At 73.4% G+C, this 56,124-nt stretch carries 51 protein-coding genes and 3 pseudogenes (2 of these 54 only partly in view); 19 read left to right on the top strand and 35 right to left on the bottom strand.

Going from position 1 to position 56,124, the window contains the following annotated elements; all coding sequences use genetic code 11:
- Positions 1-987 carry the 3' portion of a phosphodiester glycosidase family protein gene (locus AB0I16_RS21355; protein ID WP_363251024.1) on the top strand. 291 nt of this gene lie to the left of the window's left edge, so only the last 987 of its 1,278 coding nucleotides appear in the window; its start codon lies off the left edge, out of view; the stop codon is at positions 985-987.
- A gap of 13 nt (positions 988-1,000) precedes the next feature.
- Here AB0I16_RS21355 and AB0I16_RS21350 read toward each other — a convergent pair whose 3' ends face one another.
- From AB0I16_RS21350 to AB0I16_RS21300, 11 genes and pseudogenes are all read right to left on the bottom strand, one after another.
- A complete protein-coding gene (locus tag AB0I16_RS21350) occupies positions 1,001-1,195 on the bottom strand; it encodes a hypothetical protein (RefSeq protein ID WP_363251023.1) in 195 nt (64 codons plus the stop codon).
- Positions 1,196-1,323: 128 nt separating this feature from the next.
- Positions 1,324-2,194, bottom strand: a pseudogene (locus tag AB0I16_RS21345) (phosphatidylinositol-specific phospholipase C/glycerophosphodiester phosphodiesterase family protein).
- Between the two features lie 247 nt (positions 2,195-2,441).
- Complete coding sequence (locus AB0I16_RS21340) at positions 2,442-3,104, bottom strand: ATP-binding cassette domain-containing protein (protein ID WP_363251022.1); 663 nt, start codon at positions 3,102-3,104, stop codon at positions 2,442-2,444.
- Positions 3,097-4,008 carry an ABC transporter ATP-binding protein gene (locus AB0I16_RS21335; protein ID WP_363251056.1) on the bottom strand — a complete coding sequence of 304 codons (912 nt, stop codon included), beginning with the start codon at positions 4,006-4,008 and terminating at the stop codon, positions 3,097-3,099. The genes AB0I16_RS21340 and AB0I16_RS21335 overlap by 8 nt, the downstream gene beginning before the upstream one ends.
- Positions 4,009-4,049: 41 nt before the next feature.
- Positions 4,050-4,925 carry an ABC transporter permease gene (locus tag AB0I16_RS21330; RefSeq protein WP_363251021.1) on the bottom strand — a complete coding sequence of 292 codons (876 nt, stop codon included), beginning with the start codon at positions 4,923-4,925 and terminating at the stop codon, positions 4,050-4,052.
- Positions 4,918-5,883 (bottom strand): ABC transporter permease, encoded by a 966-nt coding sequence (locus AB0I16_RS21325; protein ID WP_363251055.1) that lies wholly within the window; start codon positions 5,881-5,883, stop codon positions 4,918-4,920. The genes AB0I16_RS21330 and AB0I16_RS21325 overlap by 8 nt, the downstream gene beginning before the upstream one ends.
- A gap of 59 nt (positions 5,884-5,942) precedes the next feature.
- The gene (locus tag AB0I16_RS21320; protein WP_363251020.1) at positions 5,943-7,538 is read right to left on the bottom strand and encodes an ABC transporter substrate-binding protein; all 1,596 of its coding nucleotides are present in this window, start codon (positions 7,536-7,538) and stop codon (positions 5,943-5,945) included.
- Positions 7,539-7,666: 128 nt separating this feature from the next.
- On the bottom strand, positions 7,667-8,758 hold the full coding sequence (locus tag AB0I16_RS21315) for an acyl-CoA dehydrogenase family protein (RefSeq protein WP_363251019.1): 1,092 nt from the start codon (positions 8,756-8,758) through the stop codon (positions 7,667-7,669).
- Positions 8,755-9,942 (bottom strand): acyl-CoA dehydrogenase family protein, encoded by a 1,188-nt coding sequence (locus AB0I16_RS21310; RefSeq protein ID WP_363251018.1) that lies wholly within the window; start codon positions 9,940-9,942, stop codon positions 8,755-8,757. The genes AB0I16_RS21315 and AB0I16_RS21310 overlap by 4 nt, the downstream gene beginning before the upstream one ends.
- Entirely contained in the window at positions 9,939-10,907 is a 969-nt protein-coding gene (locus tag AB0I16_RS21305; protein WP_363251017.1) for an NADPH:quinone oxidoreductase family protein, read from the bottom strand. Before AB0I16_RS21305 ends, AB0I16_RS21310 begins: the two co-directional genes overlap by 4 nt.
- Before the next feature lie 74 nt (positions 10,908-10,981).
- Complete coding sequence (locus AB0I16_RS21300; protein WP_363251016.1) at positions 10,982-11,617, bottom strand: XRE family transcriptional regulator; 636 nt, start codon at positions 11,615-11,617, stop codon at positions 10,982-10,984.
- A gap of 91 nt (positions 11,618-11,708) precedes the next feature.
- Between AB0I16_RS21300 and AB0I16_RS21295 the strand changes: the two genes are divergently transcribed.
- Positions 11,709-12,785, top strand: a complete 1,077-nt coding sequence (locus tag AB0I16_RS21295) for an NAD(P)/FAD-dependent oxidoreductase (RefSeq protein ID WP_363251015.1) — start codon at positions 11,709-11,711, stop codon at positions 12,783-12,785.
- Positions 12,786-12,795: 10 nt separating this feature from the next.
- Here the strand turns inward: AB0I16_RS21295 and AB0I16_RS21290 are convergent, their stop codons facing one another.
- The 3 genes and pseudogenes from AB0I16_RS21290 to AB0I16_RS21280 all read right to left on the bottom strand — a co-directional run bounded on the left by AB0I16_RS21290 (position 12,796) and on the right by AB0I16_RS21280 (position 17,048).
- Positions 12,796-13,563, bottom strand: a complete 768-nt coding sequence (locus tag AB0I16_RS21290) for a PIG-L deacetylase family protein (RefSeq protein ID WP_363251014.1) — start codon at positions 13,561-13,563, stop codon at positions 12,796-12,798.
- Positions 13,564-13,572: 9 nt separating this feature from the next.
- Positions 13,573-14,021 (bottom strand): annotated as a pseudogene (locus tag AB0I16_RS21285) (hypothetical protein).
- A 138-nt stretch (positions 14,022-14,159) separates the two neighbouring features.
- Positions 14,160-17,048: a BTAD domain-containing putative transcriptional regulator gene (locus AB0I16_RS21280; protein ID WP_363251013.1), complete on the bottom strand. Its 2,889-nt coding sequence runs from the start codon at positions 17,046-17,048 to the stop codon at positions 14,160-14,162.
- 145 nt (positions 17,049-17,193) lie between these two features.
- Between AB0I16_RS21280 and AB0I16_RS21275 the strand changes: the two genes are divergently transcribed.
- The 5 genes and pseudogenes from AB0I16_RS21275 to AB0I16_RS21255 form a co-directional block, all read left to right on the top strand.
- A complete protein-coding gene (locus tag AB0I16_RS21275) occupies positions 17,194-17,604 on the top strand; it encodes a peptidoglycan-binding domain-containing protein (protein WP_363251012.1) in 411 nt (136 codons plus the stop codon).
- Between the two features lie 136 nt (positions 17,605-17,740).
- Positions 17,741-18,280 (top strand): hypothetical protein, encoded by a 540-nt coding sequence (locus AB0I16_RS21270; protein ID WP_363251011.1) that lies wholly within the window; start codon positions 17,741-17,743, stop codon positions 18,278-18,280.
- Positions 18,281-18,524: 244 nt separating this feature from the next.
- The gene (locus AB0I16_RS21265; protein WP_363251010.1) at positions 18,525-18,902 is read left to right on the top strand and encodes a hypothetical protein; all 378 of its coding nucleotides are present in this window, start codon (positions 18,525-18,527) and stop codon (positions 18,900-18,902) included.
- 153 nt (positions 18,903-19,055) lie between these two features.
- Positions 19,056-19,409: a hypothetical protein gene (locus AB0I16_RS21260; protein ID WP_363251009.1), complete on the top strand. Its 354-nt coding sequence runs from the start codon at positions 19,056-19,058 to the stop codon at positions 19,407-19,409.
- Between the two features lie 208 nt (positions 19,410-19,617).
- Positions 19,618-19,765 (top strand): annotated as a pseudogene (locus AB0I16_RS21255) (transposase); the annotation flags it as partial.
- Positions 19,766-19,904: 139 nt separating this feature from the next.
- On the opposite strand, the gene AB0I16_RS21250 reads toward AB0I16_RS21255, so the two are convergent.
- Positions 19,905-21,206, bottom strand: a complete 1,302-nt coding sequence (locus AB0I16_RS21250; protein ID WP_363251008.1) for an alpha/beta fold hydrolase — start codon at positions 21,204-21,206, stop codon at positions 19,905-19,907.
- A gap of 220 nt (positions 21,207-21,426) precedes the next feature.
- Here AB0I16_RS21250 and AB0I16_RS21245 point away from each other — a divergent pair, with 220 nt between their 5' ends.
- The 4 genes from AB0I16_RS21245 to AB0I16_RS21230 are packed head-to-tail and all read left to right on the top strand — an operon-like array spanning position 21,427 to position 25,577.
- Complete coding sequence (locus AB0I16_RS21245) at positions 21,427-22,188, top strand: (Fe-S)-binding protein (protein ID WP_363251007.1); 762 nt, start codon at positions 21,427-21,429, stop codon at positions 22,186-22,188.
- Complete coding sequence (locus AB0I16_RS21240) at positions 22,185-23,717, top strand: LutB/LldF family L-lactate oxidation iron-sulfur protein (RefSeq protein ID WP_363251006.1); 1,533 nt, start codon at positions 22,185-22,187, stop codon at positions 23,715-23,717. The genes AB0I16_RS21245 and AB0I16_RS21240 overlap by 4 nt, the downstream gene beginning before the upstream one ends.
- Positions 23,714-24,391 (top strand): LUD domain-containing protein, encoded by a 678-nt coding sequence (locus AB0I16_RS21235; RefSeq protein ID WP_363251005.1) that lies wholly within the window; start codon positions 23,714-23,716, stop codon positions 24,389-24,391. Before AB0I16_RS21240 ends, AB0I16_RS21235 begins: the two co-directional genes overlap by 4 nt.
- A gap of 22 nt (positions 24,392-24,413) precedes the next feature.
- Positions 24,414-25,577 carry a betaine/proline/choline family ABC transporter ATP-binding protein gene (locus tag AB0I16_RS21230; protein WP_363251004.1) on the top strand — a complete coding sequence of 388 codons (1,164 nt, stop codon included), beginning with the start codon at positions 24,414-24,416 and terminating at the stop codon, positions 25,575-25,577.
- Between the two features lie 30 nt (positions 25,578-25,607).
- Here the strand turns inward: AB0I16_RS21230 and AB0I16_RS21225 are convergent, their stop codons facing one another.
- The 4 genes from AB0I16_RS21225 to AB0I16_RS21210 form a co-directional block, all read right to left on the bottom strand.
- Positions 25,608-26,549, bottom strand: a complete 942-nt coding sequence (locus tag AB0I16_RS21225) for an ABC transporter substrate-binding protein (RefSeq protein WP_363251054.1) — start codon at positions 26,547-26,549, stop codon at positions 25,608-25,610.
- A 32-nt stretch (positions 26,550-26,581) separates the two neighbouring features.
- Positions 26,582-27,256 (bottom strand): ABC transporter permease, encoded by a 675-nt coding sequence (locus AB0I16_RS21220; RefSeq protein WP_363251003.1) that lies wholly within the window; start codon positions 27,254-27,256, stop codon positions 26,582-26,584.
- Positions 27,253-27,933, bottom strand: a complete 681-nt coding sequence (locus tag AB0I16_RS21215) for an ABC transporter permease (RefSeq protein ID WP_363251053.1) — start codon at positions 27,931-27,933, stop codon at positions 27,253-27,255. Before AB0I16_RS21215 ends, AB0I16_RS21220 begins: the two co-directional genes overlap by 4 nt.
- Before the next feature lie 221 nt (positions 27,934-28,154).
- Positions 28,155-28,703, bottom strand: coding sequence for an EF-hand domain-containing protein (locus AB0I16_RS21210; RefSeq protein WP_363251002.1), 549 nt, complete (start codon positions 28,701-28,703; stop codon positions 28,155-28,157).
- A 374-nt stretch (positions 28,704-29,077) separates the two neighbouring features.
- Between AB0I16_RS21210 and AB0I16_RS21205 the strand changes: the two genes are divergently transcribed.
- The 7 genes from AB0I16_RS21205 to AB0I16_RS21175 all read left to right on the top strand — a co-directional run bounded on the left by AB0I16_RS21205 (position 29,078) and on the right by AB0I16_RS21175 (position 36,827).
- The gene (locus AB0I16_RS21205) at positions 29,078-29,977 is read left to right on the top strand and encodes a GNAT family N-acetyltransferase (RefSeq protein ID WP_363251001.1); all 900 of its coding nucleotides are present in this window, start codon (positions 29,078-29,080) and stop codon (positions 29,975-29,977) included.
- A gap of 343 nt (positions 29,978-30,320) precedes the next feature.
- On the top strand, positions 30,321-31,166 hold the full coding sequence (locus AB0I16_RS21200; RefSeq protein ID WP_363251000.1) for a ferritin-like domain-containing protein: 846 nt from the start codon (positions 30,321-30,323) through the stop codon (positions 31,164-31,166).
- A 285-nt stretch (positions 31,167-31,451) separates the two neighbouring features.
- Positions 31,452-33,347: a RiPP maturation radical SAM C-methyltransferase gene (locus AB0I16_RS21195; RefSeq protein WP_363250998.1), complete on the top strand. Its 1,896-nt coding sequence runs from the start codon at positions 31,452-31,454 to the stop codon at positions 33,345-33,347.
- A gap of 1 nt (position 33,348) precedes the next feature.
- Positions 33,349-33,939 (top strand): DUF5825 family protein, encoded by a 591-nt coding sequence (locus AB0I16_RS21190; RefSeq protein WP_363250997.1) that lies wholly within the window; start codon positions 33,349-33,351, stop codon positions 33,937-33,939.
- Between the two features lie 3 nt (positions 33,940-33,942).
- A complete protein-coding gene (locus AB0I16_RS21185) occupies positions 33,943-35,262 on the top strand; it encodes an MFS transporter (RefSeq protein ID WP_363250996.1) in 1,320 nt (439 codons plus the stop codon).
- A gap of 5 nt (positions 35,263-35,267) precedes the next feature.
- Positions 35,268-36,050, top strand: a complete 783-nt coding sequence (locus tag AB0I16_RS21180; RefSeq protein WP_363250995.1) for an SDR family NAD(P)-dependent oxidoreductase — start codon at positions 35,268-35,270, stop codon at positions 36,048-36,050.
- A gap of 33 nt (positions 36,051-36,083) precedes the next feature.
- Positions 36,084-36,827 (top strand): methyltransferase, encoded by a 744-nt coding sequence (locus tag AB0I16_RS21175; RefSeq protein WP_363250993.1) that lies wholly within the window; start codon positions 36,084-36,086, stop codon positions 36,825-36,827.
- Here AB0I16_RS21175 and AB0I16_RS21170 read toward each other — a convergent pair.
- The 12 genes from AB0I16_RS21170 to AB0I16_RS21115 are packed head-to-tail and all read right to left on the bottom strand — an operon-like array spanning position 36,808 to position 51,588.
- A complete protein-coding gene (locus AB0I16_RS21170; protein WP_363250992.1) occupies positions 36,808-38,130 on the bottom strand; it encodes a condensation domain-containing protein in 1,323 nt (440 codons plus the stop codon). The genes AB0I16_RS21175 and AB0I16_RS21170 overlap by 20 nt on opposite strands.
- Positions 38,120-39,889 carry a non-ribosomal peptide synthetase gene (locus AB0I16_RS21165; RefSeq protein ID WP_363250991.1) on the bottom strand — a complete coding sequence of 590 codons (1,770 nt, stop codon included), beginning with the start codon at positions 39,887-39,889 and terminating at the stop codon, positions 38,120-38,122. The genes AB0I16_RS21170 and AB0I16_RS21165 overlap by 11 nt, the downstream gene beginning before the upstream one ends.
- Positions 39,890-39,903: 14 nt before the next feature.
- Complete coding sequence (locus AB0I16_RS21160) at positions 39,904-41,454, bottom strand: AMP-binding protein (protein WP_363250990.1); 1,551 nt, start codon at positions 41,452-41,454, stop codon at positions 39,904-39,906.
- On the bottom strand, positions 41,451-41,687 hold the full coding sequence (locus AB0I16_RS21155) for an acyl carrier protein (protein ID WP_363250989.1): 237 nt from the start codon (positions 41,685-41,687) through the stop codon (positions 41,451-41,453). The genes AB0I16_RS21160 and AB0I16_RS21155 overlap by 4 nt, the downstream gene beginning before the upstream one ends.
- Positions 41,684-43,105 (bottom strand): condensation domain-containing protein, encoded by a 1,422-nt coding sequence (locus AB0I16_RS21150; protein ID WP_363250988.1) that lies wholly within the window; start codon positions 43,103-43,105, stop codon positions 41,684-41,686. The genes AB0I16_RS21155 and AB0I16_RS21150 overlap by 4 nt, the downstream gene beginning before the upstream one ends.
- Before the next feature lie 38 nt (positions 43,106-43,143).
- Positions 43,144-44,457 (bottom strand): acyltransferase domain-containing protein, encoded by a 1,314-nt coding sequence (locus AB0I16_RS21145; protein ID WP_363250987.1) that lies wholly within the window; start codon positions 44,455-44,457, stop codon positions 43,144-43,146.
- On the bottom strand, positions 44,454-45,644 hold the full coding sequence (locus tag AB0I16_RS21140; protein ID WP_363250986.1) for a hypothetical protein: 1,191 nt from the start codon (positions 45,642-45,644) through the stop codon (positions 44,454-44,456). Before AB0I16_RS21140 ends, AB0I16_RS21145 begins: the two co-directional genes overlap by 4 nt.
- Positions 45,641-46,819, bottom strand: coding sequence for an acyl-CoA dehydrogenase family protein (locus AB0I16_RS21135; RefSeq protein WP_363250985.1), 1,179 nt, complete (start codon positions 46,817-46,819; stop codon positions 45,641-45,643). Before AB0I16_RS21135 ends, AB0I16_RS21140 begins: the two co-directional genes overlap by 4 nt.
- Positions 46,804-47,073: a phosphopantetheine-binding protein gene (locus AB0I16_RS21130; protein WP_363250984.1), complete on the bottom strand. Its 270-nt coding sequence runs from the start codon at positions 47,071-47,073 to the stop codon at positions 46,804-46,806. Before AB0I16_RS21130 ends, AB0I16_RS21135 begins: the two co-directional genes overlap by 16 nt.
- A complete protein-coding gene (locus tag AB0I16_RS21125; RefSeq protein ID WP_363250983.1) occupies positions 47,070-47,933 on the bottom strand; it encodes a 3-hydroxyacyl-CoA dehydrogenase NAD-binding domain-containing protein in 864 nt (287 codons plus the stop codon). Before AB0I16_RS21125 ends, AB0I16_RS21130 begins: the two co-directional genes overlap by 4 nt.
- Entirely contained in the window at positions 47,921-48,700 is a 780-nt protein-coding gene (locus AB0I16_RS21120) for an alpha/beta fold hydrolase (protein WP_363250982.1), read from the bottom strand. Before AB0I16_RS21120 ends, AB0I16_RS21125 begins: the two co-directional genes overlap by 13 nt.
- Positions 48,697-51,588, bottom strand: coding sequence for a beta-ketoacyl synthase N-terminal-like domain-containing protein (locus AB0I16_RS21115; RefSeq protein ID WP_363250981.1), 2,892 nt, complete (start codon positions 51,586-51,588; stop codon positions 48,697-48,699). The genes AB0I16_RS21120 and AB0I16_RS21115 overlap by 4 nt, the downstream gene beginning before the upstream one ends.
- 205 nt (positions 51,589-51,793) lie before the next feature.
- Here AB0I16_RS21115 and AB0I16_RS21110 point away from each other — a divergent pair, with 205 nt between their 5' ends.
- Positions 51,794-52,717: a cupin-like domain-containing protein gene (locus tag AB0I16_RS21110; RefSeq protein ID WP_363250980.1), complete on the top strand. Its 924-nt coding sequence runs from the start codon at positions 51,794-51,796 to the stop codon at positions 52,715-52,717.
- A 96-nt stretch (positions 52,718-52,813) separates the two neighbouring features.
- Here AB0I16_RS21110 and AB0I16_RS21105 read toward each other — a convergent pair whose 3' ends face one another.
- From AB0I16_RS21105 to AB0I16_RS21090, 4 genes are all read right to left on the bottom strand, one after another.
- A complete protein-coding gene (locus AB0I16_RS21105) occupies positions 52,814-53,740 on the bottom strand; it encodes a phytanoyl-CoA dioxygenase family protein (RefSeq protein ID WP_363250979.1) in 927 nt (308 codons plus the stop codon).
- Between the two features lie 3 nt (positions 53,741-53,743).
- Positions 53,744-54,496, bottom strand: a complete 753-nt coding sequence (locus tag AB0I16_RS21100) for a class I SAM-dependent methyltransferase (protein ID WP_363250978.1) — start codon at positions 54,494-54,496, stop codon at positions 53,744-53,746.
- 89 nt (positions 54,497-54,585) lie between these two features.
- Positions 54,586-55,851 (bottom strand): MFS transporter, encoded by a 1,266-nt coding sequence (locus AB0I16_RS21095; protein ID WP_363250977.1) that lies wholly within the window; start codon positions 55,849-55,851, stop codon positions 54,586-54,588.
- A gap of 20 nt (positions 55,852-55,871) precedes the next feature.
- Positions 55,872-56,124: the end of an amino acid adenylation domain-containing protein gene (locus AB0I16_RS21090; RefSeq protein WP_363250976.1), read on the bottom strand. 1,304 nt of this gene lie beyond the right edge of the window; the window shows 253 of its 1,557 coding nt (coding positions 1,305-1,557); the start codon falls outside the window, past its right edge — the gene reads right to left on this strand; its stop codon occupies positions 55,872-55,874.

Genomic DNA, 56,124 nt, shown 5'->3' with positions numbered 1-56,124 from the left:
GTCTCCGCCCTCGCGGACGGCGCGGGCGCGGTCGGCGGCATCAACGGCGACTTCTTCAACATCAGCGAGACCCAGCATCCGGGCGTCGAGGCGACCGGTGCGCCCGTCGGTCCCGCCATCACCGCGGGGCGCGCGCTGAAGGGCGCGGTCCCGGACGGCCAGCGCTTCGGGCCCGCCATGCCTCCGGGGGTGACCACCAAGGCGGTCATCGGGGTCGGCCACGACCGCAGGGCGCGCCTGGACGACCTCGCCCTGACGGGGCGTGTGCGCACCCCGGACGCCCGTCTTCCGCTGGGTGGGCTCAACCAGTACGCGCTGCCGGTGGGTTCCGTCGGGGCCTTCACCAGCGACTGGGGCTCCGTGTCCCGGGTGCGGTCGACCTGCGGCACGGACACGAGCCGTGGCGCGCCGTGCAGCACTCAGACGCATGAGGTGACGGTCCGCCACGGGCGTGTCGTCGCCACCGCCGACACGCCGGGCAGCGGTCCCGTCGCGCGCGGCACCACGGTGCTCGTCGGCCGTGAGGCGGGCGCGCGGGAGCTGCGGAAGCTGTCGGTGGGCGATCCGGTGAGCGTCCGTCACCGCCTCGTGGCCGCCCGGTCGCACATCCCGTTCCGCTTCGCGCTCGGCGGCTACCCCGTGCTGCGGAACGGCACGCCCCTGCCCGGCCTCGACGGGACGACCTCGGCGGTACGGACCGCCGCGGGGATCTCCGACGGCGGCAGGCACCTGCTGCTGCTCGCGCTCGACGGCTCACCGGAGTTCCGTACGGGGCTGACGATCGCCGAGGTGGCCGACACCTTGCGCGGGCTCGGCGCCACGGAGGGCTTCAGCCTGGACGGCGGCGGTTCGTCCACGCTGGTCTCGGCCACGGCCACGCTGGTCGCGCGGGCGCCGGGCGCGGAGGCGGTGACGGTGCGCAACAACCCGAGCGGCGGGGCGGAGCGTCCGGTGCCGAACGGGATCGGCGTGTTCTCGCGGACGTAGTCGCGGGGCCCGGTCAGGGCCGGAGCGCGCTGACCATGTCGGCGGTGGCCGTGAGGCCCTCGTGGATCGTCGGCGCCATGCTGGAACCGGCCAGGTAGAAGCCGAGCAGCGCGCAGACCAGGGCGTGTGAGATCTTCAGGGCGCCGTTGCGCAGGAAGACCACCGCCAGGATCAGCAGCAACAGCACCACAGAGATCGAGACAGCCATCCCAAGAACCTCCTCCGCCACGTGACACCGCGGCTCCCGGCCGTCAGTGTCGCGTAGCGGAGGGGGTGTCCGGGCCTCTGACCTGTGCTCCGAACGGGTGCTAGTGGGGGACGGTTGTCCCCGCCCCGTCATCGGCGGCGTGCGTCGAGGAACGCTTCGAGCCCGGCGAGGTCATCGGTCTTGAGGTGGTCGACGCCCGCGGCGAGCAGTTCGCCCCAGACCGCGTCGCGCCGGGGGCCCGGCTGGTCGGGCGTGGCCCAGAAGCGGACGCGCTGCCCGCGCGCGTGGGCGGCGGAGACGATGCCGCGCAGCTTGTCGCGCTCGGCAGGGGGGGATCGGCCCGACGCCCTGCCACCCGAAGTTGAGCGACCAGTTGTCGCTGATCAACGGGATGAGGGAGGCGGGCGCCGGCGTCCCGAGATCGGCGAGGCGCCCGTCGTAGAAGGCGTACCGCACCTTCTGCGCCGTCATCGGCGCGCGCGCCGCCCGGTCACCGGAGACGACGGCCGTGACCGCGCCGCGGCGCACCTTGCCGTACGTGTACGAGGTGAACAGCCGCCGGTAGGGCAGCAGGTGGCGGTGGAGTTCGGCGTAGGTCGCGGCGCCCTCGGTCTTGATGTCGACGAGGAGCTGGAAGGGGGTGTGCTGGTACCCCCGGTACACCGACCCGTGGTTGGCGCGGACCCGGGCCGCGAGGGGCTTCAGGTAGAGGGATTCGAGGGTGCGGCCCGGGTCGAGGTCCTCGGGGTCGTGGGCGACCAGGAGCTGTCCGTCGACGAGGTGGATGTCGGCCTCGACGCTGGTGAACCGGTGGTCGAGGGCGTCGAGGAGGGGCCGGGGGTGCTCGTAGTCGTTGTGCGCGTGGGCCTGGCGCAGCGGCCGGGGCCGGGGGTGGCGTCGCCCGCGCTCACCCGCCTGCGCGGGGGCGGGCAGCGCCATGCCGCCGGCGAGGGCGGCGCCGAGGGTAGCGAGGGCTCTGCGACGGGTGGTGAGGGCCATGTCTGTCTGCCTCCCGGGACGAGGGGACGGGCGCGGGCGCGGGGTGCGCCGCGGGGGTGCGTGGCACCGCACGGTGCCGGTGCGACGGTGTGCGGGGCCCCGGAGAGTATGGGGCCGCGCACCTTTCCGGCGGGTGACGAACGCCCGAACCGGGCCCTTCGGCTTTCCCGCGCGGGGCAGCCCCCGCCACGGGCGGCCCCGGGGAGCATCCCCACCGGGCGCGCCGCCGACGCCGTCCGCCGGCCGGTCAGCGGCCGCCGGTGAGTTCGTCCCAGTGCGTCGTCCTGTCGCACCAGCGCTCCAGGAGCACGCGGTCGTGGCCGACGGCCAGGAGGCCTGCCCCGTGTTCCGCCCGGTACTCCTCCACCACGTGGACCAGTGCGGCCGTCGTCGAGGCGTCGAGCATGGCCGTCATCTCGTCGCAGATGAGCCAGCGGGGGCGCAGGATCAGGGCGCGGGCCAGGCAGGCGCGTTGGAGCTGGCCGTCGCTGACCTCGTGGGGGCGGCGGCCGATGAGGTCCTTGCCGAGGCCGACGCGGGCGGCGAGTGCGGGGACCTCGCCGGCGGACTCCGGGGCCCGGCCCACCGCGCGCAGCGGTTCCGCGATGAGATCGGTGAGGGTCAGGCGGGGGTCGGCCGAGAGCCGGGGCTGCTGGAAGACGACGCCGAAGGCCGTGCGCTGCTCGCGGGGAGCCCGGTGGCGCCAGCCGCGCGCGGCCTCGCCGTCGATGACGACCTGCCCGGCGTCGGGGCGGTGCAGCAGCGCCGCGACGCGGGCCAGTGTGGACTTGCCGCAGCCGCTGGGGCCGAGGAGCCCGACGGACGCCCCGGCGGCGATCGTGAGGTCGACGCCCCGCATGACGGGGGCCGCGCGGTCGTAGCCGGCCGTGATGGAGCGCAGTTCAAGCACGGGGGGTCTCCAGCACGTTCGCGTGGGGGTGGTGGCAGGCGGTGCCGCCGACGAGGCCGGGCAGGGCGGTGCACGCCTCGTCGGCGCGTTCGCAGCGCGCCGCGAACGCGCATCCGGCGGGGAGCGCGGTCAGCTCGGGCGGCATGCCGGGTACGGGCGTGAACTCCCGCTCGGGCAGGGCGTTCAGGAGCCCTCGGGCGTAGGGGTGGCGGGGGCCGGGCCCGCCGAAGAAGGTCTCCGCTTCGGTCAGTTCCACCACCCGGCTCGCGTACATCACCGCCACGCGGTCGGCGATGCGCTCCGCCGCCGCGAGGTCGTGGGTGATCATGAGCAGCGCGCGGTCGTCGCCGACGTGCCTGCGCAGCTCGTCGACCGTGCGGTCCACGAGGTCGCGGTCGAGCCCGGTGGTGGGTTCGTCGGCGAGCAGCAGCGGCGCGTCACCGATGAGGGCGAGCGCGGTGGCGGCGCGCTGGGCGAGGCCGCCGGAGAGTTCGTGGGGGTAGCGGTCGAGGTGCCCCGCGGGGAACGCGGCCCGTCCCGCGGCTTCCTCCGCGGCGGCCCGCAGCCCCGGCTTCCGCACGCCCGCGAGCTCCCGCAGGCTCTCCTCCAGCTGGGAGCGCACGGTCCGCACCGGGGTCAGGTGCGCCGCCGGGCTCTGCGGTACGAGGCCGACGCGGCGGCCCCGTACGGAGCGGGCGAGGGTGCGCTCGTCGGCGGTCAGGAGGTCCAGGCCGCCGAGGAGCGCGGACCCGGCGGTCTCCGCGTTCTCCGGCAGGAGGCCGAGCAGCGCGGAGGCGAGCACCGACTTGCCGCAGCCGCTCTCGCCGACCAGGGCGAGGCACTCCCCCGCGGCGAGGTCGAAGGAGACGTCGGTGACGGCGGAGACGTGGCTGCCGCCGCGCATCCGGAATCGTACGGAGAGTCCCTGGACGGAAAGGACGGGCTTCACAGCATCAGCTCCGATCGGCGCCGGGGGTTGATCCGCTCCCGCCAGGCGCCCGCGAGGCCCGCGATGGCCAGGGTGGGGACGATGATGAACACGCCGGGGAAGAGCGTCGGCCACCAGTCGCCCGCGAGGAGCGAGCCGCGCGCGCTCTGCACGAGCGTGCCGAGGCTCGCCTGGTGGGTGGGCAGGCCGAGGCCGAGGAAGGACAGCGCGGACTCGTGCCAGATGGCGTGCGGGACCATCAGGACGGCGGCGAGGCCCGCCTGCGGCAGGACGCCGGGCAGCAGGTGCCGTACGGCGACGCGCAGCCGTGAGGCGCCGCCGGAGATGGCGGCGTCGACGTAGGGCCGTGAGCGCAGGGACAGGACCTCGGCGCGGACGATGCGGGCGGTGGACAGCCAGTGGGTGAGCGCCACCGAGACGACGACCGGCCACACGCCGGGCCGGAACATCGCGACGATGAAGATGCCGAGCAGCAGGTGCGGCACCGAGGAGAAGACGTCGACGAGCCGCATCACGATCCGGTCGGTCCAGCCTCCGGAGGCGGCGGCGAGCGCGCCCACCGCGGTGCCGATGACGGTGGCGACGACCGCCGCCACGACGCCCACGAGGAGGGAGACCCGCAGCCCGTAGACGCAGCGCAGGAGCAGGTCGCGGCCGACGTCGTCGGTGCCGAAGGGGTGGGAGAGGGACGGCGGGCGGAGCTTCATGCCGAGGTCGACGGCCTGTTCGTCGAGGTTGACGAGCGGCGGTACGACGAGCACGGCGAGGACGACCGCGGCGACGAGGACGGCGGAGGTGCGCACCCGCCACGCGCGCGTGGAGCGGCGTACGCCGCCCTTGGCGCGCCACACGACGTCTCTGGTGTCAGCCATCGAAACCCACCCTCGGGTCGGCGAGGCCGTACAGGAGGTCGGCCACGAGGTTGCCGAGCAGGACCGCGGCCGTGGCGAGGGCGGTCAGCGCGGCGAGCAGCGAGAAGTCGACGGCGGTCGCGGCCTGCACGGTGGCCGCCGCGATGCCGGGCCAGCTGAAGACGGTCTCCACGAGCAGCGCCCCGGTGATCAGTTCGGGCACGCGGGAGCCGATGAGCGTGAGCACGGGCAGCATGCCGGAGCGCAGGGCGTGGCCGAGGAGCACGGTGCGTTCGGCGAGGCCACGCGCGCGTGCGCCGCGCACGGGGTCGTCGCCGAGCGCGTCACCGACGCCTTGGCGTACGTACAGGACGAACCAGGGCAGCTGGGAGACGGCGAGCACGCCCGCGGGCAGCACGAGGTGGCTCGCGACCTGCCCCGCGGTCACGGTGGAGCTGGCGGTGTCCGTCAGGCCGCCCGAGGGCAGCACGCCCAGCTTCAGCGCGAACAGCCAGACGGCGAGCAGCCCGAGCCAGAACGGCGGCGCCGCTTCGAGGGTGTACGCGAGCGAGGTCACCGCGCGGTCGAGCCAGCCGCCGGGGCGGCGCGCGGCGAGGACGCCGAGCGTGGTGCCGAGCAGGATCGCGACGAGGAAGGCGGTCGCGGCGAGGAGGACGGACCAGCCCACCCGCTCGCCGATGACGTCGGCGACGGGCTGGCGCAGGACGCTGGAGTCCCCGAGGTCACCGGTGAGCGCCGAGGTGAGCCAGTGCCACCAGCGGGCGGCGAGCGGCTCGTCGACGCCGAGGTTGGCGCGGAGCTGGTCGAGGTTCTCCTGCGATGCGGTGAGCCCCGCCGTGCCCGCGTACGCCTTGACGGGGTCGAAGGGCGACGCGGCGGCGATGGCGAAGACGCCGAAGGTGACGACGAGCAGGACGGGGACGGCGAACAGCGCGCGCCGTCCCGCGAGGCGCGCCATCGGCCCCCAGGGAAGGCGGCGCCGTGCCGCCTTCCCCGGTGCCTGCGGTATCGCGGAGGTCACTTCTTCGGCTGCCAGTCCTCGACGTTCCACCAGGGGCCCGACGCGAGGCCGTGGTCGTGCGGCTCGGTCTGGGTGGTGAGGTCGCCGAAGCGCTTGTCGACGACGTAGAGGTGGTCGATGTGCGTGAGGAAGGTGTAGCCGGGGTCCTTGGCCAGCTCGCGCTGGATCGTGTCGTAGGCGGCCTTGCGCTCGGCGTGGTCGCCGCTCCTGCGCGCGTCCTCCAGTGCCTCGTCGACCTTCTTGTTGTCGTAGTGCGCCATGTTGTTGAAGCCGTCACCGGCGAGGGAGGACTTCAGGAGGGTGTACTGGTCGAAGTCGGGGTCGGCCGGGGAGCCGCCGCCGGCGAGGACGGCGTCCTTGGGCATGCGCGGCTGGATGACCTCCCACGTGCCGGACTGCACCTCCACCTCGATGCCGATCTTCTTGGCGTCGGAGGCGTAGGCGAGGGCGTGTTCCTGGCGGAGCTTGTCGCCGGAGAGGTACCAGAGCGGGAACGCGGCCCGGACGCCGTCCTTCTCGCGGACACCGTCCTTGCCGGGCTTCCAGCCGGCGTCGTCGAGGATCTTCTCGGCCCTGGCCGGGTCGAACTTCCGCTCGGTGCCCTTGGTGAACCAGGGGCTGTCGGTCGGGACGGGGCCGTATGCCTCCTTGCCGGCGCCGTCCAGGATCGAGTCGACCATGGCCTTGCGGTCCACGCCGACGTCGAGGGCGCGGCGGACGGCGTTGTCGCCGGTGACCTCGTTGCCGGTGGGGAGCGTCACCACGCGGTAGTCGAAGGTCTTGGCGGTGTACGTCTTCTTGTCGCCGTCGTTCTTGTACTTCTTGGCGAGGTTGGGCGGCAGGATCGCGCCGTCGAGCTCTCCGGCGTCGAGCCGGGTCGCGCGGATGTCGTCGTCCTTGATGATCGCCATGGTGAAGTTCTCGACCTTCGGCGCGCCGCCCCAGTAGTCGGGGTTGGCCTTGAAGGACAGCTTCTCGCCCTTGGACCACTTGACCAGCTCGTAGGGCCCCGTGCCGATCGGCTTGGTGGTGAAGGAGCCGGTGTTGACGTCCTGCTTGCCTGCGACGTGCTCGGGGGCGATGGGCAGGACGGTGCGCTCGGCGAAGGGCGCGTAGGGGTACTTGAGCGCGAAGACGACGGTGTCGTCGCCCTTGGCCTCGACGCTCTTGACGGCGTCCAGCTCGGTCTTGGAGGCGTTGTTGGTCTTCTTGTCGAGGATCGTCTCGTACGTGAAGACGACGTCCTTGGCGGTGAAGGGCTTGCCGTCGCTGAACTTGACGCCCTTGCGCAGCTTGTACGTGTAGGTCTTGCCGCCGTCGGTGACCTCGGGCAGCTCCGCGGCGAGGGCGGGCTTGAGCTTCATGTCGGCGTCGTGCGTGAGCAGACCGTCGAAGATCTTGGAGTTGCCGTCCTTGCCGTAGCCGAGGAGCGGGCTGAGCGTGTCGGGCTCGTACGCGATGCCGACCACCGCCGAGTCCTTGGCGCCGCCCGAGCCGCCGCCGTCACCCGGCGCCGAGCAGGCGGAGGCCGCGACCGCCATCGCGACGGCCGCCGCCGCGCCGCCCGCGGCTCGTATCGATCGGGCCCTCATGCTCCACACCCCTACTGAAGATCAACGGTTATTGCGAACAACTCGCAATTATGCCTCACGTAAGAAGTCGATAAAACGAGCAGCCCACACGTGGTACGTGTGGGCTGCATGTGATTCTTCCGTGGGGGTCAGGGTGCCTGGAGATCCACCAGTTCCGCGAGGGCCCCGCGGTGCCCGCCGGCCGTGCCGTACGCGATCGAGTCGGCCTTGGCTCGCTTGAGGTACAGGTGGACGGGGTGCTCCCACGTCATGCCGATGCCGCCGTGCAGCTGAAGCGCCTCCTCGGCGGCCCGGACGGCGACCGGCGCCGCGTAGGCCTGGGCCACGGCCACCGCGAGGCCGGACTCGTCGCCGCCCTTCGCCAGCGTGTCGGCGGCGTTGCGCGCGGCGGCGCGGGTGTTGACCACCTCCAGCCAGAGCTGCGCGAGCCGGTGCTTGAGGGCCTGGAAGGAGCCGACGGGCCGGTTGAACTGGTGCCGCTCCTTGACGTACCGGACCGTCTCGGCCAGGCACCAGTCGGCGACGCCCAGCTGCTCCGACGCCAGGAGCCCCGCCCCGGTCCGCAGCCCGCGGGCGACCGCCGGGCCCGCCTGCGGGGCCAGCAGGCGCGCCCGTGCCCCGTCGAGGGAGACGGCGGCGAGCGGGCGCGTCAGGTCCAGGGAGGCCGAGGGAGCGACGGTGACGCCGTCCCGCGCGGCGTCGACCGCGAAGAGCCCGGTGGCCGTGGGCACCAGGAACACGTCCGCAGCCGCGGCGTCGGCCACCGCCGTCACGCGGCCGTGCAGGACGCCGTCCCGCTCCTGGACGGTGGCGTGGTCGTCACCGGGGGCGCCGGAAAGCGGCACCGCGAGCACACCCACCGTGCGGCCCGACGCGAGGGCGCCGAGGAGTTCGCGCGCCGCCTCGCCCTCGCACGCGAGCAGCGTATCGGTGGCCACGACAGCACTGGTCAGATACGGGACGGGCGCCACGGCCCGGCCCAGCTCCTCCAGGACGACGGCGGCCTCGCGGTGGGTCGCGCCCTGGCCGCCCAGCTCCTCGGGGACGAGCAGGCCGGCGAGACCCATCCCGTCCGCCAGGGCCTTCCACAGCTCGCGGTCGTGCGGCTCGGCCGTCTCGGCGCGGGCGAGCACGGCCGTGGCGTCGCAGTGGTCGGAGAGCAGGCCGCGCACCGCGGAGCGCAGCGCCTCTTCCTCTTCGGAGTACAGCAGGTCGCTCATCGCGCGAGGTCCTTCCAGGCGACGTCCTTGTCGGTGCGCGGCTCGGAGGGCAGGCCGAGCACGCGCTCGGCGACGATGTTCAGCAGCACCTCGCTGGTGCCGCCCTCGATGCTGTTGCCCTTGGAGCGCAGATAGCGGTAGCCCGCCTCGCGGCCCGTGAAGTCCACCAGCTCGGGCCGGCGCATCGTCCAGTCGTCGTACAACAGCCCCTCCTCGCCGAGGAGTTCCACTTCCAGGCCGCTGATCTCCTGGTTCAGACGCGCGAAGCCGAGCTTCATGCCGGAGCCCTCGGGGCCCGGCTGGCCCGCGACGAGCTGCTGGCGCAGGCGTTCGCCGGTGAGCCTCGCCACCTCGGCGTCGACCCAGAGCTTCAGCAGTCGCTGGTGCAGCTCGTGGGTGCGCAGCTCGGGTCGTTCGCGCCAGGTCCTGGCGACCGGGCCGATCATGCCGCCCTCGCGGGGGATGCGCATGCCGCCGATGGAGACGCGCTCGTTCATGAGGGTGGTCTGGGCGACCTTCCAGCCCTCGCCGACCTCGCCGAGGCGGTGCGCGTCGGGGATGCGCACGTCGGTCAGGAACACCTCGTTGAACTCGGCCTCGCCGGTGATCTGCCGCAGCGGCCGCACGTCGACGCCGGGGTCGGTCATGTCGCACACGAAGTACGTGATGCCGCGGTGCTTGGGCTGCTCCGGGTCGGTGCGGGCGATGAGGATGGCCCAGCGGGCGCTGTGCGCGCTGGACGTCCACACCTTCTGCCCGTTGACGATCCAGTCGCCGCTCGCCTCGTCCCGGACGGCGCGGGTGCCGAGCGCCGCGAGGTCGGAGCCGGCGCCCGGCTCGCTGAAGAGCTGGCACCACACCTCCTCGCCGGTCCACAGGGGCCGCAGGAAGCGGCGCTTCTGCTCGTCGGTGCCGTAGCCGAGGACGGTCGGGGCGGCCATGCCGAGGCCGATGCCGATGCGCCGCGGGTCGTTGTCGGGGGCTCCCGCGGCCTCCAGCTCGGTGTCCACGACGGCCTGCAGGGAGCGCGGGGCGCCGAGCCCGCCGAGACCCTCGGGGTAGTGCACCCAGGCGAGTCCGGCGTCGAAGCGGGCCCGCAGGAAGTCGCCGCGCTCGGTGCGCGCGGGCGGGTGCGCGGCCAGGAACTCCCGCGTCAGCTCGCGCAGTCGGTCCGCGTCGGTCATGCGGCACCCCCGTGCGGAAGGACGGTCACGCGTCCGGTGGTGAGGCCGTCGGCGACGCGCTGCACGGCGGCGGCGCCGCCGTCCATCGGCACGCGCTCGCTCACCAGCGGCTTGATGGCGCCCTTGGCGGCCAGCTCGGTCAGCGCCTCGTGGCAGCGCGCGACCGACGCGGGGTCCTTGGTGTTGTACAGGCCCCAGTGCAGGCCCATGATCGAGTAGTTCTTCACCAGGGCGTGGTTCAGCGCGGGCGAGGGGATGGACCCGCTCGCGAAGCCCACCACGACGATGCGGCCCTCGAAGGCCACGCACTTGGCCGACTTGGCGTAGGCGTCGCCGCCCACGGGGTCGTAGACCACGTCCGCGCCCCGGCCCCCGGTGGCCTCCTTCACGGCGCCGACGATGTCGTCCGCACGCCGGTCGACGACCACGTCGCAGCCCAGCTCGCGCGCGACCCGCGCCTTCTCCGCGCCGCCGACGACACCGATCACCGTGGCGCCCGCCGCCTTGCCGAGCTGCACGGCCGCGCTGCCGACGCCGCCCGCCGCCGCGTGCACCAGGAGCGTCTCGCCCTCCGCCAGGTGCGCGCGCCGGTGCAGGCCGAACCAGCCCGTCTGGTAGCCGATGTGCAGCGCGGCGGCCTCGGCGTCGTCCAGGGCGTCGGGGGCGGGCAGCAGCGCCCGCGCGTCCGCGACGGCGTACTCGGCGAGGCCGCCGTGCGGCAGCACCGGGGTGGCGATCACGCGCCGCCCGTCCTCGGTCTCGCCGCAGATCTCGACGCCGGGCGTGAAGGGCAGCTCGGGCCTGACCTGGTACTGGCCCCGGCAGAGCAGCGCGTCGGGGAAGTTGACGCCGGCCGCCCTGACCTTCAGGAGCACCTGCCCCTCGCCGGGCCGCGGGCGGTCCGCGTCCACGAGGCGCATCACCTCGCCCGGCTCACCGTTCTCGTGCACTTGCCATGCCTGCATGCGGGGCCTCCACGGGGCTGTCGTCGACCGTGCTCCCGCGCATACTAAGCGGTCGCTTGCCGCCAGGGGAACCGTCAGTGCCCCTTCTCGTTCCGTGAGGGCCGCGCCCGTACGTGCATGCGCTCGCCCTGCGGCCCGAACAGGCTCAGGAACTCCGCTCCCCCTTCACTCGTCGCCCCGAACCAGTGCGGGACCCGCGTGTCGAACTCCGCGGCCTCACCGGGGCCGAGCAGCACGTCGTGGTCGCCGAGGATCAGCCGGAGCCTTCCGGAGAGGACGTAGAGCCATTCGTAGCCCTCGTGGGTCTGCGGCTCGGGGGCGGGCGTGGTGCGCGCGGGCTCGATCACCTTGTACGCCTGGAGTCCGCCGGGCTGGCGGGTGAGCGGCAGCATCGTGCGGCCGTGCCGGACGATCGGCTTGGCCCGCACGCGGGGGTCGCCCACGGGCGGGGCGCCCACCAGCTCGTCCAGGGGGACCTGATGGGCGCGGGCGATGGGCAGCAGCAGTTCGAGGCTGGGCCTGCGGTGGCCCGACTCCAGGCGGGACAGGGTGCTGACCGAGATGCCGGTGGCCTCCGAGAGCCCGGCGAGGGTGGCGCCGCGCTCCTTGCGGATGCGGCGCAGGCGCGGGCCCACCTCGGTGAGGACCTCGTCCACCTCCTCCGACCCGACCGCCGGCTGCCCCGTGGCGCGTTCCGCGTTCTCACTCATACCGCCATCATGGCGCACCTCTTGCCGGAACGGCAAAGGAGCTTGTCGATTCCGCAGTACGGGAGCGATGGTCTCCGTGGAGGTGGTCACCATGACCCACAGCATGACGAACCATGCGGAACGCGACCGGCGGGACAACCAGGAGTACGACGTCGTGGTCGTCGGCGGGGGCGCGGCGGGCCTGAGCGCGGCGCTCGTGCTCGGCCGCTCCCGCCGCCGGGTGCTCGTCGTCGACGCGGGCGAACCGCGCAACGCGCCCGCCGCCCATATGCAGGGCTACCTGTCACGTGACGGGATGCCGCCCGCCGACTTCCTCGCCGAGGGGCGCAAGGAGATCCAGCGGTACGGGGTCGAAGCCGTGCGGGACCGGGTGAGCGCGGTGACCCCGGACGGCCGCGGGGAGTTCGTGATCGCCCTCGCCGGGGGCGGGAGCGCGCACGCGCGGCGGGTGGTTCTCGCCACCGGGCTCGTGGACGGACTGCCGGACGTGCCGGGCCTGGCCGAGCGCTGGGGGCGCGACGTGCTGCACTGCCCGTACTGCCACGGCTACGAGGTGCGGGACGAGGCCTTCGGCGTACTCGCCGCCGAGCCGTTCAACAGCCACCAGGCGCTCCTCGTCACCCAGTGGTCCAAGGACGTGACCCTCTTCCTCGACAAGGTGCGGGAGCTGCCGGACGCGGAGTGGGAGCGGCTCGCGGCCGCGGGTGTCTCGGTGGTCGAGGGCGAGGTCGCGGGGCCGGTGGTCGAGGACGACCGCCTCACCGGCGTGCGGCTCGCCGACGGGCGGGTCGTCCCCCGCTCGGTGCTCTTCGTCGCCGCGAAGCCGGTACCGCGCTCCGGGCTCCTCGACGCGCTCGGCGCGGAGACGAGGGACACCCCGTTCGGCCCGTACCCCGCGCTCGACGAGACGGGCAGGACCAGCGTCCCCGGCGTCTGGGCGGTGGGCAACGCGGCGTCGGCCATGGAGCAGGTCGTCAACGCGGCGAGCGCCGGCTACCGGGCCGGCGTCATGATCAACGCCGAGCTGGTCATGGCCGACGTCGACGCGGCGGCGGCCCGCCGCAGGGCGGGCGTCTTCTCCCCCGAGGGCGAGGCGGCGGTGGCCCGGTCCCTGGCGGGCGCCGGGGCGCACGGACTCGCCGCCGGCGCGAGCCCGCTTCCCCTTTGAGAAGATCCGCTCAGCGGGCGAAGACCTCGAAGGCCACCGCGGGCCGGCCGCCGAAGCGCGGCGCGAGCGCCCGGGCGCTGCCCATGAGGAACGTACGGCAGTACTCCTCGGGTTCCTCGTCCGTCAACGCCTCGATGTACGTGCGGTGTTCGAGGAGGGAGGCCACGGACCGGTCGAGCCCGGCCGTGGCGTCCACCGCGTGCGTGGGCGTCGACGTACCCGCGACGGCGACCCAGCGCACCCCGTCCCAGGGTTCGAGTCCCTGCTCCTCGATCAGCTCGGGGAAGATCCAGCGGTTGCCCGCGTCCGCCGCGGCGTCGAGCGTGGCCCGGCCCACCGCCACGTGGTCGGGGGTGTTCCAGGCGACGCCGCCCCAGGTGTCGCGGTGGTTGAGGGTGATGACCAGCTCGGGCCGGTGTCTGCGGATGGCGGCGGCGATGTCCCTGCGCAGCGCCGTGCCGTACTCGATCACGCCGTCCCTGTGGTCGAGGAACTCCACCGTCTCGACGCCGACCACGGCCGCGCTCGCGCGCTGCTCCCGCTCGCGCAGCGGCGCGCAGGCCGCCGGGTCGAGCGTGTCGATGCCCGCTTCGCCGCGGCTCGCGAGGACGTACGCCACCTCGCGGCCGGCGTCCGTCCAGCCGGCGATCGCGGCGGCGCAGCCGTACTCCAGGTCGTCGGGGTGGGCGACGACGGCCAGCGCCCGGCGCCAGTCCTCGGGCATCCGGGCGAGCTGCGCGGGCACTGCGGCCTCCGCCGCGGTCTGTGACTCCGTCATGCCGACAGCCTAGGGCGTTTCTGGTGGCTCTTGGGCGGTGTCGCGGAGCCAGATGACGAGCGCTGTGATGGAGAGGGTGCCGTTGTAGACGTAGTCGCGTTTGTCGTGTCAAAGGCTGGCGGACGGCCGCCGGCCCGGCCGCGGCTGCGACGGTGGGCCCACTGACTGTCCGGCTGGGCGATGGTCGCCTTGATGCCCCGCCGGCGCAGACAGGCGCGACTGGCACGACCGGAGTAGGCCTTGTCCCCACGCACCCGGCCCGGCGGCGTGCCCTGGCCGGGCCCACGGCGAGGTATGCGCAGTGTCTCAAGCACCGGCACGAGCATGCGGCTGTCACCCCGCAGCCCCGGCCAGGGCACCCCCGTGCGGGCCCGAAACAGCACGCCGTTGACCACCGTGCGGTGAACAGACCACTGCCCACCCGGCCGACCGTTGACCGGCAGCAACACCTCGATCATCTGCCACTGCGGCGTCAATCAGTTCATGTCGCCGCACCAAGCCCGACACCTGCCCGGCCCCGAACCTGATCCACCCCACCATCCAAGAGCCATCAGAAATGACCTCAAGCCCGCCGTAGCGGTACCGGAGCTTTTGGCTCAGCTGTCGTGCACCGGTCCGACGGTCGCTCCGGGCTGTTCTTCGGCCTGCGCGGCCAGTCGGCGCCGGATGCGGTCCGCGTCGTCCTGTCGGTCCTGGGCCTCGTACAGGCGCAGCGCCTGCCGCCAGGCGGCAGAAGCCCGCCAGGGGTCGTGGAGCGAGGTGTGGACGTCACCGAGGTGGTCCAAGGTGTCGGCCTCGTCGTAGGTGTTGCCTATCTCCTGCAGCAGGGTCAGTGCTTGCTGATAGTGCTCCAGTGCCTTTCGGTGCCGTCCTGTGCGCTGGGCGAGGTAGCCGAGGCTGTCGAGGGTGTTGGCCTGTCCGTCGCGGTGCTGGTGGTGGCGGAAGAGCGCCAGCGCGGCCTCGCAGTGCTCCCGGGCTTCGGCATACTGGCCGAGACGGGCCGCGTACCAGCCCATGTCGTTGCGCGAGTCGGCCTCGCGAACCGGGTCCTTCAGCGTCTGGTAGCCACGCAGGGCGTTCTCCGCATGGTGCAGGGCGCGGCGGTCATCGCCCTGCTGGCCCCAAGCCACGGCGAGTGCTTGGTGGGTGTGGGCCTCGGCGGACGGATCACCGGCCCGCTCAGCGAGGGCGAGGGCCTGCCTCAGGTGGTCGAGCGCGTCGTCCTGGCGCCCCGTACGCGCACACGCGTGACCGAGGACGCGGTGGGCCAGGGACTGGGCTACCGGGTCGTCCGCGTGGCGGGCTGCGGCCAGTCCGCACCGCCAGCAGGCCAACTGCTGGAGCAGGTCACCGCGTCGGTAGTGATAGGTGTCCATGCTCCAGGCCAACTGCCACACGAAGTCCGTCCAGCCCGATTCGAGAGCGAGGCGCTGCACCGCGAGCAGACACGGGTGTTCGGCGGTGAACCACCGCAGTGCCGCGTCCTGGTCGGCAAGGGGCAGGGGACAGCAGCCGGCGGCCGGGGCGCCGATGTCCACCGGTGGCCGGTGGGGGGCGAGGAGGCGCTCGGCGGCATGGGAGGTGTGCAGCAGGAAGCCGGTCAGCCGCTGTAGTGCCGCGTGCCGGACTTCTCGCGGCAGCTTGTGCCGCGCCTGCTGGGCCGCGTAGAGCCGCACCAGGTCATGCATGCGCCACCTGCCGGGCATGTGCTGGTGAATCAGTGACATGGCTTCCAGCTCGCGCAGGGCGGTACGCGCGTCGGGTGCGGGCCAAGCGGTCAGGGCGGCGGCGCCGGCCAGCCCGATGTCCGGGCCGGGGGCGAGCCCGAGCAACCCGAACGCCTCGGCGGTCCGGGCGGACAGCGCCTGGTGGGAGGAGGCGAATACCGCACGCAGGCTGGTGCGCAGCTCGCCGGTGTCCAGGACATCGAGTCCGTCAGTGCTGTGGCGTACTTCGTCAGCCAGGTCGGCGAGCCGCATCCGGGGCTCGAGGACGGCGCGGGCGGCGAGGATGCCCAAGGCAAGCGGCAGCCCCGAGCAGTGCGCGAGCAAGTCGGCCACCGCCTGCGGTTCGGCGGCCGGCCTGGCGGGCCCAAGGTGCCGGTCCAGCAACTGGCGTGCCTCCGCCTCGCCCAGCACGTCCACGGGGACGGGCCGCGCCCCATGGGCGGTGACCAGACCGGTGAGCCGGTGCCTGCTGGTCACCAGCGCGGTGCACGAGGGGCTGCCGGGCAGCAGAGGTTCGGCCTGCGCGGCGTCGCGGACGTTGTCCAATACGATCAGCAGCCGGCGGCCGGCCACCACGCTGCGGTAGAGCGCCACTTGCGCCTCCTTGTCGGCCGGTACGGCCGAGGACGGCACACCCAGGGCATCGAGGAAGCCGCGCAGGGCGGTGTACGGCGAGGCGGGCTGTTCAACGGGATCGAACCCGCGCATATTGACAAAGAGCTGCCCCTCGGGGAAGCGGTCCAGATTCCGGTATGCCCAGTCCAGCGCCAGCCAGGTTTTGCCGATCCCTCCACTCCCGCTGATCGCTGCGATGCCCACCGTTTCTCCGGTGGCCGCGGCCTCCTCGAGCGCCGCGCCGAGGACAGCGAGTTCACCGGTACGGCCGGTGAACCGGGCCGGCGGGGCGGGCAGTTGGCGCGGTATGACGCCCGGCTGCGGCGCCGGCGTGCGCTCCGGCGGCGCCACGCGTAACGCACCGGACGGCTGCGAGGCAGCGGCTGTTTCCGCCGGGGCGGAGGTCAGCGCCGGGTCGGCGACCAGCACCTGCTGGTGCAGTGCGCTCAGGCCGGGACCGGGATCGACGCCCAGCTCTTCGGCGAGATGGGAGCGCAGCCTCTGGTAGTGCTCCAGGGCATGGGCGGTGCGGCCACTGCGGTACAGGGCGAGCATCAGCTGGCCGCGCAGCCGCTCGTCGAGCGGATGCTGTGCGGCCCGCCGGGACAGCAGGGGTATGAGTTCGGCGTGCAGGCCGGCACGGAGCTTGAGGTCGGCCAGGTCCAGTTCAGCGGCGTACCGCTCCCGTGCCAGGCCTTCACGAAAGGTGTTCAGCCAGGGCGTGTCGAGATGGGCGAAGGCGTCCTGGTCGCCCCACAACTGCAGGGCTTGTTCCAGCAGCCACCGGGCATCGGTGTCCTCAGGAGCCGTCCCGGCCTCAGCGAGCCAGTGCTGGAACCGGTGCAGATCCACCGACATCGGATCAACCTGCAAGGTGTATCCGCCGTGTCGGCGTACGAGGTCGGCACCGTCGACGGGTGCCAGTAGCTGTCGCAGCCGGGATATGTAGCTGTACAGCGTGTGACGGCCTCCACCGGGCGGGCTGCTCCAGGCCCGGTCCAGGATCTGCTCGGCCGTCAGGTTGTTGCCGTCTCCCGCAAGCAGCACCGCCAGTACGCATCGCTGACGGGCATGGCCGACATCGACCGGGCGGCCGCCGACACGCATCTCCACTTCACCGAGCAGCCTGAACTCGACCGGCACTTCGTCCCCCCGTTGCCTGTTGTCCCACTGTGTAGCCGGTGGGAAGCCCGCTGTTCAAGGTTCCTTCCAGACTCTTACAGGACCGGCTCTCCATCGTTGCCTGCGTGGAGGACGCCACCAACGACCACCGACACAAGGAGCAACCATGAGGCTTCGTCATGCCGCCGCCGTCTCGGCGTCGGGCACTCTGTTGGCGCTGGGCGCTTTGACCGGTCCGGCCCAGGCCGTGCAGGCCGTCCATGCCGAAGGAACGGCCGGTGCCCCGGGCACTGCGGCCGCGGCGAGCACCTGCCCCTATCAGGGCTACTGGTACACCGGCACGGCTACGACCAGTTACGGAAACACCGGAGCCAGGGTCAAGGAGGTGCAGTGCCTCCTGTACTCCGCCGGGTACCTCCCATCGAGCGGCGTGGACGGGGTCTTCGGCTCGAGCACCCGCTCCGCGGTGCGCAGCTTCCAGGCCATGTACCGGTCCGAGTGCAATCCCCTGGTGGCGGTCGACGGGATCGTCGGCGTCCGCACCTGGGCGGCGCTGCGCAGCGCGTGCCCTGCCTGACCGGTCAACTCCCCCTACCCGTCAGGCGAGGGGCCACCGCCCAGGACCGTCCCAGCGGCATACCGGCGCGCGCACGAGCCCGCCGCGGCACAGCACGGTTCGTTCGATCACAGTTCGTGAAAGGAAAACCCGTCCCATGAAGAGCAGACAGTTTCTGGCCTCGGCCGCCCTGGCCACCTCGTTTATCGTCCTCGCGCCGGCCACGTCCGCGCACGCGGCCGGCAAAGCCGACATCGCGAAGTCGGTCCTGCGGACCCAGGGCATCACCCTGGCCACCGCGCACGAGAGCGGGGTGAACGACGGCGCCACCGCCAAGAAGAACATCCAGGACACCGCCAGGGGGAAGAAGGCCAAGCGCAGCAATTACGGGAACGCCCCCGGCGGGTCGGTCGCGCTCAACAAGACGATGCTGAACTCGATGCTCAAGCTGAGGACCTCGAAACGGTTCACCTTCAAGGTCACCGAGGTCGCGGGCGGCAGTCACTCGGTCGGCTCGAAACACTACTCGGGCAGGGCTTTCGACGTCGGCACCGTCAACGGCTCGAGGGTCAGCCCCGGCGGGTCGGGCTACACCAAGGCCAAGAAGTTCATGAGGGCCTGCAAGACGTATGGGGCGGTGCTGGTACTCGGCCCGGGGGACGCCGGCCACTCCACGCACGTGCACTGTCAGTGGTGACATCCGGCTGCTGTGTAGCCCGGCGCTGTCCAGCGAGGGTGCTAACGGACCTCCCCGGGCTCTTGCACCGGCCCCCCAGCGCGGTCCCGGCGGCCGACGCACGCGGTTCCCACCGGCGCCGGATGGTGTCGGGCTGACGCCCGGACCTGACGAAGGGGCGCTCGTCACCGCCGGGGAGGGACCGGCAACGTGCCACCCTCCCGGGCACCACAACCGACGCACCGTGCACACTTCAGGAGAGATCATGGCCTTCCGGGCAGTGTTCACCGCTGTGACGACCAGCGTGGCCCTCGTAGGCGCGCTGACCGCCATGTCCACCACTCCCGCCCCGGCGGCACCCGCCACGCCGACGTCCGCCACCGGGACCCCTGCGGCAGGCACCGCGAACTCCGGGGCGGCGGGGGCGGCAGGGGCGACAACCTGGCACACCACCACGTCGCGGGGCGGGCTGATCAGAGAGTGCTACAAGGAAAGCTGCGACTGGTACTACCGCACGTCCCCCGGGGACAAACTGCTGTGGAGCCACAACGCCTATAACGAATTCGGGAACCTGTGGTACTACGTGGACAGCGGGTTCACCCGCGGGTGGATCTACTGCGGGAACGTGACCGCGGGATGCTGAAATCCAATCCCTTCGCCGCGCAAGCGGTGCTCAGCGGCATACGGTCTCTTGGCCGGTCATGCCCCACCGCCGCCGCGGAGGGCGGAGGCGCGAACAACCCCTCGTAAGCACGGAATTCACCTCAGGCATCAACCAGCTCTGGAAGGAAAATCCATGAGGCGTATCGCAACCGCTGCGGCCATCCTTTGTGCATCGTCCTCTTTCCTCGTGGTACCAGCTCACGCCGACCCCACTCCCTCCGCCCTCTCCAGTGCCTATTACTGCGAGGCTGAGGACATATCCCGCGTCGACGGGAAAGAAGTCCGTCTCCCGCAGAAGACCCCGCTGCATTCATACGGCCCGTACGGCGACTGCCCCGGCCCGAGCGTCCCCGCGGGAACAACAGTGACCTACGACTGCTACACGACGAACCGGTACGGCAACAAGTGGACGCACATATCGGATCCCTACATCGGATGGATCTGGAACAAGTACCTCCCCGATGGCGGCAGTCGCGTCCACTGCTGACGGCCGGCGGAGCCGCACTCTCCCAAGGGCCGCGTGATCGTGCCTCCGGCCGGGGGCCGGAGCTGGGGCGCCGACCAGCAGCCACCCTGCTGGTCACCATCGGCGACGCAGCCGACTTCCCTGCCGCGGCCCACCTCGCCACTCAGCCATTTCTGATGGCTCTTGGATGGTGGGGTGGATCAGGTTCGGGGCCGGGCAGGTGTCGGGCTTGGTGCGGCGACATGAACTGATTGACGCCGCAGTGGCAGATGATCGAGGTGTTGCTGCCGGTCAACGGTCGGCCGGGTGGGCAGTGGTCCGTTCACCGCACGGTGGTCAACGGCGTGCTGTTTCGGGCCCGCACGGGGGTGCCCTGGCCGGGCCTGCGGGGTGACAGCCGCATGCTCGTGCCGCTGCTTGAGACACTGCGCATACCTCGCCGCGGGCCCGGCCAGGGCACGCCGCCGCCGGGGCCGGGTACGTGGGGGGGGCGGACAACGGCCCGGCTCGTGCCCGTCACGCCTCCCCGCGGACCATCGCGATCAGCCGGTCGAGGACCTTCGGGCCGCCGACCCGCAGCCCGTCGTGCTCGAACTCGTTGGTGACCCAGGCGCGCAGGCCCCGGATCGCCTCTGCGGTGCGCAGCGAGTGCTCCGTGTCGACGTACATGTCGTCGAAGTAGACCGCCGCGGCGGCCGGGACCTCGTTCGCGGCGAGCCGCTCGACGTCGTACAGGCGCGGCCAGTCGGTGCGTCCGGCGAGCAGGTCGGCGGTCTCGCGCAGCGGGCGGAGCGCGGGGTCGACGTCGAACATCCAGCGCTGCACGGCCTCTCCGGTGAACCGCAGGGGCTCGTCGCCCGCGAGGGTCTTCTCCGCGTCGAACTCGGGGAACTCGGCGCGCATCCGCTCGGCGGACCAGGCGGTGGGCCGTGCGCCCTGTCCGTAGATCGGCTCGTGCAGGACGGCGAAGAGCGGGTTGCCCGCGTACGAGAGGGCGGCCCGCACGTTCTCCTGGAACGCGTCGGAGAGCACCGTGCCCGAGGGCGTGCGCACGAAGGCGTCCTCGATGAGGTAGTGCAGGCGGTCGCTGCCGTCGCTCATGCCGAGCAGGATGCCGAGGGACTGGAAGGCCTCGACGGTGAGCCGGTAGCCGCCGTTCAGGACCGGCTCGTGCTCGGCGAGGTGGGCGGCGATGCGGCGGGCGCGCTCCACGTCCTGCGGGTAGCGGGCGTAGTGCGCGGCCGTCTTGCGGGCCATGCGCGGGTAGGCGGCGCGGTAGACGTCGTCCGCGTGGCCGTCGAGCGTGGGCAGGCCGCCGGTGATCAGTGCGGCCGAGAGGCCCTCGGGGGCCGCCGAGAGGTAGTGCGTGGCGCAGAAACCGCCGAAGCTCTGCCCGAGGACGGTCCAGGGGGCGCCGCCCGTCACCTCGGGGCGGATCGCCTCGCAGTCCCGGACGATGGAGTCGGCGCGGAAGTGCGCGAGGTAGTCGGCCTGCTCGGCCGGGCCGCCGCGCAGCGGGAGCGTCTGGCGGTTGGCGGGCGTGGAGCTGCCGGTGCCGCGCTGGTCGATGAGGAGGACCCGGAAGTCCTCCAGGGCGCGGCCGAGCCAGGACTCCTTGCCGTGGAAGCGGGTGGCGCCGAAGCCGGGGCCGCCCTGGAGGTAGACGAGCCAGGGCAGGCCGTCGCCGCCGGGGGCCGTGGGGACGACCTCGCGCGCGAAGATCTCGATCCGCTCCCCCGCCGGATCGTCGTGGTCGAGCGGCACGTCGAAGCGGCGGTCGGTGAGGACGACTCCCGGCTGGCGGTAGGTGACGGTCACAACTGCTCCTGAGCGGGTGGGGCGGGTGACGGCGGCCTGCGGCGGCGTCACGGCGCTGCGGATCTGCCGCCCCAGTCCAGCACACCCCCCTCGACGCCGGGCCGCCGGGCGGCGCTTGGGCGGCGGCACGGCCCCGGCGCGGCGCGCGTCCACGCCTCCCGTGGCGCCCGGTGCCCGCGTACGCTGCGTCCATCCGATGATCGACGAGGAGGAACCAGCGATGCGTGTCGCCCTGTTCCTGACGTGCGTCAACGACACGCTCTATCCGGATACGGGCCGAGCCGTGGTGAAACTGCTGACCGGACTGGGCGTCGACGTCGACTTCCCTGCGGCGCAGACCTGCTGCGGGCAGGCGCACTACAACACCGGTTACCGCCACCGGGCGGAGCCGCTGGCCCGGCACTTCTCCGATGTCTTCGGGACCGGCGCCTACGACGCGATCGTGACGCCGTCCGGTTCGTGCGGGGCGATGGTGCGCGAGCTGTATCCGCGCATGGGCGAGCGGGCGCGGGCCGAGGGCCGCGGTGACGGCCTCGCGCGGACCCTGGCGCCGGTGGTCCCCAAGACGTATGAGCTGACCGAGTTCCTGGTGGACGTCCTCGGGGTCACCGACGTCGGCGCGTACTACCCGCACAAGGTCACCTACCACCCCACCTGTCACGGCCTGCGCTCCCTCGGCCTCGGCGAGCGGCCCCTGCGGCTGCTGCGGGCGGTGAAGGGGCTGGAACTCGTGGAGCTGCCCGGCGCCGATGAGTGCTGCGGCTTCGGCGGGACCTTCGCCGTGAAGAACTCCGATGTCTCGGCGGCCATGGGCGCGGACAAGGTGCGGCAAGCCGAGTCGACCGGAGCCGAAGTGCTCTGCGCGGCGGACAACTCCTGCCTGATGCACATCGGCGGCACGATGACCCGGTTGCGCACGGCCGTGCGCCCGGTCCACCTGGCGGAGATCCTGGCGAGCACGGAAGAGGAGCCGCTGTCATGAGCGAGGGCACATTCGTCGGCATGCCCGCGTTCCCATCGTTCCCGCCGTTCCCGCGGGCCGCGCACGAGGCGGTGCGGAACACCACGCTGCGGGCCAACCTCCGGCACGCCACCCGCACCATCCGTGACAAGCGCGCCCGCGCCGTCGCCGAGCTGGACGACTGGGCGGAGCTGCGGGAGGCGGGCAAGCGCATCAAGGACGAGACGCTGCGCCACCTCGACCGGTATCTGGTGCAGCTGGAGGAGTCGGTCGTCCGGGCCGGCGGCACCGTGCACTGGGCGGCCGACGCCGCGGAGGCGAACCGCATCGTCACGGAGCTGGTCAGGGCCACCGGTGAGACGGAGGTCGTCAAGGTCAAGTCCATGGCCACCCAGGAGATCGGCCTCAACGAAGCTCTGGAGGCCGAGGGCATCCACGCCTACGAGACCGACCTCGCCGAGCTGATCGTGCAGCTCGGCAGGGACCGGCCCTCGCACATCCTCGTCCCCGCCATCCACCGCAACCGCGGCGAGATCCGCGACATCTTCCGCGAGGAGATGGGCGCGTGGGGCCGCCCCGCACCCGACGGGATCACCGACAGCCCGGCCGAGCTGGCCGAGGCGGCGCGGCTGCATCTGCGCGAGAAGTTCCTGCGGGCCAAGGTCGGTGTCTCCGGGGCGAACTTCATGGTCGCGGAGACCGGCACCCTGGTCGTCGTGGAGTCGGAGGGCAACGGCCGCATGTGCCTCACGCTGCCCGAGACGCTGATCTCCGTGGTGGGCATCGAGAAGGTGGTGCCGACCTGGCGCGACCTGGAGGTGTTCCTCCAGACCCTCCCCCGCTCCTCGACGGCCGAGCGGATGAACCCATACACGTCCATGTGGACGGGCACGTCCGACGCCGGGACGGCGGACGGCCCCCGCGCCTTCCACCTGGTCCTGCTCGACAACGGCCGCACCGACACCCTCGCCGACGAGGTGGGCCGCCAGGCCCTGCGCTGCATCCGCTGCTCGGCGTGTCTCAACGTCTGCCCGGTGTACGAGCGGGCGGGCGGGCACGCGTACGGCTCGGTGTATCCGGGGCCGATCGGCGCGATCCTCAGCCCGCAGCTCCGGGGCACGGGGAGCGCGGTCGACGCCTCCCTGCCGTACGCGTCCTCGCTGTGCGGCGCCTGCTACGAGGTGTGTCCGGTGGCCATCGACATCCCCGAGGTCCTGGTGCACCTGCGGGAGCGGGTGGTGCAGGGCGGCGAGGTCACCCGGCGGGGCGTGAAGGTGACGCTGAAACCCGCCAAGGGGCACGCGGCGGAGCGGGCGGCGATGCGCGCGGCGGGGCTCGCCCTCGCCCGCCCAGGAGTGCTCCGCACGGGCCAGCGCCTGGCGTCGCGCACCCGGCGGTTCCATCCCCGTGCGCTGCCGGGCCCCGGCCGGGCGTGGAGTGCGACCCGGGATCTGCCGAAGGTCCCCGTGGAGCCGTTCCGTGACTGGTGGGAGCGGACGCGGGGCGGCACGGCGCAGGGCGGCGGCGGGACGGGGGTGAGCGGGAAGTGAGCAGCAGGGACGTGATCCTGGGCCGGGTGCGCAGGGCCCTCGCGGACGTGCCGGACGTGCCGGACGCGGCGGAGGGGGCGGCCGGGGCCGGCAGCGCGTACGAGGCGGCGGTGGACCGGCGGTACGCGCGCGAGCACGGCGCACGCACGCCGGAGGAGGCCGTCGACCTGCTCGCGGAGAACCTCGCGGACTACCGGGCGGTCGTGCACCGCTGCACGGCCGGGGAGCTGCCGGAGCTGCTCATGCGGCTGCTCGCGGCGCGCGGCGCGGAAACCGTGCTGGTGCCTCCGGGGCTGCCGCCGCACTGGCTCGGGGCCGCCGACGCGACGCGGGTCCGGGACCGCGCCGCGAGCACCCCGTACGAACTGGACCGGGTGGACAGCGTCGTCACCGGCTGCGCGGTCGCCGTCGCCGAGACCGGCACGCTCGTCCTCGACGGCTCGGCGGACCAGGGCCGCCGCCGCATCACCCTGGTCCCGGACCACCACATCTGTGTCGTGCGGGTGCCCGACCAGGTCGTGCCGTCCGTGCCCGCGGCCCTCGCACGGCTCGATCCGGTGCGCCCGCTGACCTGGATCTCGGGGCCGTCCGCGACCAGTGACATCGAGTTGGACCGGGTCGAGGGAGTGCACGGGCCGCGCACCCTGGAGGTGGTGCTGATGAGCGGCGGGTGACCGGCGCGGCTAGCGTGTGGCCATGATCCGGTTCGAGCAGGTGACCAAGCGCTACCCGGACGGTACGACGGCTGTGGACGACCTCTCCTTCGAGGTGGCCGAGGGTGAACTGGTCACCCTCGTGGGACCCTCCGGCTGCGGCAAGACCACCACCGTGATGATGGTCAACCGGCTCATCGAGCCCACGTCGGGCCGCATCCTCGTGGCCGGCGAGGACATCGCGGGCGTGGACCCGGTGCGCCTGCGCCGCCGGATCGGCTACGTCATCCAGCAGGTGGGGCTCTTCCCGCACCGTACGGTCCTGGACAACACGGCGACCGTGCCCGCGCTCATCGGCTGGAAGAAGGCGAGGGCCAGGGCCAGGGCCGCGGAACTGCTCGACCTGGTGGGGCTCGACCCGAAGACGTTCGGCTCCCGCTACCCCGAGCAGCTCTCCGGGGGTCAGCGCCAGCGGGTGGGGGTCGCCCGCGCGCTCGCCGCGGACCCGCCGGTACTCCTGATGGACGAGCCGTTCGGGGCGGTCGACCCGGTGGTGCGCGAGCAGTTGCAGGAGGAGTTCCTGCGGATGCAGTCGGCGGTGCGCAAGACGGTTCTGCTGGTCACGCACGACATCGAGGAGGCGGTCCGGCTCGGCGACCGCATCGCCGTCTACGGCCGGGGGCGCATCGAGCAGTTCGACACGCCGGGGGCGGTGCTCGGGGCGCCCGCCACGCCGTACGTCGCCGAGTTCGTGGGCGCCGACCGCGGGCTCAAGCGGCTCTCGGTGACGGAGATCCAGCCGGCCGACCTGGAGCAGCCGCCGACCGCCCGGCTCGACGAGCCCGCGGAGCAGGCCGCGGCCCGGCTGCGCGAGGAGGAGGCGCGCTGGGCCGTCGTCCTGGACGCGGACGGCGATCTGCACGGCTGGGTCGGTGTCGACGAGGTCGGCCTCGCCGGCTCCGGCGGCACGGTCGGCGACCTGGCGCACCGCATGAACGCCTGGGTGCCGGTGGGCGCCCCGCTGAAGCAGGCGTTCGGCGTGATGCTCCAGCACGACGCGGGCTGGGTCGCGGTGCTCGACGGCGCGCGCTTCCTGGGTGTCCTGACCCCGGCGAAGCTGCACGAGGCGCTGCGGCGTTCGGTGGACGCGGACGCGCGGGGGCTCGCGCGGAGCCAGGTCGAGTTCGACTCGGTGGCCGACGCGTGAGCGCTCCGCCCGCCGACAGCTGCCGGACTCTCACAGGAGGCCCTTGCGCTCCAGGTACGTCCGCGCCACGTCCTGCGGCAGGCGGCGCCAGCTGTCGACCTGTTCGTTCATGGCGGCCAGGTCCCGCGTCGTGAGGACCCCGGCCAGGCGGCCCAGCGCCCGCGCGACGCCCTTGCTGCCCGCGCGGGAGCGGTTGACCACGGGGACGAGGTGGTCCGCGTTCTGGAGGTGCCTGTCGTCGTCGAGGAGCACCAGGCCGAAGTCGTCGAGGGTCGCGTCCGTGGAGGTGGTGAGGACCATCTGGTCCTGCCCGCTCTGGACCGCCTTCTTGGCCTGGGTCGTGCCGACGCCCTTGGGGTCGACGCCGGTGAGTTCGATGCCGTATACCTTCTTCAGGCCCGGCGCGCAGTAGGGCCGCCGTACGCACTCGTCACCGGCGGCGAGCCGCACCTCCAGACCTGACCTGCCCAGGTCGGACAGGGTTTTCAGGCGGTGCTGCCGGGCGTATGCGGCGGTGACGGCGAAGGCGTTCTGGTCGACCGCCTCGCCGGGGTCGAGGACGGTGAGGCCACGCGGTGCCGCGAGGCGGCGCAGGGCCTCCATGGTCGCGTCCACGTCCGGGGAGCCCACGGGCTCGGCGTCGGCGCCGTTCTCCTTGGCGTTCAGCCAGTCCGCGAAGGTCGCCGCGTACTCGGGGACGACGTCGATCTGCCCGGACTCCAGGGCGGGCTCGTACAGTTCGCGGTTGGCCACGGAGAGGATCTTGGTGCCGTAGCCGGCCTCGTTCAGGAGGAGGGCGTACATCTGGGCGAGCAGGTCGGACTCCGTGAAGCCCGCGGAGCCGACCGTGAGGTTCCTGCTGTCGCCGGGCGGCCCGGTGACCTCGCCCCGGTTCTCCAGGGACGGCCCCGTGGCGCAGCCGGCGAGGACGGCGAGCGAGGCCACCGCCGCCCCCGCCACGCGGCCCCTCACCCGGCCGAGCACCGCGCTGCGCACCCGGCCCCTCACTCCGCCCTCCCCCGCAGCCGTCCCGGCGCGAGGCGCTCGGCGGCCTCGAAGAACCCCTCGACGACCAGCGCGAACCCGGCCACGAGCACGGCGCCCGCCACGACCTGCGGAGTGCTCGCCAGGTTGAACCCCGCCGTGATGATCCGGCCAAGACCTCCGCCGCCCGCGAGCGCGGCGATGGTGGCGGTGGCGACGAGCTGGACGGCGGCGATGCGGACCCCGCTGAGCACCAGCGGCAGGGCGAGCGGGAGTTCGACCTTCCACAGCACCTGCCGCCCGGTCATGCCCATGCCCCGCGCCGCCCGCACGACGCCGCGGTCGACGCCGCGCATGCCCACGTAGGCGTTGGTGAGCAGCGGCGGCACGGCGAAGAGGACGAGGGCGACGACGGTCGGCCCGTCCCCCCAGGTGCCGAGGGGGGTGAGGAGGAGCAGGACGAGTACGGCGAAGGTGGGCACCGCGCGCCCGACGTTGGAGAGGTTCACGGCGAGCGCGCCGCCTCTGCCGAGGTGGCCGAGGACGAGTGCCACGGGCAGGGCGACGAGGCAGCTGATCAGCAGGCAGACGACGGTGAGGACGAGGTGCTGGGTGAGCCGGTGCCAGATGCCGTCGTCGCCGGCCCAGTGCGCCGGATCGCCGAGCCAGGCCCAGGCGTCGCCGAGCGTCTTCATGCGCGCCCCGCCCTCGTCCAGGGCGTCAGGGCCCGCTGTACGGCGAGAAGGAGCAGGTCGGCGGCGACGGCGATGACGACGCAGAGGACGGATGCGGTGAGCACCTGCGCCTTGAAGTAGGTGTTCATGCCCGCGTAGATGAGGTTGCCGAGCCCGCCGAAGCCGACGATCGCGCCGACGGTGACGAGGGAGACGGCGGAGACCATGGCGATGCGGAGCCCGGCCATGGCGGCGGGCAGCGCCAGCGGCAGTTCGACGGCGAGCAGGAGCCGGATGGGGCCGTAGCCCATGCCGCGCGCGGCCTGCCGGGTCTCCTCGGGGACGGCGCGCAGCCCGGCGAGGATGTTCCGTACGAGCAGGGTGAGGGAGTAGAGGACGAGGCCGGCGACGACGAGCGGAGCGGAGAGCCCGTACACCGGGAGCAGCAGCGAGAACATCGCGAGCGAGGGGATCGTGTAGAGCACCGTGGTGAGCGCGAGGACGGGGCCCGCCGCCCAGCCCCAGCGGCGGGCGAGGACGGCGAGGGGCACGGCGACGACGAGCGCGATCAGTACGGAGACGGACGTGAGCTGCAGATGCTGCACGACCGCGTCGACGAGGATCTGGCGGCGGGTGCTCAGATACTCACCGCAGATCCACTCGTTGCGCGCCAGGCAGTCGTCGGGCGGCCCGGTCATCCGGCTCATCCGGCTCATCCGGCTCATCCGGCCATTCAAGGCCGGGGTGGCGGGCGGCGGCGCGCTGGAGTGACCCGTACGGGTCGGACCCTGGGCCCTCCCCCACCTGACCGTGCTCGCGGCGCGTCCGCACCGCACGAGGACGCGGTGCGACGCGGCGGCCGTGGGGCAGCAGCCTGCCGGCTCAGCCCGCGGCCTTGCTGACGGAGCCCGCGGCCCTGCTAGCGGAGCCCCATCACCAGGCTCCCGGGGGCCCGGACGTCCGCGTCCGCGTTCGTGTAGTAGTCCAGAACCGCCCGCTGCCACTCCTCCACCGTGATCCGGCCGTCCCCGTCGCGGTCCAGGGCCGCGAACGCCTCACCCGCCATGGCCGTGGACATGCCGGACGCCACCTGGGCGCGGATGAAGTCGTCCAGGACCACCGTGCCGGTGCCCTCGCTGTCGGCCAGCTGGACGTGCGCCTCCACGGAAGGGGCGACGAGGCCGGCGATCGCGCCGGTCTGCACGGCCTCCTCCAGCGTCTGGACGTACACGTCCTCGGTCAGCTCGCCGTCGTCGTCGACCCCGGCCAGCTCGGCGAGCCGCTGCCAGTACGCCTCGGCCCCGGCCAGGACCGCGGCGGCCCGCGGGGAGCCGACCGGCTCGCCCATGCCGTCGATCAGCCGCTCGGCGCGCAGGAGGATGTCGGACCGGTCGACGACGCCGTCCGCGTCGGCGTCCTCCACATGGAATCGATGGATGTACTTGGCCCGCAGCCCGGTGTCCCGCATCAGGCGACAACTCCCCTTTTACGACGTCAAGTGGCGTTCACCGTAGTGTGCCCGGCCCGCCGCGGGGCCGGGCGACGCGGGCTCCGCCGGGTGAACCGGCCCGCTCCGCGCTCCCCCACCCGAATGGACGACGCGGCCCATCGGGCGCAGGGCAGGCCAGGGCAGGCAAGGGCAGGGCAGGGCACCCGCGAAGAAATCCGTGGACGGGCCCGCGGTGGTCCGCTTAGGGTGTGGCTCCACGCCCTGAGACGGACGGAAGGAGGCGAGTGCCATGTGGTTCACACCTTTCCAGCGCTCCCTCCTCTCGCTGTCCCGGCGTGTTTCGTGAGTGGTGACCGGGAGCGCTCCAAGCAGCCTGTATCCCGGAGGAATCCATGACCGATGTGGTCATCCGCGCGCTCTCCGCGAGCGACGCCCAGCTCTTCGACGCACTGCCCGACCCGCTGGGCGCCCGTGAGGGCCACCGGCGTACCCGGTTCCGCCCCGAATGGAAGCGCGTCGCCCTGCGCGACGGCGAGGTCGTCGCACGCGGCGCGTGGTGGGGCGGCCCCGACGACTCGGAGCCCATGAACATCAACTGGTTCGACGTGGCCGAGGGCGAGGAGGAGGCCGGGGCCCAGCTCCTGCGCTCCGCTCCCTGGCAGGTCGAACTGGAGATCAACCTGCCGGGCGGCTGGCGGGAGAGGCCCGGCCTGCGCGCGAGTGCCGAGTCGCGCTTCGCCGCCGCACGAGCCGCCGGGTACGAACTCCTGGTGGAGCGCTTCCTGTACCGCTGGACCCCGGAGCGGGGTCTGCCCGAGCGGCCCGGACGCCTGCGCTTCGGCGCCGAACCCGACGACGGCGTGTTCTTCGACGCGTTGCGCCGCATCCACTCCGTCACCCTGGACGCCCACGCGCTCCGGGCCACCGAGGAGGGCGGCCTCGACCGGGCCGCCCAGGAGGAACTCGACTTCTTCCACTGGTGCCCCTCCCCCCGGGAGTGGTGGCAGACCGCGTACACGCCGGAGGGCGACCTGGCCGGCATCCACATCCCGGCCCACAACCCCTCCGGTCCGACCATCGGCTTCATCGGAGTCGTCCCGGAGCAGCGCGGCCGGGGCTACGCCTACGACCTCCTCGCGGAGTGCACCCACTTCCTCGTCGAGCAGGGCGCGGAGTCCGTCACCGGAGCGACGGACCGGGGCAACTTCCCCATGGCCGCGCACTTCACGAGGGCCGGCTTCCCCGTCGTCAGGGAACGCATCAACTTCCACCCGGCGGGTGAAGCGGCCTAGCGAGGGCCGGCACGCGTCGAGGGGCCCGGCCCGAGGACGGGTCCGGGCCCCTCCCGATCGACCGACCCCCCAAGGGACCCACTGGTGACCGGTCTGCTCTCCCGTTCAGTTCCGGCCATCATCAGTGCCCCCGCCTGCCTCCCCCGGCGGCTCTCCCCGGCGGGCCGGGGCGTAGGGAGCGTCCCAGTTCAAGGGGGAATCATCCGCGGGAGGCGGGGAACCGCGTGGCCACCGGGGCGGTGGCGTGTTCGCGTTGTGCGAGCGACGGACGGGGTCGAACAGGCGGACCCTCCGTGCTTTGCTTGCAACCGACATCGACCACGGGACGGCGACGGGGAGATGAATGGCTGGGACCGCGGATGCTCTGCCCGGACCGCCTCGGTCCACGGTCGCCCCCTATCGCGACCGCGGCGTCCCCGACCTGCACCACCGGTTCATCCGTGACGCCAGGTCACACGACTGGGAACCGGCCCGGGAGGTGCACCGGGTGCTGCGCGACCGGACCGGGGCCGCCGCTCCCTCCGAGCTCTCCTGGCTGCTCGCCAGCGGCAGCGCGTACGCCGAACAGGTCGGCATGGACGTGGCGGCGGGGCTGCTGCACGAGTGCTCCGAGGCCGACATGAAGCTGGTCCTCGCCACGGCGGTGGCCGACGAGGCGAAGCACTCGGCCGTCTTCCACCACTACGCCCACACCGTCGCGGGGACCGTCAAGGGGCCCGGTGAGGCACAGCAGGAGCTGTCGCGCGACCTGTGGTCCCTGGACGACTACACCGCCCGCTTCCTGGCCCACACCCTGGCCGAGGGGTTCGCCGCCGACGAGTTCCGGTGGTTCGTCCAGGGGCTGCGCGAGGACGGCCTCGGTGAGATCTACCGGCTGGTCCGCAGGGACGAGTCCCGCCATGTCGCCCTGGGCATGGCCTACCTCACCCACGGCCCCGGCGCGGAGCGGCTGCGCCGTCTGCCGGCGGGGCTGCTGCTCGCCGCCGAGGAGACCGTGCTGAAGCACAACGACGTGGACGCGCTGGCCTCGCTGGTGCACCGTCTCCTCCCCGCGACCCCGGCGGCACAGGTCGCCGCCTGGCTCAGGGCACGGCACGCCACCCGGATGCGGGTGCTCCTGAATGTCCGGGACGACCGAGTGCGACTGTCCCGGCGCCGCAAACACATTCGAGAGACCATGGAGGTCTGATGGAGATCAAGAAGGTTGCGGTCCGCGCCCAGACGAAGGCGGCGAACAAGTACAGCGTGGGTACGACCCGTCGCGTGAGCGACGACGCCAAGCGCTAGTCCCGCGCGAAGGCGGCCGTACCGCTGCGGTACGGCCGCCTTTCCGCACCCGGCCGCCACCGCCCGGCACCGCCCGCCACCGACCGGCACAGGGAGGCGGCCCGGATCGGACACCCCCGCCGCGCCCGGCCCGGATCGCGCGCCCCCACCACACCCAGCCCGGATCGCACACCCCGGAAGGCCAGGAATGCGTATCGCGCTCGTCTCCATGCCGTGGCACGCCCTTGAGATGCCGTCGCTGCAAGTGGGTCTCCTGCGCTCCCTCCTCACCAGGGAACGGCCCGCCGACGAGGTCACGGAGTACCACGGATGGCTGCGCTGGGCCGAGTACCTGCTGTCGCACAGTGGCGGTGAACTGACGCCCCAGGAGTACATGACCGTCGCGGACGACCAGGTGTTCGACGGCTTCGGCGACTGGGTCTTCTCGGGCTCCCTCTACGACGACGAGCAGTGGGGCGTCGACCGGCTGACCGCCTACGCGGCCAGGACCGGCACATCCGTCGACAGCGTGCTGCGCATGCGCCCGTACGCCGCCGGGTTCATCGCCGAAGCGGCCCGCGACGTGCTCGCGTCGAATCCCGACGTGGTCGGCATGACCAGCACCTTCCTCCAGAACGTGCCGTCGCTCGCCCTCGCACGCGAGATCAAGCGCCTGCGGCCCGGGGTCGTGACCGTGCTCGGCGGGAGCAACTGCGACGGCGTCATGGGCCACGCCCTGCACCGCAACCACCCCTTCCTCGACCACGTCGTGCGGGGCGAGGCGGAGAAGACCTTCCCCGCGCTGCTCGCCCACGTCGAGCGCGGCACCGCCCCCGCCGACGTACCGGGAGTCTGCTGGTGGGACGCCGGTACGCCGCGCGCCAACCGGGAGGCGCGGGGGACCCTCCCCGTCGGGCTGCTGCCGAGCCCCGACTACGACGACTGGCAGCAGGACATCGAGTCCTCGCCGGTGGCCGAGTTCGTGGAGCCCAAGATCGTGGTGGAGGGCGCCCGCGGCTGCTGGTGGGGGGAGAAGCACCACTGCACGTTCTGCGGGCTCAACGGCAGTCTCATGGAGTTCCGTGCCAAGTCCGGCGAACAGCTGTGGGCCGAGATCCGGCGGCTGGTGGAGCGGCACAAGCTGCTGGACGTCATCACCGTGGACAACATCATCAGCATGGACTACTTCCGCGACTTCCTGCCCCGGGTCGCGGAGAGCCCGTGGGACCTGCGCATCCACTACGAGGTGAAGTCGAACCTGTCCAGGGAGCAGATCGCCCTGCTGGCCCGGGCCCGGGTCACCCATGTCCAGCCCGGTATAGAGAGCCTGAGCAGCCGGGTCCTCGGGCTGATGGACAAGGGGGTCAGCGGCGCCCGCAACGTCCGCACGATGCGGGAGTGCGAGAACCACGCCCTCACCTGCGTGTGGAACTACCTGTACGGCTTCCCCGGCGAGCGCGACGAGGACTACACGGACATCATCGAGCAACTGCCCGCCCTGCGCCATCTCCAGCCGCCGAACGGCGCCACCCGGATCGCGCTCGAACGCTTCAGCCCGCACTTCACCGATCCCTCCCTGGGGTTCACGAACCGCCGCCCGAGCGACATCTACCGGCACGTCTACCAGCTGCCGGCGGAGGAACTGCGGGACATGGTCTTCCTGTTCGACACGCCGGCCGCCGGCATCCGCGGCGAGGTCGAGCGGCGCCTGGTGGAGGAGATCGACCGGTGGGCGACCGCCTACCCGTCGTCGCGGCTGTTCCTCGAACCACCGGCCGACGGCGACGACGCGCTGATCATCCACGACGAACGCGAGGGCTGGCCGCGGCGCACCCACCGGCTGACGGGCTGGGAGGCCGCCGCGTTCCGCCTGCTCGACCACGGCCGCACCCTCGGCGCTCTCCGGCGGCACCTGGCCGAGGCCGGGCACGAGGTGCCCCCGGCCGCCCTCGACGCGTGGGGCCGGGCGCTCCTGGCCGACGGGCTGGTGTTCCGGGACGGTGGGACGCTTCTCGCGCTGCCCACCCGGGCGGTGGCCGTACGCGCCCCCGGACAGGACGTCCTGCTGCGCACCGGCAGCCCCACCCCCGAAGGAGTGGTGTGAGGTGCCCGCCGCGAAGCCGTCCCTCGTCGCGCCCGACCGGCCGGACCTGCCCGATGTCCTGCCCCACCGGTTCGAAGGCCACCACGTCGTCGTCGCCGAGCCGGTGCCGCTCGGCGCGGGCGGCAGGTCCACGGCACGGGCCGTCCAGTTCCTGCGGGAGTGCCAGAGCCACGCGCTCACGGTGACCTGGTCGCTGCCGGAGGCCGACGCCGTGCTCCGTGCCCCCGCCGACGTGGACTTCGCCCTCCGCCATCTGCACCACCTGCCGCCACCGGACGGGCCGGCGGCGTCGGAGGAGTGGCGCTCCGCCTGTGCGTACGGGCGGTTCTACCACCGGCAGGGGCCGGGCTTCGTCCAGGTGAAGGACCGCCGGGCCCCGGACGCCGCGGTCCGCCTCACCCTGGACCACCCCGACCTGGTGGCCACGTTCCGCACCTGCCTGCGCCCGACCGCCCTGGACGACCTCGGCGGTACGGGGCGCGAGGCGGTGTCCGTCCTGGCCGCCGAGGGCCTCGTCCTGGTCACCCGGGGCTGGGCGGTGACCCTGCCACCACGCATCCGCCACTGGCCGGTGCCCGACACAGGAATCTGACGCATGGGATCGACCCCCACCACCGAACCGTCCGTGCCCCCGGAGTCCGGCCCGCCCGCGCCGGAGTCCGCGCGTCCGGGGCCGGTGCCGCCGCGCGGGCGCCGGCCGCTGGTGCTCCTCGTCGTGGAGCAGCTGACGAGTTCGGTGGGGCGCCAGGTCACGGCTCTGGCACTGCCCCTGCTCGCCATCGCCCACCTCGACGCGGGCCCGCTCGGTGCCTCCGCGCTCCTGGCGATGACCTATCTGCCCGGTGTCCTGCTGAGCCCGCTGATCGGGGTCACCGTGGACCGGGCCCGGCTGCGGCGCCTCCTGGTGGGCGCCACCTGGGCCCAGGTCCCCGTCATCGGCAGTGTGCCGCTGGTGGCCGCGGTGTCCGGGGCGACCTGGCCGCACCTCTTCGCCGCGGCGGCCGTCTCCGGCGCGCTCAGCTCCACGCAGAGTGTGGCGTCGCAGTCCTGCCTGCCCCGCGTGGTGCCCGCGGAACGGCTCCTGTCCGCCAACTCCTGGCTGACCGGGGCCCGCACCGTCGGTCTGATCGGCGGCCCCGCACTCGGCGGTGTACTGATCGGCTTCGTCGACCCGGCGTCCGCCCTCCTGGTGGAGTGCGCCGCCTACGCCGTCGCCGGGGCGCTGTTCCTCGCGCTGCCGGTGGCGCTGAACCGGCCCCCGGGCGACGGCGGCACGGGCGCGAGGTCCCGCGTCGGCGCCCTGCGGGAGGGCCTCGCGGTGATCCGGCGCGAGACGCTGCTGCGCCGGCAGGCGCTGGCCGCAGCCGGGCTGAATCTGGGCGGCGGCGCGGGAAGCGGGCTGTTCGTCCTGTACGCGGACCAGGATCTGGGCCTGCCCTCGTGGCAGCTCGGCACGGTGTTCGCCGCGTACGCCGTGGGGATGGGGACCGGGGTGCTCGTCGCGACGGCGGCCACCCGCGCGCTGGGCATGGCCCGCGCCATCCAGGTGTGCGCCCTCGGCGCGGGCGCGGCCCTCTTCCTCATCCCCGCGGCCTCCCTCGGCGCCGCCTTCCCCGTACTGGTGCTGTACGAGCTGCTGTTCGGGCTGCTGGCCACGGTGTGGTCGATCGCCATGACCACCGGGCGGCAGCTCGTCACACCGGCGCACCTCCTGGGCCGTGTCAACGCCTTCCTCCAGGCCGTCCTGACCGCCACCCTGCCCGTCGGCGCCTTCCTGGGCGGCGCGCTCGCCTCCCGCGCCGGCATCGTGCCCGTGCTGATCGGGGCGGCGGCCGTCGCCCTCGCGGGCGCGAGCAGCCTCTGCTTCCCGCGCGATCTGCTCGCCGACGTCGAACGAGCGGCGGAGAAGCCTTGACACCCATGGACAGGAGCACGCGGATGCCCGGTGCGGCGGACGGTACGGCGGGAACGGCGCTCGTCACGGGAGCGAGCAGCGGCATGGGGGCGGCCACGGCCCGCAGGCTCGCCGCCCGCGGTCACGACCTGGTCCTGGTCGCCCGGCGCGAGGACCGGCTCAAGGCGCTGGCCGGGGAGGTCTCGGCCGAGCACGGTGTCGCCGCGCTCGCGGTGCCGCTCGACCTGGAGCGCACCGACGAGCTGTCCGACGCGCTCACCGGTGTTCTCGCGGCCCTCCCGGGCCCGCTGACGGCCGCCGTCCTCGCCGCGGGCCACGGGCGCGGCCACGGGCCGGTGCGGGAGGCCGACCCCGGGCCGTGGGAGTCGCAGCTGCGGGTCAACCTCCTCGCCCCGATGCTCCTGGTGCGCGCCCTCCTCCCGGCGCTGGACGCCGCGGGCGGGGACCTGGTGGTCATCGGCTCCCTGTTCGGCACCCGGCCGTCACCGGGCTACGCGCCGTACGCGGCGACCAAGTACGGTCTCGCGGGGTTCGTCAGGTCGCTGGCCGAGGAGGAGCGGCCCGCCCCCGGCTGCCGGATCTGCCTGATCTCGCCCGGCGCGACCAACACCGAGTTCGCCTCGGTCCTGGCGGGGGCCCGGGACCCGCGCGTCCACGACGTCGCGGACTGGCCGTACCACCCGCTGCTGGCCGAGGACGTGGCGGCCGGTGTGGAGTGGGTGCTGAGCCGCCCCGCACACGCGCGCGTCACGGAACTCACGGTCGATCCACTCGACGCCCGCTACTGACGACCGTGCCGCCCTTCCCCCAGGAGTCCTCGCATGCTCAATGAATTCGGTTACGACGTGGGTCAGTGGGACATCGCCCGGTTCCGGGAGCGCCCGCCCCAGGACACCTTCACCGCCTTCGACCTGGAATGGCATCTGCTGCCCGACGTGTGGCCGGGCAACGCGGTCGCCACGAAGCTCTTCACCTCGTGGCTGCCGTACGAGGAGGCGGACAGCTTCCTCGAAGTCGGCTGCGGGGCCGGTGTGACGGCCGTCGTCGCGGCGATGCGGGGGTGCTCGCGGGTCTGCGCCCTCGACATCAATCCGGCCGCGGCCGAGACGGCCCGGCTGAACGCGGTACGGCACGGGGTGGGCGACAGGGTCACCACGCTGACGAGTGATCTGTTCGCCGGGCTCGACGAGGGCACGACGTTCGACCTGATCTACTGGAACTCACCGTTCGTGGAGGCGCCGGCCGGGCACGAGTACCGCAGCCAGATCGACTACGCGGCCTTCGACTCCGGCTACCGGACGCACGCCGCGTTCTTCGCCGGCCTCGGCGGGCACATGACCGGGGCCACCCGCGTCTTCCTGGGCTTCAGCGAGACCCTCGGGAACCCGTCCCACCTCCACGAGCTGGCCGCGCGGGCGGGGTTCACCGCCTCGGTGTACCGCAGGGAGGAGTTCGCCCTCCCCGCGGACTACTCGGGCCCCGGCAGCGGCACGGACGGCGGCCCGACGTCGCTGGTGTACGTGCTCTACGAGTTCCGCCGCACCGCTACCACCGACCCGGCGTGAGCCGGGGGTCGGCGGTGCCCGCGGCGAGGAGCGCGCGGAACTGCCCGGCGATGTCCCGTGCCGTCGCCGCCTCGAAGAGGCCGGTGGCGTACTCCAGGCGCCCCGAGAGGTCGCGGCCCGAGCGCGTGACGGTCAGGGAGAGGTCGGCCTTGGCCGTCGCGGTGTCGCCGAACTCCCGGCGCACGTCGCAGCCCGGCAGCGTGAGGCCGCGCCCCTCGCCCTCTTCGCGGGTGACCTCCTGGTAGCCGAGCATGAGCTGGAAGACGGGGTTGAAGCCCGGGTCGCGCGGGGGCTTCAGCTCCTCCACGAGCAGGTCGAACGGTACGGCCCGGTGTGCCAGCGCGCGGCGGCTCTCGTCGCGGGCCCGGTGGACGAGGTCGGTGAAGGCGGGCCGCCCCGACACGTCGACGCGGTGGACGAGCGTGTCCACGAACATGCCGATCATCCGGTGGTGGCTCTCGCGCCGCCGGGAGGTCACCGGCGCCCCGACCACGACGTCGGTGCCGCCGCCGCGCAGCCGCACCAGGGCCGCGAACGCCGCGAGCAGCACGGCGAACGGCGTGGCCCGGCAGGTTCTGGCGAGCGTCACGACGCGGTCGGCCACCTCCGGTTCGACGGTGAAGCCGACGTGTCCGCCCGAAACCCGATGGACGGCGGGGCGTTCGTGGTCGGCCGGGAGGGTCGCGGGGGCGGGGATTCCTGCGAGGTGGGCGCGCCAGTGCTCGACCAGCGGACCGGTCCTGGCCCGCGTCAGCAGGCCCGCCTCCCACGCGGCGTAGTCGGCGTACTGTTCGTCGAGGGGGCGCAGTCCGGACGGCTCCCGTCGCAGTGCCGCCCGGTAGCAGACGGAGAGTTCGTGCTCCAGGATGCCCAGCGACCAGCCGTCGCACGCGATGTGATGGAGGGTCAGGCAGAGCAGGTGGCGGTCGGCGGCGGTGCGCAGGAGCAGCGGCCTGATGACCGGGCCCGCGGCGAGGTCGAACGGGCGGCGGCCCTCCGCTTCGGCGCGGCGGCGCGCCTCGGCGTCCGGGTCCGCGTGTCCCGAGACGTCCACGACGGGTACGCGCACCGCCTCCGCGGGCCTGACGACCTGGCGTACGGCGCCGGCCCGCAGCCGGTAGGCGGTCCGCAGCACCTCGTGCCTGCGGACCACCTCGCTCAGGGCGCGGTCGAGCGCCGTGCCGTCCAGGCCGCCCTCGACGCGGTAGACGAGGGGGACGGCGTAGACGGCCGAGCCCGGGTGGAACCGGTCGAGTATCCACAGTTTGCGCTGGGCGTGCGAGCACGGGTGGTCACTGCTCACGGGAGACCTCGGCGGCCAGCCTGAGCACGGTCGGGTCGTAGAGGAACGCCCCGAGGTCCAGGTCCGTGCCGAAGGCGTCGTTGACGCGGGAGACCAGCCGCATGGCGAGCAGCGAGTGACCGCCGAGCGCGAAGAAGTCGTCGGTCAGGCCGACGGAGGGGAGGCCGAGGATGTCGGCGGTGGTCTCGGCCAGCCGCCGTTCGAGGTCGGTGCGGGGTGCTTCGCCGCCGGTGTCCGGGGCGGCCACCGGCAGCGCCTGGAGGGCGAGGCGGTCGACCTTCCCCGCCGCGGTCAGGGGCAGCCGTCCCGTGGTGCGGAACGCCGCCGGGATCATCCACTCCGGCAGCGCGTCCGCGAGGAACTCGCGCAGCTTCTCGGGTGCGGTGCCGTCGTCCGCCGCGGGCACCACGTGGGCCACCAGCCGCCGGTCCCCGGTGGTCTCGTCGACGGTGACCGCCGCCTGCCGGACGCCGGGGTGGGTGGCGAGGACGGCCTCCACCTCGCCGGGCTCGACGCGGTAGCCGCGGATCTTGACCTGGTTGTCGGCGCGGCCGACGAAGTCCAGGGTGCCGTCGGCGCGGACGCTGACCAGGTCGCCGGTGCGGTACATCACCGGCTCGCCCCCGTCCGTGCCTTCTTCGGCGAAGGGGTCGGGCAGGAAGCGCTCCCGGGTCTCTTCGGGGCGTGCCACGTATCCCCTGCCGACGCCCGGGCCCGCGATGAACAGCTCGCCGGTAGTGCCGTCCGGCACCGGTCGGAGCCGCTCGTCGAGGACGTAGCAGGAGTTGCCCGCGACGGGCAGGCCGATGGGCACGCTCCTCGCGTCGGCGGGGACGTCGTCGACCTGGCCGCACACCGCGAAGACCGTCGTCTCGGTGGGGCCGTAGCCGTTCACGAAGCGGTCGGGCCGGTCGGCGGGGGGTGCCGATGCGAGCCCGCGGGCCCGGGAGACGTCGAGCACGTCGCCGCCCACGATGAGGTTGCGCAGCCCGCCGAAGCTGTCCGGCCGGTCGGCCATGACCTCGCTGAACAGGGCGGAGGTGAGGACCAGGGTGGTCACGCGGTGGGTGTCGAGCAGCCGCTTCAGCTCGCCGGGCGCGAGGACCGCCTCCCGGGGGAGGACGACGAGGGTGGCGCCGTTCAGCAGCGCGCCCCAGACCTCGAAGGTGAAGGCGTCGAAGGACGGGTCGGCCACCTGGGCGACCCGGTCCTCGGGGCCGAGCGGCACGACGCCGCCGCGGACCAGGCGGAGCACGGACCGGTGCTCGATCATCACGCCCTTGGGCCTGCCGGTGGACCCTGAGGTGAACAGGACGTACGCGAGGGAGCGCGGCCCCGCCACCGGCTCTACGCCGCCCTCCGCGTCCTCCGCGTCCCGCGTGCCGGCCGCCCCGACGTCCTCGGCACGCACGACGACGTCCGCGTCCGCGTCGGCCAGCATGTCCTCCCGGCGGCGGTGCGGAAGCCCGGGGCCGACGGGGACGTAGGCGCCCCCGGCCTTGAGGACGGCGAGGATGGCGACGATCAGCTCGTGCCCGCTGTCGAGGAGGAGGCCCACCCGGGTCTCCTCGCCGACGCCGCGCTCGCGCAGCGACCGGGCGAGCCGGTCGGAGCGCCGGTCCAGTTCGGCGTACGTGAGGGTGTGCGCGCCGTCCACGACGGCGTCCTTGCCGGGGTGGGCGCGGGCCTGTTCGGCGAAGCGCTCGGGGATGGTCGGGTCCGCGGGGCGGGACGTCGCGGTGCCGGGCAGCAGGCCCATGTCAGCTCCTCCAGTCACTGCTTGGGATGGTCGCTCGGGTCGTGGGCGGCCCGGTCGGCGAGGGCGCGCAGCGCCTGGCGGTCGGTCTTGCCGTTGGCGCCGAGGGGCAGTTCCGCCAGGTGCACGAAGCGGCGCGGGACGAGGTGGACGGGGAGGCCGGCGCGCAGGGCGCGGACCAGGTCGCGGGCGGGCGCGGCCTCGCCCGTGTAGCAGGCGACCAGTTCGGCGACGCCGTCGCGGCGTACGGCGGTCACGACGGCGTCGTGGACCTGGGGCAGCCGACGCATGCTCGCCTCGACGTCGCCGGGTTCGACGCGCAGGCCGCGGATCTTCACCTGGTCGTCGAGGCGGCCCAGGTGGACGAGCAGGCCGTCCTCGACGCCGACCCGGTCACCGGTGCGGAAGAAGTGCTCCGGCCCGGGGCGTTCGCCGTCCGGGAGGCCGAGGAAGCGTCCGGCGTCGTCGCGGGGGTCGGCGTAGCCGTCGAAGCGCTGCGGTCCGCGGACGCGGAGTTCGCCGGTCTCCTCGTCGAGCCGGGACTCCAGGTGGTCGAAGACCCGGCCGATGGGGACGGTGCCGTTGGAGGTGCGGGGCCAGTGGGCGGGGTCGCGGGGCAGCCGGTGGGCGGCGCAGGCGATGGCGGTCTCGCTGGGGCCGTAGGCGTTGTCGATGCGGGAGCCGGGGGCGAGGGCGTGCCAGAGGCGCGCCTGGCCGAGGGTGAACTGCTCGCCGCCGAAGATGCTGTACCGCAGGGTGGTGAGTGCCTCCGACGGGCTCCGGCCGGTGGGCAGCGTGCCGAGCTGGGCGCTGACGGAGACGGCGGAGGGAACGGAGAACCAGTGGGTCAGGGCGCGTCCGACGGCGTAGTCGACGGGGCTGAACATCTCGGCGCGGCCGGGCACGACGAGGACGGCGCCGCCGGCCCAGGTGACGAAGAGGTCGTACAGGGACGGGTCGAAGGTGAGGTCGAAGGTGTGCGACATGCGGCACCCCGGCCCGACCTCGTAGCGGGTGAGGCACTCGCGGACGAAGGGCAGGACGTGCCGGTGGCGCAGCGGCATGCCCTTGGGGCGCCCGGTGGTGCCGGAGGTGAACAGGACGTAGGCGGTGGCGTCGGGGTCGGGCCGGTACGGCGGCAGCGCGCCGCGGGGGCCGGTGCGGGTGCCGTCGTCGGTGAGGACGTCCTCGTCGGTGACCGTGAGGACCGGGAGGCCGCTCGCCCAGGTGTGGCCCGCGGGCGCCGCGGCGTCGGTCACCACGACGTCCACGGCGGCCTGCTCCACGACCCGGGCGAGCCGCTCGTCGGGGTGCTCGGGGTTGAGGGGCACGACGGCCGCGCCGAGCCGCAGCGCGGCCAGGTAGCCGGCGAAGGCGACCGCGCTGCGGGTGGCAGCGAGCCCGACGCGGGCGGCGGCCGGCCGTAGGGCCGTGACGCGCCGCGCCAGGGCGTCGGCGGCCCGCCCCAGTTCGCGGTAGGTGAGGGTGCGCCCGGGCAGTTCGACGGCGGGTGCCTCCGGCGCGCGCTCCGCGGTGGCCGCGAACAGTTCGTAGAGGGTGCCGCTCACCGGTCCTCCGCGAGGAACTCCGCCTGGGCGCGCACCGTGGGGTGCTGGAAGAGGTCAGCGACGGGCAGCGGACGCCCGACGGCCTCCGCGAGCTGCTCGGAGAGCATCACCAGGAGCAGCGAGTTCCCGCCCGCTTCGAAGAAGCCGGTGTCGGTCGGTACGTCGTCGGGGTCGACCGCCAGGGTCTCGGCCCAGGCGTCGCGCACCGCGCGCAGGGTCTCGTCCTCGGTCATCGTTCCTCCGGTGGCGTGGCCAGGTCGGCGAGGTGCTGGTCCGGGTCGGCGGCCACACGGTCCAGCAGGGCCTCGTAGCGGCGGGCCGCCCCCGCGACGGTCGCGGCGTCGAACAGCTCGCGGTCGTACTCCCAGATCGTCTCGATCTCCCGCTCGGCGTCCCCGCCCGCGCCGAGCGCCTGTTCGGCGCGGGGGATGGCGATGACGCTGAGGTCGAACTTGGCGCTGCCGTTGGTGACGCCGACGGTCACCGCGACGTCGAGTCCGGGCATGGTCACGGCGCCCAGCGGGGAGTCGTGGAAGGCGAAGGCGACCTCCGACCACGGCTGCCGGCCGGGGACGCGCGGCGGGCGCAGCGCGGCGACCACCTGGTCGAAGGGGAGTTCCTGGTACTGCACGGCACCGAGCGTGGTCGCCCGCACGCGGGAGAGCAGCTGCCGGAAGGTGGAGACGGAGCGGAGGTCGGCGCGGAGCGCGACGGTGTTCACGAGCATGCCGAGGAGCCTGTCGGTCTCGGGGCGCACGCGGCCCGCGATGCCGGTGCCGACGCAGAAGTCGTCCTTGCCGGACCAGCCGTGCAGCAGCACCTCGAAGGCGGCGAGCATCACCGTGAACAGCGAGACGCGTTCCCGCCGTGCGAGGTCGCGCACCCGGTCGGCGACGTGGGCGGGGAGGGTGACCCGCAGGGTGTCGCCGGTGAACCGGCGGCGCGCGGTGCGCGGCCGGTCGGTGGGCAGGTCGAAGTAGGGCGGCGCGCCGTCGAGCCGGTCCGTCCAGTACGCCCGCTGCCGCTCGGCCTCCGCCGACCGGAGCCACTCGCGCTGCCAGAGCGCGTAGTCGGCGAACTGGACCGCGGGTTCGGGGAGCGGCGACGGCAGGCCCCGCACGCGCGCCCCGTACAGGGAGCACAGTTCCTCGACGAAGACGTTGAAGCCCCAGCCGTCGTGGATCAGATGGTGTTCGAGGTGGAGCAGGACGTGGCGTTCGGGCCCGGTGCGCAGCAGCCGCCACGTGACCAGCGGGAGCCGGTCGAAGGGGATGTCGACGCGGACGGCCTCGGCCACCGCGGCACGGGCCGCCTCCTCGGGGTCGGCGGCGCCGCGCAGGTCCTCGACGGGCAGCTCGACGGGGAACGGCGGATGGATGATCTGCCGTGGCCCCTCGCGGCCGTCGGCGAACGTCGTGCGGTACGCCTCGTGGCGCCTCACCACCTCGGTGAGCGCGTCCGCGAGGGCGGCGGTGTCGAGCGTCCCCGTCAGGTCGAACGTGGCCTGGAACTGGTAGGCGCGCATGCCCCGGTTGAGGTGGAGCAGGAACCAGAGCCGCTCCTGCGAGGACGACAGCGGGACGGTCTCCGGGCGGGGTCCTGCGCGGAACGCGGGTGCCGTTCCGCCGGTGCGTGTGGTGCGGTCGTTCACTGGCGCGTTCCCTTCTGCTCGCGGTGGCGGGCTGCCGTTCACTCCCATCGCACGGCACCCCAGTCGATCTCGGCCCCGGCGGCCCACAGCCGGCCCGCCGCACCGAGCAGCAGTTCGCGTTCGGTACGGGTCTCGAACTGGCCCGGCAGCGTCTGCACCACCCGGGCGGCGGCGTCCGCGGGGCGCCCGGGGTGGGTGAGCGCGAGGCGCGACAGCGCCTGGCCCGGGCCGAGTTCGAGCAGCAGCGGGTCGGGCAGCCGCCACACCTCGGCCAGTTGGTCGGCGAACCGGATGGGGCGGCTCAGGTGCCGGGCCCAGTAGGTGGGGTCGGTGGCCTCGTCGGCGCGCAGCCAGGTGCCCGTGGTGTTGGAGAGGACGGGCAGGCGGGGGGCGGCGGCCGGCATCGTCGCGAGGAGGGCTTCGAGGGGTTCGGCCAGTGCCCCGGTCAGCGGGGAGTGGAAGGCGTGCGTGGTCACGAGGCGGCGGCAGGCCACTCCGTGCGCGGTGAGGGCCCGCGCGCTCTCCTCGACGGCGTCGGCGGTGCCGGAGAGCACGGTCTGCCCCGGGCCGTTGAGCGCGGCGAGGAAGACGCCGGCCGCGAGGTGGGGGGCGACCTCGTCGGCTCCGGCCGTGACGGCGAGCATGGCGCCTTGCGGCAGCGTCTCCACGAGGCGGGCGCGGCCCGCGACCAGGCGCAGGGCGTCCGGCAGGGAGAAGACCCCGGCCACGCAGGCGGCGACGTACTCGCCGACGCTGTACCCGGCGAGCGCCGTCGGCTCGGCCCCGAGTTCCGCGAGGGTCTTCGCCAGCGCGTACTGCACCGCGAAGAGCAGCGGCTGGGCGACGGCCGTGCGGTGGATCTCCTGGGGCCGCTCGCGCCGCTCAAGGAGGGCCGCGAGGTCGGGGCGCGGCGTGGCGCCGTCCGCCGTGCCCGCCTCTCGCGGGAAGAGGACGGGGCGCAGGTCGAGGCCGTGCTCGGCGGCGAGCGGGCGCAGGCAGCGGTCCAGTTCACGGCGGAAGGCGGGCACGCACCGGTACAGGTCCGCGCCGAGGCCCGGGTACTGGTCGCCGACCCCGGAGAACAGGAGGACGCGGGAGGCGCTCGCGGTGGGGCCCGCGGTGAACACGCGCCGGGGGTCGCGTCGGCGCAGCCACCGCGCGGCCTCGGCGGCGGTGGTGGCGACGAGCACGCGGCGCACGGTTCCCGGGGGCGCCGCGGCCTCGGGGAGTTCCGCGGCCAGGGCGGTGCCGTCGTCCATGGTGCGGAGCTGGTCGGCGAGCGCGTCGCTGGCCCGTTCGAGGGCGTCGGGCGTCGGGGCGCTGAGGGTCAGCAGCCGGGGCGGTCCGCTCACCGGTCCACCGCCTCGCGTACGTGGGCGGGCCAGCGTGCGGGGTCGGTGCCGTGCCGGCAGAGGAAGGCGTAGGTGAGGCGTTCGAGGCCGAACCCGGCGCAGCCGGTGAACACGGGCCGCTCGTCCGCGTCCCGGATGCCGAACGACCGGCCGAAGAACTGCTCGTGGTAGTTGAAGGAGGCCACGGCGACGTCACGCCCGTCGTCCAGGGGGAGCCGGAGTTCGTACTTCATCTCCAGCAGCCGCTGCGACCAGGCGCGGACGGCCGCCGACTCGTTGAGGAAGAACGGGTCGCCCGCGACCTCGCACCGGCCGCCGAGCCCGAGCGACTCCGTCAGCGCGTAGGCCCGCTCCATCAGCCGGGTGCGGTGGGCGAGGACGGAGCGGGAGGTCCCGAGGAAGACGATCTCGCGGATGGTGAAGTCCCAGAGCCGTTCCAGGGAGCGGCTGTAGCGGGACTCGTAGCGGAACGCCTTGCCGCGGGAGGTCACCACGGTGTCCGGGGCGGGCGGCGGGCCGTCGGCGTACTGGTGGTAGGTGTGGAAGCACATGGTGGGCGGCAGGACGTGGTCGGCGTCACCGGTGTGGGCGCGCAGGGCCGCGGTGAGGTCGCCGCCGTCACCGCCGGTCAGCTCGGACAGGAAGGCGCGGTAGGTGTCGACGTCGCCGTGCAGCCGGGAGACCAGCATGAGCAGTTGCGGGAAGGACTCGAAGTAGCCGGTGCGGCGCAGCGCGGGGGCGGGCATCAGCGTCGGGTAGCGGAACTCCCGGGCGCCGCACTCGCGTACGACGAGGGCGCGTATCTCGGCGTCGAGGTAGTCCATCAGCGATACGACGGGCCCGCCGAGCGCGATCTGCCCCTCGCCCACTTCGGTGGCGAGACCTCGCGCGAGGAGTTCGGGGTAGACGTCCCGGACCGGGCCGTCCGCGGCGGAGCGCCACACCACCTTGGGCACCATCCGGCGCTGGCTCAGGACGTCGTTGGCGACGACGAGCCGCAGCTTGCGGGTGAACGCGTCCAGGTCGGCCGGCCCCGCGTCCTCCGTGGTGACCTCGACCGCGGTGACCGCGTCCCCGGTGCGGACCAGGGTGAAGCCGGTGATCCGGTCGGAGACGAAGTAGACCCGCTTGGCCAGTTCGTCGGCGAGCGCGGCGGGGACCGGGTCGTCGAGCGGTATCAGGGTCATCGCGGCTCCCCGGTCGACAGCGCGCCGCGCAGCCCGATCAGCTCGCCGAGGATGCCGCGCTGCACGGCGTTGGTCCCGGCATAGATGGGACCGGCGAGCGCGTCACGCAGCTCCCGCTCGATGCCGTCGTCGGTGAGGTAGCCGCGGGCGCCGTGCACCTCGACGGCCGCTGTGGCGGTCCGCACCAGGCTCTCGCTGACGAAGATCTTGGCCATGGTGGCCTCCAGGAGGGCGAGCCGGCCTTCGCGCTTCAGCCAGCCGACCCGGTGGAGGAGCATCCGCGCCAGTTCGAGCCGGATCTTCATGTCGGCTATCTCGTGGGAGACGGCCTGGAAGTGGGCGATGGTACGGCCGAACTGCTCGCGGGAGTTGGCGTGCCGCACGGACGCGTCGAGGAGCCGCTCCATGGCGCCGACCTGCGGCGCGAACATGAAGGAGCGCTCCCACTCGATGCCGGAGGTGAAGACGCCGTAGCCGCCGCCCTCACGGCCGAGGACGTTCGCGGCGGGCACCGGCGCCCCGTCGAACTCCGCCACCCCCATCGGCGTGGACCTGAGGCCCATCTTCGACAGTTCGGCCTTCTTGACCACGCCGGGCAGGTCGGCGGGGACGACGAACGCGGTGAGCTGGTCCTGCTTCCTGCCGGCCGCGCCGGTGCGGGCGAGGACGACGAAGAGGTCGGCCACCGGTCCGTTGCTGATGTAGCACTTGGTGCCGTCGAGCCGGTACACGTCGCCGTCGCGGCGCGCCACGGTGGTGAGGGCGAGCAGGTCGGAGCCCGCATCGGGCTCGGAGAGCGCCTGGGCGCCGATGAGGGTGCCGGCGCACAGGGCGGGCAGGTAGGCGCGCTTCATCTCCTGGCTGCCGTGGAGCAGCAGGTGGATGGTGCAGGCCCACAGGTGGTTGCTGACGGCGAAGACGAGGCCGTTGTCCCGGCAGCCGTAGCCGAGTGCCTCCAGGGCGATCATCGTGGTGAGCGGGTCGAGGCCGCCGCCGCCGTACTCCTTCGGCACGGGCCAGCCGAGCACGCCGAACGCGGCGCACCGCTCCCAGTCGGCGCGCGGGAAGCGGGCGTCGCGGTCGTCGGCCGGGGCGTCCCTGCCGAGTTCGCGCTCGGCGAAGGCGACGACGTCCGCGCGCAGCCGGCGCTGCTCGGGGCTCAGCGCGAAGTCCACGGCCCACCTCCGACGGTGGCGCGCTTGCCGTCCACGAAGGCCGCGACGGCGTCGACCGACGAGAAGTTGGCGAAGTCGAGGTCCTCGCCCTCCGCCACCAGGCCGAAGGTCTCCTCGACCCACATGACGAGCTGGACGGCGAAGAGGGAGGTCGCGTGTCCGTTCGCGAAGAGGTCCACGTCGTCGTCCAGGGAGTCCTCGCCCACGTGTGCGGCGATGAAGGAGCGGATCAGGTGCTTGTCGTCCTCGGTCATGCCGTCGCCCTCCTGTCGTAGCGGTGGAAGCCCTGGCCCGTCTTCCTGCCGTGGAGCCCCGCGTCGACCAGCTTGCGCAGCAGGGGGCACGGGCGGTACTTGGGGTCGTCGAAGCTGTCGTACAGGACGTCGAGCGAGTACAGGACCGTGTCGAGGCCGATGAGGTCGGCGGTCGCCAGCGGTCCCATGGCGTGCCCGAAGCACTCCGTGAAGAGGCGGTCGATGTCGGTGGCCCGGGAGACGCCCTCGTACAGCAGGAAGACGGCTTCGTTGATGGTGAGCATCAGGACCCGGTTGGTCACGAAGCCCGGCGAGTCCCCGACCACGATGTGCCGTTTGCCCACGCGGTCCAGGAGGTCCCGGGTGCGTGCCAGGGTCTCGTCGGAGGTGTGGTGGCCGCGGATCAGCTCGACGGTGGGTTTGGCGGGCGCCGGGTTCATGAAGTGCGTGCCGATCACCAGCTCGGGCCGTCCGGTGGCGGAGGCGACGCGGGTGATGGGGATGGCGGAGGTGTTGACGCCGAAGGGCACGCCGGGGGCGCACAGGGCGTCCAGCTCGCCGTAGAGGGGCCGCTTGAGGTCCCAGTCCTCGGTGGTGTTCTCGAAGAGAAAGCCGACCGCGGCCACGTCCTTGAGGCTGGTGGTGAACGTGATGCGCCCCAGGACCTCCTGCGGTGTACGCGCCGGTGTCCCTGGCCGCAGCATCCGCGTGAAGCGCACGTCACGGCCGATCTCCTCGCGCGCCGACGCGAGGATGTGGTCCGCGACGTCCACCAGGACCACCTCGTGTCCCCGCTCGGCGAAGAGCTGGGCGACTCCACGGCCCATGGTGCCGGCGCCCACGACGCCTATCCGTTCCACTCCGGGCCTCCTTTCGTCTCGTCGGGACGTGCTGGGGCGGGCGTCAGGACGGACTCCCGGACGACACCCATGGCCGCGGTCCGGTCCTCGCGGAAGTAGAAGTGGCCGCCCGGCACGAGCCGGACGGCGGTGGGCCCCGTCGTCTGCCGCGACCAGCCGGCGAGGGTGCCCGCGGTGGGCTCGCGCGTCCCGGCGACCGCGGTGACCGGGCAGGTGAGCCGGGGGCCGGGGGCCGGCGCGTAGCTGTCGAGGAGCGCGAGGTCGGCGCGGAGGCCGCCGAGGGCGTCGGCGAGCAGGCCCGGGTCGTCGCGCAGGTGGTCCAGGGACCGGCCGCCGAGCCGTTCGAGCTCGCCCAGGAGCGCCTCGTCGGACAGCGGACGGAGGGCCGCCACGGACGGCGGCATGGGGGGCGGGGGGCACGAGGAGACGATCAGCCGGCCGGGGGCCCGCAGGCCGCGGCGGCACAGCTCCCTCGCCGTCTCGAAGGCCAGCACCGCGCCGAGGCTGTGCCCGAAGAGGGCGAAGGGCCCGTCGGCGTCGAAGCGCACCTCGGTCACCAGGGCGTCGACCAGCGGGCCGACGCGGGTGAAGGGGGGCTCGGCGTGGCGGGTGGTGCGGCCCGGCAGGTGGACGCCCCAGACCTGGACGTCCGGCAGGTCGTCGGCCCAGCGCACGTACTCCCCCGGTGAGCCGCCGGCGTGCGCGAAGCAGAAGAGCGAGGCGGCGGCGTCCGGCCGGCGGTGCCTGCGCACCGTCCAGCCGCTCACCGGGCGCTCTGCGCGGTCAGCCGCTCCGCGATGACGGCGGCGAGCTGCTGGGCGGTGGGGGCCCGGAAGAGGGTGCGGGGCACGAGGTCGACGAGGAAGACCTCGTTCGCGCGCGCCACGAACTTGGCGGCGATGAGGGAGTCACCGCCGAGGTCGAAGAAGCTCTCGTCCGGGTCCACCTGCGGCAGTTCGAGGATCTCCGCGAAGAGGGCGGCCACCCGGTCGGCGTCGTCACCGCCGCTCGCCGGGCCGGGGGCCGCCGCTTGGGCGGGCACCGCGGCCGGGCCCCCGGCGGGGGCGGGCCTCTGCTCGGACGCGGTGTCGTCCGTGTCGGCGGTGTAGCGCCGCCCCGCGAAGGGGTAGGCCGGGAGGGCGACACGCTCGGGCGTGCCGGCGCCGTGCAGCGCGGCCCAGTCGATACGGGCGCCCGCGAGCCACATCCGTCCGACGGCGTCGAGCACGGCACGTTCGCCGACGGGGGTGCGCGCGGCGCACAGATCGAGCGGGACACCACGCGGGCCGCGGCCCTGGCCCGGTCCGGCCGGGCCGCACGTGCCGTGACCCCGAAACGGTTCCGCCCCGCCCCCCGGGCCCGCCCCACCGCGCGATTCCACCCCGCCACCGGGGCCCGCCCCGGCGCCGGGGGCCTCACCACCATTCGCGACCGCCCCACCGCCGGGGGCCTCCCCACCATGCGCGACCTCCCCGCCACGCGGGCCTGCCCCACCACCGGGGGCCTCCCCACCATGCGCGACCTCCCCGCCGCGCGGGCCCGCCCCACCACCGGGAACCTCCCCGCCACGCGGGCCCGCCCCGCCACCCGCAGTCGCCGTGGCTGTCGTGGAGGGGGCCGAGTCCGTCAGGAGTTCGGACCAGTGCGTCGGGTCCAGTGCCTCGTCCGGTGTGAGCCGTCGTGGGCTCTTTCCGGCCGTCGTGACCCAGAGCGGCAGTGCCGGTGCCCGGGGGCCGATGCGTCGTATCGCCTCCCGGACGTCCGCCCGGGCGTCCCCGCCGTGCGCGGGGCCCCGCCGCGTCGTCCCCGCGGCCAAGCGTCCGGCCTCGGCCGGCTCGAACACCCCGGCCACCACGGCCGCCGCGAGCACCCCGGCCGTGCCCTCGCCGACGACCGCCGCGGGTACGACGCCCCACCGCTGCCACAGCCGGGCGAGGGCGCAGCGGGTGGCGAACGTGAGCGTCCACGCGGGCGCGGACTCCGCGAGGGCGTCGCCGATCGCGCACGCGGCAACGGCGCTCCGGAACACCGGCTCGGCCGCGTACAGCCGGGCCGCGGCGGCCCGCTCCCGCGCCATGTCCGCACTGGGCACCGTCGCGCACCGGAAGACCACCGGCTCCGGTGCGGCGGGCGCCGCGGCGCCGACGAGCCGGTCGGGCCGCTCGCCGGAGAGCACGCGCACGGCGTCCTCGGCACCGTCCACGACGGCGAACCGCCGCCGCTGATGCTCCGTACGCCCCGTCTGGAGCGTCCACGCCAGAGCGGCGAGCGGCGTCTCGCCGCCGGCCCGCAGGTGCGCGGCGAGGCGGGCGGTGCTCCGCTCCAGCGCGGCCGGGTCCTTGGCCGAGAGCGGCAGGACGTGCCAGGAGCGGCCCGGGGCCGGGGCGGGCTCGCGGGCCGGGGCCTGCTCCAGGACGACGTGCGCGTTGGTGCCGCCGAGGCTGAAGGAGCTGACCCCGGCGCGCCGCGGCACGCCGCCGGGCCGCCAGGTGCGCAGCTCGGTGACGACGCGGAACGGGCCCGAGTCGAAGTCGATGTGCGGATTGGGGGTGCTGAAGTGCAGGCTCGGCGGGAGCAGTCCGTGCTTGAGCGCAAGGACCGTCTTGATCAGCCCGGCGGCTCCGGCCGCCGCGTCGGTGTGCCCGATACCGGTCTTCACCGAACCGATGCCGCAGGGGGCGGCGCGCTCGCCGCCGCGCCCGAACGCCCGGGTGAGCGCCGCGATCTCGACGGGGTCGCCCAGCGGGGTGCCGGTGCCGTGCGCCTCCACGTAGGTGCAGGTGGCCGGGTCGATGCCGGCGGCGCGATGGGCCGCCTCGACGACGGCGGCCTGTCCCTCGACGCCCGGGGCCGCGAAGGACAGGCGTTCGGCGCCGTCGTTGTTGACCGCGCATCCCATGACGACCGCGTCGATCCGGTCGCCGTCGGCCAGGGCCCTGTCGAGGCGCTTCAGTACGACGAGACCGACCCCGTCGGCTCCCACCGCGCCGCGCGCGTCGGCGTCGAACGCCCGGCAGACGCCGTCCGGCGCCTGGATGCCCGCCTCGGTCGCCTCGTCGGGCACGAACGGGTGACGTACCGTCACTCCCCCGGCGAGCGCCAGGTCGCAGTCGCCCGAGAGCAGGCCCTGGACCGCCAGGTGCACGGCCACCAGGGAGGTCGCGCAGCCCGCCTGGACGGCCACGGTGGGCCCGCGCAGACCGAGCTTGTAGGCGACGCGGCTGCACAGGAAGTCGGCTCCGTTGCCCATCCGGATCTCGTACGCCGAGACCGGTTGCCGCCGTGCCCCCCGTGCGGTGAGGAGGTGCGCGTAGGCGTTGTCGCTGCCGCCCCCGTAGACGCCGGCGGTCCCCGGGTGGCGGGCCGGGTCCACCCCGGCGTTCTCCAGGGCCTCCACCGCGCACTCCAGGAAGACCCGGTGCTGCGGGTTGACGAGGCGGGCCTCGCGCGGGGACATGCCGAAGTAGTCGGCGTCGAAGCGTTCGGGATCGTCGAGGAGTCCGCGGGCCGCGGTGCCGCGCGGGCCGGTCACGCGGGTCACCGTGTCACGGCCCTCGACCAGATTGCGCCAGAATTCACCGGCGTCGCGTGCCCCGGGGAAACGGCAGGCCATACCGATGACGGCGACCTCGGTGGTGCGGCCCTGAGTCGTCACTGACCGTCCAATCCCTTGCTGGTGAGATCAACACGCTCGTTCGGCACCCTACCTTCGCGTGCCGGACGATTTGAAGCCGCGAGGAGCCGTGCGAAGGATTTCCCGGCGCACTCCCTGGAATTCCCTGAAAAACTCTTGAAATGCTTTCGACGGGGCCTGGAAAAATGTAAACCGCGCGCCCGCAGCCGCCTTCGGAGGGGAATTCATGATGTTCGCAGATTTCATCGCTCCGCTCACTCCGGAGCGGTTCTTCTCCGACCACTGGCCCGGCACCCCGTACGCGGGTCCGCCCGGCGCGCCCCCCGTGCGGCTCCTCGACGCCGTGCCCCAGCTGGCCGACGCGGAGGAGGTGCTGCGCTCCTTCGGCGGTACGGTCTCGCTGATCCAGCGCAACGGCCCGCACGCGCGCGTGCCGTGCGGCAGCGACGCGCTGCCGATGTACCGGGCGGGGCTGACCTGCTACATGCGCCGCGCTGAGCGGGAGTTCGAGGGCCTCGCCGGGCTCATCGGCGACGCGGCGCGGCGGCTGGGGCTGCCGCCCGACCGGATGTCCTGCGAGATCTTCTGCTCGACGGGGACCAGCGGCGTCCCCCTGCACAGCGACTTCGACGTGAACCTCGCGCTGCTCCTGTCCGGTTCCAAGCGGTGGCGGATCGCCCCGAACACGAGCATCGAGAACCAGACGACGATGTGCTTCGCCCGCGACCGCAGGCAGGCCGACGAGCGTCAGCTCTCCTATGCGCACGCGCCGTTCCCCGAGCGCATGCCGGACGATGCCCGCGAGTTCACGATGGAGGCGGGCGGGCTGCTGTTCCTGCCGCGCGGCTGGTGGCACGAGACGTACTCGACCGGCGCCTGCATGCAGCTGAACCTCGTGGTCAAGGGCCCGCACTGGGCGCGGGTGTTCAGCGGCGCCCTGGAGGAGCGGCTGCTGGAGTCCGCCGACTGGCGGGAGTTCGCCTACGGGGTGGCGGCGGCCGAAGGGGCCGGGCACGACGCGGCCGTGGAGCGGCTCGCCGGTCTGATCACCCGCTTCCGCGAGTCCCTGGCGGGCGAGGACCCTCGGGCCCTCGCGGCCGGTCTCCTCGCGTCGTTCCGGGACGCCGGCCCGCGCCCGGCCGGGGGCTGAGGACGGCCCGGCCCACGACGCCCGGAGGCCCACCGCGCGCAGCGGTGGGCCTCCGGCGTTCACGGGTGGTCCGCGCGTGGGGCGCGGGGTGCCCGCTCAGCGCTTCACGGTGCCCGCGCGCAGCCGGTCGATCATGTGCCGTGTCATCTCGACGGGGCTGTCCTCGTGGCCCGTGGCAGGGCGCTGCGGCAGTTCCTTGTTGCGCAGTTCCACGGCCGCGTTCCACTCCTCGCGGCCCGCGAAGGGGATCGTCTCGCCCTCCTGGTAGGCGGGGAAGGGCCGGTAGCTGTTGAGGGCGGCCGGGTCGTCGCCCCTGACGAGCAGCGGGTCGAGGTAGAGGCCCTCGCTGCGGATGCGGGTGCCGGTGGAGATGTAGCCGATGTCCAGGCCGCAGCGGCGCTTGGCCGAGGTGTTCGGCTCCGAGCAGTGCAGCAGGTGCGGGTGGTGGATCGAGACGTCGCCCGGCCGCAGCTCGATGTCCACGACGCCGCGCTCCTCGGCCCACTCGCGCACCACGTTCTCGTCGGCCGTGGAGAACAGCATGTTGTCGGTGTCGGCCCGTACCGACGGCTTGTGCAGCGGCAGCCGGTGGCTGCCGGGGATCATGCGCAGGCAGCCGTTCTCCGTGGTGCTCTCGTCGATGGCGAGCCACACCGTCAGCGCCTCCATCGGGCTCAGCGTCCAGTAGGCACCGTCCTGGTGCCACAGGACGGGCTGGCCGTCGTAGGGCGGCTTGCAGATGTAGTGGGCGGTGAAGCAGGCCAGGTTCTCCCCGAGGAAGAACTCCCCGATGTCCACCAGCAGGGGTTCCGACACCAGCCGGGCCCAGAACGCGTCGTTGCGGATCAGGGGGTGGTGGAAGTGCTCGGGGCGCAGGTCCGGGTATCTGCGGGTGAGCCACTCGACATGGTCGCGCGCCTCGCCGAGGAGGTCCGGTGGCAGGACGTCACGGATGATGGCGAACCCTTGGTCGGCGTACTCCGCCGCGGCCTTTTCGAGGGCGCTCCGGTCGGTGGTGTGCATGTGTCAGCTCCTCCTCAGATGTGCCAGGTACTGCTTTTCGTGCCGGACCAGTTCGTGGACCTGCCACGGGGTGTCCTCCGTGAGTGCCGCGAGTTCCGTGGCGGACGCGTAGAGGTAGTCGAACCAGGGGGTCGACGTGATCCCGTCCCTGATCCGCAGCCGCTGCTGCCCGGGGAGCCGTTCCGCGGCGAGGTTGCGCTCCAGGTAGGCGCGGTTCCAGGCGCTGGTCAGGGTGTGCGGGTCGACGCTCACGCCGAGGAGCGAGCCGCCGGGGGCGGTCACGGCGGCGAGTCGGCGCAGGATGTCCCCGGCCTTCTCCCTGTTGCCCAGGAGGCCGATGTTCTGCCCGCCGAGCAGCACGGTGTCGAAACTGCCGATGTCGGGGGTGAGGGTCTCGACCGTGGTGGTGAGCGTCTCCACGCCCCGCAGCCGCGCGACGTCGGCAGCGCCGGGCGAGGATTCGACGCCGAGCACCCGGTGGCCCTGGGCGAGCAGGTGGACGGCGTGCCTGCCGGGCCCGCAGCCGACGTCGAGGACCCGCTGCCCGGCCCGCTCGCAGAGCCGCTGTTCGAGCGGGGCCCACTCGGGGTGGGGGGCGAAGTAGCGGTGGACGTCGTTGGCGGTGATCAGGCCGTCGTCGCGTTCGATGATCTCGTAGGAGACACCGGGCCGGCCGCCCGCTTCCCAGACCTCCCGGACGGCGTCGCCGAAGGGGTCCCCGCCGGTGGCGAGATCGAGGGTGGTGTGAACACTCACGGTGGGTCTCCCGCGTGATGAGGTCGGTTACGGGCGCGTGACGAGGTCGGTTCCGGGTCGGGGGCGGGCTGCCGCGGGCCGCGGGCCCGTCAGGCCTCCCACTCCGGTGGGAAGGTCCGGTGCGAGCGGAGCGGCGAGCGCAGCAGGAGGACCACGGGGACGGCCGTGACGGCCACACCGACCCAGAGGGCGACCGTGGTCGACGAGAGGCCGGCGAGGACGCCGCCGATCAGCCCGCCGAGCGGGGTGGCGCCCTGGGTGACGACGCCGTTGGCCGCCGTGACGCGGCCCATGTAGGCGAGCGGGGTGGCGCGGGCGCGCAGTCCGGCGACGGCGACGGCCCTGCCGACCACGACGAAGCCGATGAGGATCTGGGCGGCCGCGACGAGGGGGACGGCGGCGCCGCGGAAGACGGCGGCGAGCGGCGCGGCGACGAGGGCGAAGGGGGCCAGGGCGGAGAAGACCATGGTCATCCGGATCTCGCCGAACCGGCGCCGCAGCCGCGGGCAGAGCAGCGAGGCGAGGACGCCGGCGACGGCCCCCAGGGTGGACAGCAGGCCGAACACCCACGAGGAGACGCCGACCTCGTCGAGCAGGAAGACCGGCAGCATCGCGAGCATGATGCCGGCGCCGAGGTTGTTGAGGGCGGCCTGGCAGACGATCAGGCGGAGCAGGGGCTGCCGGAAGAGGAACCGTATGCCTTCGGCGATCTCGCGGCGGAAGTCGCGCTTGTCGGCGGGGGGCCGCTCCCGCGCGGCGGGCCGGATGCCCTTGACCATCCAGAGGGACACGAGGTGGCAGACGACGGCGAAGAGGTACAGGAGGGGGGCGGGCACGGCCCGGGTCGCCAGGCCCGCCGCGCCGGGTGAGACGGCCATGATGGTCGTGGAGGAGGTCTGCAGCCGGGCGTTGGCGTCGGCTATGCGGTCCTTGGGCAGCAGTTCGGGCAGGACGCTGTTGTGCGCGACGTCGAAGAAGACGCCGCTGACGCTGCCGACGAGGGCCGTCGCGACGAGGTGCGGCACGGTCAGGACGTCCAGGGCGTAGGCCAGCGGGATGCCGGCGAAGGCGACCGCGTAGACGGCGTCCGACCAGAGCAGCACCGACCTGCGGTCCCAGCGGTCCACCCACACCCCGGCGGGCAGCCCGACGAGGAGGTAGCCGAGGCGGCTGAAGACGAAGATCAGGCCGACTTCGAACGGGTTCGCGTGGAGCGTCGTCACCGCGGTGATGGGCAGGGCGAAGCCGGCGACCTCGGCCGCGGAGAATCGGAACCCGTTCGCTCCCCACAGTCTTCTGAAGCCGGGTACCCGAAGGACTTCGGACTCTGGTGCGGTCCTTCCCTCGGTGGTCACCACAAGAGCGCTCGCTTCCCCTAGCCGAAGATCGTGAAGCCGTTCATTATGGGCAGCCGGGGGGAACTCGCCAGTTCGGAGAGTGATTTCCGGTCGACTTTCCCGTTGCTGAGCCTCGGGAGTTCGCCGTCGACGCGTACGACCTGGCGCGGCAGCATATAGGGCGGCAGGAATTGCGGCAGCCGTCCGGAGAGCGTGCGGGCCGCTTCGGTGTCGGCGGTGACGAAGAGAGTGATGAGGTTGGAGAAGACGGGGTCCGGGGTGGCGACGGCC

The organism is Streptomyces sp. NPDC050703 (genome assembly GCF_040654435.1).
In the GTDB taxonomy this organism is placed as follows: Bacteria; Actinomycetota; Actinomycetes; order Streptomycetales; family Streptomycetaceae; genus Streptomyces.
The sequence above is the reverse complement of the archived record's forward strand: the minus strand, read 5'-3'. Positions and strand labels throughout refer to the sequence as shown.

Coding starts and splice junctions, on each gene's coding strand:
- AB0I16_RS21350 (WP_363251023.1), bottom strand. CDS start 1,195: ATGGCTGTCTCGATCTCTGTGGTGCTGTTGCTGCTGATCCTGGCGGTG.
- AB0I16_RS21335 (WP_363251056.1), bottom strand. CDS start 4,008: ATGCGCGGCGGCAGCCACGTCTCCGCCGTCACCGACGTCTCCTTCGAC.
- AB0I16_RS21330 (WP_363251021.1), bottom strand. CDS start 4,925: ATGGCTGACACCAGAGACGTCGTGTGGCGCGCCAAGGGCGGCGTACGC.
- AB0I16_RS21325 (WP_363251055.1), bottom strand. CDS start 5,883: ATGGCGCGCCTCGCGGGACGGCGCGCGCTGTTCGCCGTCCCCGTCCTG.
- AB0I16_RS21320 (WP_363251020.1), bottom strand. CDS start 7,538: ATGAGGGCCCGATCGATACGAGCCGCGGGCGGCGCGGCGGCGGCCGTC.
- AB0I16_RS21315 (WP_363251019.1), bottom strand. CDS start 8,758: ATGAGCGACCTGCTGTACTCCGAAGAGGAAGAGGCGCTGCGCTCCGCG.
- AB0I16_RS21310 (WP_363251018.1), bottom strand. CDS start 9,942: ATGACCGACGCGGACCGACTGCGCGAGCTGACGCGGGAGTTCCTGGCC.
- AB0I16_RS21305 (WP_363251017.1), bottom strand. CDS start 10,907: ATGCAGGCATGGCAAGTGCACGAGAACGGTGAGCCGGGCGAGGTGATG.
- AB0I16_RS21300 (WP_363251016.1), bottom strand. CDS start 11,617: ATGAGTGAGAACGCGGAACGCGCCACGGGGCAGCCGGCGGTCGGGTCG.
- AB0I16_RS21295 (WP_363251015.1), top strand. CDS start 11,709: ATGACCCACAGCATGACGAACCATGCGGAACGCGACCGGCGGGACAAC.
- AB0I16_RS21290 (WP_363251014.1), bottom strand. CDS start 13,563: ATGACGGAGTCACAGACCGCGGCGGAGGCCGCAGTGCCCGCGCAGCTC.
- AB0I16_RS21275 (WP_363251012.1), top strand. CDS start 17,194: ATGAGGCTTCGTCATGCCGCCGCCGTCTCGGCGTCGGGCACTCTGTTG.
- AB0I16_RS21270 (WP_363251011.1), top strand. CDS start 17,741: ATGAAGAGCAGACAGTTTCTGGCCTCGGCCGCCCTGGCCACCTCGTTT.
- AB0I16_RS21265 (WP_363251010.1), top strand. CDS start 18,525: ATGGCCTTCCGGGCAGTGTTCACCGCTGTGACGACCAGCGTGGCCCTC.
- AB0I16_RS21260 (WP_363251009.1), top strand. CDS start 19,056: ATGAGGCGTATCGCAACCGCTGCGGCCATCCTTTGTGCATCGTCCTCT.
- AB0I16_RS21245 (WP_363251007.1), top strand. CDS start 21,427: ATGCGTGTCGCCCTGTTCCTGACGTGCGTCAACGACACGCTCTATCCG.
- AB0I16_RS21240 (WP_363251006.1), top strand. CDS start 22,185: ATGAGCGAGGGCACATTCGTCGGCATGCCCGCGTTCCCATCGTTCCCG.
- AB0I16_RS21230 (WP_363251004.1), top strand. CDS start 24,414: ATGATCCGGTTCGAGCAGGTGACCAAGCGCTACCCGGACGGTACGACG.
- AB0I16_RS21220 (WP_363251003.1), bottom strand. CDS start 27,256: ATGAAGACGCTCGGCGACGCCTGGGCCTGGCTCGGCGATCCGGCGCAC.
- AB0I16_RS21215 (WP_363251053.1), bottom strand. CDS start 27,933: ATGACCGGGCCGCCCGACGACTGCCTGGCGCGCAACGAGTGGATCTGC.
- AB0I16_RS21210 (WP_363251002.1), bottom strand. CDS start 28,703: ATGCGGGACACCGGGCTGCGGGCCAAGTACATCCATCGATTCCATGTG.
- AB0I16_RS21205 (WP_363251001.1), top strand. CDS start 29,078: ATGACCGATGTGGTCATCCGCGCGCTCTCCGCGAGCGACGCCCAGCTC.
- AB0I16_RS21200 (WP_363251000.1), top strand. CDS start 30,321: ATGGCTGGGACCGCGGATGCTCTGCCCGGACCGCCTCGGTCCACGGTC.
- AB0I16_RS21195 (WP_363250998.1), top strand. CDS start 31,452: ATGCGTATCGCGCTCGTCTCCATGCCGTGGCACGCCCTTGAGATGCCG.
- AB0I16_RS21185 (WP_363250996.1), top strand. CDS start 33,943: ATGGGATCGACCCCCACCACCGAACCGTCCGTGCCCCCGGAGTCCGGC.
- AB0I16_RS21180 (WP_363250995.1), top strand. CDS start 35,268: ATGGACAGGAGCACGCGGATGCCCGGTGCGGCGGACGGTACGGCGGGA.
- AB0I16_RS21175 (WP_363250993.1), top strand. CDS start 36,084: ATGCTCAATGAATTCGGTTACGACGTGGGTCAGTGGGACATCGCCCGG.
- AB0I16_RS21165 (WP_363250991.1), bottom strand. CDS start 39,889: ATGGGCCTGCTGCCCGGCACCGCGACGTCCCGCCCCGCGGACCCGACC.
- AB0I16_RS21155 (WP_363250989.1), bottom strand. CDS start 41,687: ATGACCGAGGACGAGACCCTGCGCGCGGTGCGCGACGCCTGGGCCGAG.
- AB0I16_RS21140 (WP_363250986.1), bottom strand. CDS start 45,644: ATGACCCTGATACCGCTCGACGACCCGGTCCCCGCCGCGCTCGCCGAC.
- AB0I16_RS21130 (WP_363250984.1), bottom strand. CDS start 47,073: ATGACCGAGGACGACAAGCACCTGATCCGCTCCTTCATCGCCGCACAC.
- AB0I16_RS21110 (WP_363250980.1), top strand. CDS start 51,794: ATGATGTTCGCAGATTTCATCGCTCCGCTCACTCCGGAGCGGTTCTTC.
- AB0I16_RS21105 (WP_363250979.1), bottom strand. CDS start 53,740: ATGCACACCACCGACCGGAGCGCCCTCGAAAAGGCCGCGGCGGAGTAC.